Below are 57541 nucleotides of genomic sequence, written 5' to 3'. Positions count from 1 at the left end.
GATGATCCGTAGGAAATAGAGGAGAAGACCGGAGCTTTTTTGCGACTCTGGTCTTTTTAACAGAAAAACAGGAGAAATGTGCGGTATGAAGAACATCAGCATGATGATAAAGCCGGTTTCCGGGCTCTGCAATATGAGCTGCGCGTACTGCTTTTACTGTGATGAGGCACAAAAGCGGGAAAAGAGCTGTTATGGTCAGATGAGTGAGGAGACACTGAAAAATGTAATCCGGAAGACGATGCTCCCAGCGGATGGTGTCGTGAGCTATACATGGCAGGGCGGAGAGCCGTCGCTTCGCGGACTTGAGTTTTTTCGAAGGGCGGTGGAACTACAGGAGAAATATAACCGGAACGGGGTACAGGTATTCAACGCGTTTCAGACGAACGGGTATGCGATTACGGAGGAATGGTGCGAATTTTTCCGGGAAAAGCATTTTTTGATCGGTCTTTCCGTGGATGGTACGCAGGAAATTCACGATGCATTTCGATGCGGAGCAGATGGAGGCGGCACGTATGATCGTGTGAAAAGAACGGCGGATCTGTTTTCGCGGATGGGTGTAGAGTTTAATGTTTTAACGGTTGTGACATCGCAGCTGGCGGAGCATACGAAAGAGATCTACGAATCGTATCGGAAAAACGGGTGGCAGTTTCAGCAGTATATTGCGTGCCTCGACCCATATGGAGAAAGAAAGGGAGAGAGGCCGTATTCACTCCTGCCGCAGCAGTACGGGGAGTTTCTGTCAGAACTCGCGGGTCTCTGGTACCGGGATCTGAAAAAAGGGCGTCAGCCCTATATCCGTCAGTTTGAAAATTATGTCGGCATGGCGGCTGGGTACCAGCCGGAATCGTGCGAGCAGTGTGGCATCTGCAGTGAGCAGTATGTCGTGGAGGCGGACGGCAGCATCTATCCATGCGATTTTTACGTGATGGATGACTGGTATATGGGAAATCTGAACCGTGACCGGCTGGATGCAGTCGATGCGAAACGGCTGGAAAAATCCTTTATCGGGCGATCGGCACCGAGTGTGAAATGCCGGGAATGTCGTTTCTTTTCTTTATGCCGTGGCGGCTGCATGCGGAACAGGACGAAGGATAGAAATGGAATATATCAAAATGATTCTGCGAAGGATACCAGCTCTTTTTCGGGCAATGGTACGATAAATTTGCAGAACTTGGACAGAAGGTAAGAGATGGGAGAGGATAAGACATGAAAAGACAAGTTGTATTTCTGATGACGGATACCACGAGAAAAGATATGGTAGGATGCTATGGTAACGAGAAAATGAAGACTCCGAATCTGGACCGCCTGGCAGCGGAGGGCATTCGATATGAAAACGCATATACGTGTCAGCCTGTATGCGGACCGGCGCGGAGTGCAATTTTTACAGGAACCTTTCCACACACAAACGGCATGGTGACAAACAGCATTGCGATGGGGGATAATGTAAAGACGATCGGACAGCGCTTGAGTGATCATGGAATCGCATGCGGCTATATTGGAAAATACCATCTGGACGGCGGCGACTACTTTGGAAACGGCAGATGCCAGAAGGGTGGAATCCGGATTACTGGTATGATATGAAAACGTATCTGAATGAACTGAGTGATGCAGATAAAGTGCGCTCAAGGGATCCGAAAGAGGCATACAAAGAAGGTTTTTCAGAAGAGTTTACGTATGCGCACCGCTGTTCAAATCGGGCAATCCGGTATCTCGAGGAGTTTCAGGATCAGGACTTTTTCTTAACCGTTTCTTACGATGAGCCGCACGGACCGTCGCTTTGCCCAGCACCATTCAACCATATGTATGATGGATTCCAATTTGAACATAATCCGAGTTTTCAGGATGATCTGTCGAAAAAGCCGTTTATGCAGCGGCTGTGGGCAGGAAAGAATCTGTATGCATCCGAAGAGAAGATCAATCAGGCATCAGATGGCTTGGCGCTATTCCTGGGATGTAATTCCTTTGCCGATTATGAAATCGGGCGCGTGCTCGATAAGATCCGGCAGATCGCACCAGATGCGTTAGTTATCTTTACTTCGGATCACGGCGACATGCTGGGAGCACACCGGCTGTTTTCGAAAAATGCGGCGGCCTATAAAGAGGTGGCAAATATTCCGTTGATCATAAAAGGCGGAGCTGTCGGCTGTATCGAGGAAGCTCCTGCATCCCATATTGATCTTACACCGACGATAATGGAATACTTCGGGCTGCCAGTTCCGAAGCTGATGGAAGGAAAGAGTATGCTTGCTCAGATTCAGGATCCGTCTGTGAAGATTAACGATGAGGTTTATACAGAATTTACTCGTTATGAAGTGGATCATGACGGCTTCGGCGGTCTGCAGGTCATGCGGGCGGTGACTTCGGACCGATACAAGTTGGTCATTCACCTCTGCGATACAGATGAATTTTACGATATGCAGGCGGATCCGCATGAAATCCAAAATCTGATCGATGACGAGCGGTATGCGGAAGTTCGAAATGAACTGCACGACAAGCTGATTGCGCATATGAATGATACGCGGGATCTCTATCGCGGCTATCAGTGGAGGATGCGTTCGTGGAGACCGGATTTCATACCGAACTGGGAGAATGAAGGATATACGAGACAGCGCGAAAACGAGGAATACGAGCCGCGGCAGCTTGACTATGATACAGGGCTTCCGATGGAGACGGCGGTGAGAAAGAAAAACTGACGGAATTTCGCAGAGCGTATTTCTTATAGTTTTTTCGTGCAAAATCCGCGTGGAGATGATAGAATAGTGACAACAGAAAAAATGAGGTGAAGAAAACAATGGAATCAAAACGTAAGATACTGCAGAAACTGTTTTTTTCCACGCTGTATTTGAGTGCGTTTACGTTCGGCGGCGGTTATGTGATTGTGACGCTGATGAAGAAGAAGTTTGTGGATGAGTATCACTGGATTGAGGAGAACGAGATGCTCGATCTGGTGGCAATTGCGCAGTCGTCACCGGGACCGATTGCGGTGAACGGGGCGATTGTTGTCGGGTATAAGCTGGCGGGAATGGTTGGTGTGCTGGTTTCGATTATCGGAACAATCATTCCGCCGTTTCTGATTATTTCCGTGATTTCCGTCTGCTATCAGGCATTCCGGGATAACTTTTTTGTGAGCCAGATGCTAGAAGGGATGCAGGCCGGTGTCGGGGCCGTGATTGCATCGGTGACGTATGAAATGGGAGCAGGCGTTGTGAAGGAAAAAGACAAACTGTCGCTGGTAATTCTTGTGGGAGCGTTTGCGGCGGCGTGCTTTTTTAGCGTGAATGTGATCTATATTGTTCTGATCTGCGGCGCTATCGGTGCGGTGCGGACGATTCTAGAGAGACGGAGGAATGCGAAATGATCTATCTTCAGTTATTTTTAAGCTTTTTCCAGATCGGCCTGTTCAGCTTCGGCGGAGGCTATGCCGCCATGCCGTTGATTCAGGGGCAGGTGGTGCAGGGACACGGCTGGCTTTCGATGTCGGAGTTTACGGATCTTATCACCATCTCTCAGATGACACCGGGGCCGATCGCAGTCAATTCGGCAACCTTCGTCGGAATTAAAATCGCAGGCATCCCAGGAGCGCTCGTGGCAACGTTTGGATGTATTCTGCCGTCGTGTATTCTCGTCACACTGCTTGCGAAGCTATATTTAAAATACCGCGAAATGGCAATGCTCCAGGGAATCCTCCACTCCCTCCGCCCGGCGGTTGTGGCGATGATCGGTTCCGCAGGGATTTCAATTCTGGTCACGGCGTTTTGGAGTAGTGAAGGAGATACCGTGATCCGGCTGGCGCAGACGAACTGGAGTCTTGTCGTGATCTTTATCATCAGCCTCATTCTGCTGCAGAAAGGCAAAAAGAACCCAATCTTTGTGATGGTACTGGCCGGGGTGATGAAGGTGGCAGTGGCGCTGGTGGAAAAATTTGCGGCATGCTGTGGGACGATTTTTTAAATTCAAAGGTGAATGCTTTTCAGGACGTATTAAACTCAAGAATATATATCGATAAAACAGGATTGCTGGAATACACCAACAGTGTGATTGACACAACATCGAAGTTTATCTGCAACAGCCGCCCCAGAAGATTTGGAAAATCGATCACAGCGGATATGATGACTGCGTACTACAGCAGAAGTCTGGATACAGAAGAAATGTTTGAAAAGCTTAATATTGGTCAGGCGGCAAATCAGAAAATACAGGATGAATATCAAACAGCAGATTCTTAATAGGGAAGGTAAACATAGTGTTATACATTATTTTTGATTTTATAATGGCAGTAATTATGTTTATGTCACTTCCTTTTATTGTTGGAATAATGGTAGATATCCGCCATCAGGGAATTGGGTGCTTTGCGGCATGGGTAATATGGGGAGTTATGCTTATCTTATCGTTGAGGCTGTTTGATGCTCTGAAATTAAGATGTCAAAAAAAGCCAGAAAAAAGATAAAAAGGATCTTTCTTTCTAAACATGAATCGTGTATAATAAGCATTACTGTTCGGGGCCTGCCTGGAGAAATCCAGAAAGGCTCCGATTTATGTCATTTATTTTATACAGCAAGAAAAGGGGGAAACCATGCAGAAACACAGAAAATTTATTGGGAACAAACGGTTTTACCTGATGGTACTTGGCGTTGCGATGCCGATTATGATTCAGAACGGTATCACCAACTTTGTCAGTCTTCTCGACAACATCATGGTAGGACAGGTCGGTACCGAGCAGATGTCCGGCGTTGCAATTGTCAACCAGCTTCTTTTTATCTATAACCTTTGCATTTTCGGAGGGGTATCCGGTGCAGGAATTTTCACTGCGCAGTATTTCGGACAGGGCAACGACGAGGGTGTGCGAAACACCTTCCGCTTCAAGCTCTGGATCGGCGTGATCCTGACGGCAGCGGCAATCACTATTTTCCTTGGTGCGCACGAGCCTCTGATTCGTCTCTACCTGACAGGAGATCAGGGAAGCCAGGACATGAATGCGACATTAGCCTATGGCATTTCTTATATGAAGGTCATGCTGGTAGGACTTCCGCCGTTCCTGTTTGTGCAGCTTTATGCCAGCACGCTGCGCGAATGCGGCGAGACGATGCTTCCGATGAAGGCCGGTATCACAGCCGTATTTGTCAATCTGATTTTTAATTATATTTTAATCTACGGAAAATTCGGCGCACCGCAGCTCGGAGTTGTCGGCGCGGCAGTTGCAACGGTGCTGTCCCGTTACGTGGAGATGGCGATCGTGCTGATCCGCACGCACGGAAACAAAGAAAAATATCGTTTTACGAAGCATCTGTACCGCACGATCCGTGTTCCGGCGGCTTTGACGAAACAGATCCTTATCAAAGGAACACCGCTGATGCTGAACGAAACGTTCTGGGCAGGCGGCGTTGCGATCCTGATGCAGTGTTACTCCGTGCGTGGACTGAATGTCGTAGCCGCGATGAATATCTCCAACACGATCTCGAACCTGTTCAACGTCGTTTTCATCGCACTCGGCGATTCCGTTGCCATCATCGTCGGACAGCTCCTCGGAGCCGGAAGGATGGAAGAGGCAAAGGATACCGATACGAAGCTGATCACGTTTTCCGTATTACTCTGCATTGTGATCGGCGCGCTGATGGCGCTCGTGGCTCCAATCTTCCCACGCCTCTACAACACGACGGACGAAGTACGCCACATGGCGGCAATCTTCATCGTGGAAGTGGCCATGTTCATGCCGGTCAATGCATTCCTGCATGCAAGCTACTTTACCCTGCGCTCCGGTGGAAAAACGATCATCACGTTCCTGTTCGACAGCGTCTTCATCTGGGTTGTCAGTGTGCCGGTGGCTTTCTGCCTGAGCCGTTTTACCGGACTTTCGATCTACGCAATCTACTTTATGGTTATGTCGGTTGACCTGATCAAGTGCGTGATTGGATTTGTCCTTGTCAAGAAAGGAGTCTGGCTGCAGAATATTGTGGCGGAGTAAAGAAAAAAATCTGTCTGTTTTCCAGTCTGAAAAGGATGGGAGGCGGGCAGATTTTTTGCTTTATAAAAAACTTTGTTGAATTTTACTGTAAAGCAAAAAAAGCCCTCCGGGCAGGATCGGACTGCGGCTGAGAGAAAGAAAAAGAGTATTTTTGATAAAATTTCGCAAATGAAGCAGCTGTTTTTGGTGGAAAAGTGGAAATTTTTTCATTAATCAAAACACCGGTTGAAATTTAGAGAACGCTTGTTATAATAGGGGTGCAGCGAACAGACATCCCGTGTGACGCGTGAATCTCTCTTCCTATTATTAATGAGACGCAGTCACACATGAAATGGAGGAAAAAAGCGATGGATTACGCAAAAGAATCATTAAAGATGCACTATGAATTACGCGGAAAGCTTGAGGTCACTTCCCGGGCGGCCGTAGATACAAAAGATGCCTTGAGTCTTGCCTATACACCGGGTGTGGCGGCGCCGTGCCTGGAAATTCAGAAAGATGTCAACAAGAGCTACGAGCTGACCAGAAGATGGAACACGGTAGCTGTTGTTACAGATGGAACCGCAGTTCTCGGACTTGGAGATATCGGCCCGGAGGCCGGCATGCCGGTCATGGAAGGAAAATGCGTGCTGTTTAAAGAATTCGGTGGTGTCGATGCAATCCCGCTCTGCGTGCGCAGCAGGATGTGGATGATATTGTCAATACCGTGCGTCTTCTCGCAGGAAGCTTCGGCGGTGTCAACCTGGAGGACATCTCCGCACCGAGATGTTTTGAGATCGAGAAGAAATTAAAGGAATGCTGTGATATTCCGATTTTCCACGATGATCAGCATGGAACAGCCGTGATCACACTGGCCGGTGTCATCAATGCGCTGAAACTGGTTGGAAAGAAACTGGATGAAGTCAAAATTGTTACCTCAGGAGCCGGTGCAGCCGGAATCGCCATTATCCGCCTGTTGATTTCGATGGGTCTCAAAAACGTCATCATGACAGACCGCAAAGGGGCGATTTACGAGGGACGCGACGGCCTCAACCCGATCAAAGAGGAGATGGCGAAGATCACAAACTACAACCATGAGAAGGGCACGCTTGCAGAGGTAATCAAAGGAGCCGATATTTTTATTGGCGTTTCTGCGCCGGGTACGCTCACTCCCGATATGGTACGTACGATGGCAAAAGATCCGATCATCTTTGCCTGCGCAAATCCGACGCCGGAGATTTTCCCGGACGAGGCGAAAGCAGCAGGAGCAGCCGTTGTCAGCACAGGAAGAAGCGATTACCCGAACCAGGTCAACAACGTACTCTGCTTCCCGGGCATCTTCCGCGGAGCGCTCGATGTGAGAGCATCTGATATCAACGATGAAATGAAGGTCGCAGCAGCTTACGCAATCGCAGGCCTGGTAAGCGATGAAGAGCTGAACGCAGACTACATCCTCCCGGCAGCCTTTGATCCGCGTGTCAAAGATGCGGTGGCAGCAGCCGTTGCAGAGGCAGCAAGAAAGAGCGGCGTAGCGAGAATCTAAACAGAGTTTGATATAAAAGAAAACGACAGAAAAAGGCTTCCCGGACAGCAAGAAAATCCGGGAAGCCTTTTTGCGTATCATTAAGAAATTATGAAGGAAAGCAGCAGTTACATTCAGCCAGCCAGATCGTCTTCTGCCGGCAGTTCCGGTCCGGTCAGAGCGTACGGATCGAGAATGTCGTCGAGCTGTTTCTGTGTCAGCAGTTCGTCTTTCAGAACCAGAGAAGTAACACTCTCGCCCGTCTTCAGCGATTTCTTTGCAATCGAGGCCGCTTTCTGGTATCCGATATACGGGCAGAGCGCCGTTGTGATGCCGACACTCTTCGAAACGAGATCCTCGCACCGTTTCTCATTTGCGGTAATGCCGAGAATACAGTTCTTCACAAGCGTATTCACAGCGCCTGTCATCGAGGTGATGGAAGAGAACAGGGAGTAGAAGACAACCGGTTCAAACGCGTTCAACTCCATCTGCCAGCCTCAGCCGCCATCGTGATTGTGGTGTCGTTTCCGATGACATGGAAGGCAACCTGTGTCACAACCTCCGGGATAACCGGGTTGATCTTGCCCGGCATAATCGAGGATCCGTTCTGCATCGGCGGCAGGTTGATCTCGCCGAATCCGGTCCGCGGTCCGCTGGACAGCAGGCGCAGGTCGTTGCACATCTTGGAGAGGTTGACGGCGCAGGTCTTTAACGTGTTGGAGATCGTCACAAATCCGTCGAGGTTCTCCGTCGCGTCAAACAGATCGTCCGCCTGCATCAGCGGATAGCCTGTCACAGCAGCGAGGGTCGGCACGATGTGGTGGAGATAGTAATCGGAAGCATTGATCGTCGTACCGATGGCTGTTCCGCCGAGGTTCAGGGTGAACAGCTCTTTTCTGGCGCATTCGATCCGGCGGATATCACGCTCGATCATCGTTGCGTAAGCGTGGAAGCTCTGGCCGAGACGCATCGGAACGGCGTCCTCAAGCTGGGTTCTTCCCATCTTTAAAATGTGGTCAAATTCCTGGGACTTATCGAGCAGTGCTGCGTGGAGTGACTCGAGCGCATGCAGAAGATCCGGGAGCAGATCGAGTACGGTCAGTTTTCCTGCACTTGGGATAACGTCGTTTGTGGACTGTGCCATGTTGACGTGGTCATTCGGGTGGACAATGGTATAATCACCCTTGGTGCCGCCCAGGATTTCGATGGCGCGGTTTGCGATGACTTCGTTTGCGTTCATATTAGCACTCGTTCCGGCGCCGCCCTGGATGCCGTCAACGATGAACTGGTCTTTTAATTTGCCGGCAATGATTTCATCACAGGCATAGATAATGGCAGCCGCTTTTTCCTCCGGCAGTCTCTGTGCTTCGCGGTTGGAGATGGCAGCTGCCTTTTTAATTTTCGCCAGATTCTGGATCATGACCGGGTGGATCGACGTTCCCGTGATGGGAAAATTCCGTTTTGCCCGCAGGGACTGTACCCCGTAGTAGGCGTCGGATGGGACTTCAAGGGAACCAATGGAATCTGCTTCAATTCTTGTCTTCATAATAATCTCCTTCTTTCTGCACGCATTGAGTTGTGTATATTGTCTGAAACAATTCTTGCTTTGCCTTTCGATACCGGAAGAATAACACCAGGCAGAAATTTGTAAATACCGCCGCCGAAGAACTGTGGAATCTTATTTATTTTTGTATTTGATTTTAAATACCAAGGGAAAGAGGCACTTTTACTTATTTTTCGAAAGCAGTTTCCGCGAGGACACGTTTTCGTAGACAAAAAACGGCGAACGTGATATGCTGAACAGTATAAAAGTGAAAAAACAGGAGAGCAGCGTATGAAACATGAAAAAAGCAATAACGATGCGATGCGCCATGAGCTCGATCACATCGATGCAAAAATCTTGAATCTCCTTCGGGAAAATGCCAGGATGCCGCTGAAAGAAATCGCGGAACACGTATTTTTATCCTCCCCGGCAGTTTCCGCCAGAATTGAGCGGCTGGAGAAGGAAGGCTACATTACAGGATATCAGGTCAAATTAAATCCGGCGCTTTTGGGATATCCGATCAAAGCGTTCATCAACTCGAGGTTGAGCCGGTTCAGAAAAAAGAATTTTATCCCTATATTGAAAAGGTCCACAATGTCGTGGAATGTAATTGCGTTACCGGTGATTACTCCATGCTCATTGAGGGCCTTTTTGTTAGCACCATTGAGCTCGACCAGTTTATCGGCGAGCTGCAGCATTTTGGACGGACGCGGACGCAGATCGTGTTCTCGACCTCCGTGGAGCACCGCCAGGTGACCGCACACGAGGCAGAAGAATAGGCACCGGTCCGCTCCGGCGGCTTTGTGTACCGAAAAAAATGCTTTGCAGGAGAATGCTTTTGTGTTATAGTGATAGAATACACAGAGCATTTTGCGCCCTTTTCGGGACAGTGCTCCAAACGAAAAGATTCGAGGGAGGCCTGACCTTATTATGGAAGAAAAAGAAGTTGTTTCCAAAAATTTTATCGAGCTTGCGATTGACAAAGATCTGGCAGAGGGCGTTTACGACCATGTATGCACACGATTCCCGCCGGAGCCAAACGGCTATCTTCATATCGGACATGCAAAATCCATCCTGTTAAACTACGGTTTATCACAGGAGTACAACGGAGAGTTCCACATGCGTTTCGATGATACAAACCCGACGAAAGAGAAAACCGAGTTTGTTGATTCCATCAAAGCCGATATCCAGTGGCTTGGTGCAGACTGGAAAGATCATCTGTACTACGCATCCGATTATTTCCCACAGATGTATGAGGCAGCCGTAAAACTGATCAAAAAAGGAAAAGCATTCGTCTGCGATCTGTCCGCAGAGGAGATCCGTGAGTACCGCGGAACCTTAACCGAGCCTGGAAAAGAGAGCCCGTACCGCAATCGTTCCGTGGAGGAAAACCTGGACCTGTTCGAGCGCATGAAAAACGGCGAATTCGAGGACGGAAGCAAAGTACTCCGTGCGAAAATCGATATGGCATCACCGAACATCAACATGAGAGACCCGGTTATCTACCGTGTAGCCCATATGCATCACCACAGAACCGGCGATACCTGGTGCATCTACCCGATGTACGACTTCGCGCATCCGATCGAGGACGCCATCGAAGGCATTACCCATTCTATCTGTACGCTGGAGTTTGAGGACCACCGTCCGCTGTACGACTGGGTTGTACGCGAGCTGGAATATCCGATGCCGCCGCGCCAGATTGAGTTTGCAAAGCTGTATCTGACCAACGTGGTTACCGGAAAACGTTACATCAAAAAGCTGGTAGAGGACGGCGTGGTAGACGGCTGGGATGACCCGCGTCTCGTATCCATCGCAGCACTCCGCCGCAGAGGCTTTACACCGGAGTCCATCAAGAAATTCGTAGATCTGTGCGGTGTATCAAAAGCAAACAGCTCCGTTGACTATGCGATGCTGGAGTACTGCATCCGCGAGGATCTGAAGCTGAAAAAAGCCCGTACCATGGCAGTCTTAAATCCGGTGAAACTTGTCATCGACAACTATCCGGAAGACCAGATTGAGATGCTGGAAGTACAGAATAACCTCGAGAATCCGGAGCTTGGCAGCCGTCAGGTACCGTTCGGAAGAGAACTGTACATCGAGCGCGAAGACTTCATGGAGGAGCCGGTCCGCAAATACTTCCGTATGTTCCCGGGCAATGAAGTCCGCCTGATGAACGCATACTTCGTCACCTGCACCGGATGCGAGAAAGACGAGAACGGAAATATTACCGTAATCCATGGAACGTACGATCCGGAGTCCAAGGGAGGAAATTCCCCGGACGGAAGAAAAGTAAAAGGAACAATCCACTGGGTAGCAGCAAAGACCGCCGTCAAAGCAGAGTGCCGTCTGTACGAAAACCTGATCGACGAGGAGAAGGGCGTTTACAACGAGGATGGTTCCATGAACCTGAATCCGAATTCCCTGACCGTATTAAAAGAGTGCTATCTGGAGCCGTCTTTAAAAGATGCGAAAGCATATGACAGCTTCCAGTTTGTCAGAAACGGATTCTTCTGTGTAGACGCAAAAGATTCCAAAGAGGATGCGCTGGTGTTCAACCGTATCGTATCCCTGAAGAGCTCTTTCAAGCTGCCGGCAGCGAAATAAATAAGAATTTTGAAATGGAACAGAGCAGCCGCCTGGATGAAACCGACATCCCAAGCGGCTGTTCTTTTTGTCAGGGGAGATGGGAAGATGAATGAATTGACGATTTCGCTGGATCCGCATCGGAAGACACCGCTCTATGAGCAGATCTACGGTTTTATCCGCGAGGAAATCCGCGGCGGACGGATCCGTGCAGGGGAGCGGCTGCCGTCGGCGCGGGCGCTTTCGGGCTATCTGTCGGTGAGCCGGAGTACCGTGGATCTGGCGTATGAGCAGCTGGTATCCGAAGGGTATCTGGAGAGTGTGCCGTGCAAAGGCTACTTTGTCTGTGAGATTGAGGGGCTGTACCGCCTCGATGAAAAGAAAGAGGAGACAAAAGAGGATGATGCCGCGGAACAGATGCCGTTCCGCTACGATTTTGCCGTGACCGGTACGGCGCCGGGCGGATTTCCGCAGAACAGCTGGAAGAAGATCTCGAAAGAAGTCCTGCTGGACGCAGATGACAGCCTGTTCCAGATCGGGGATGCGAAGGGCGAGCACGGTCTTCGGGAGGCAATCCGCGACTATCTGCACCACGCACGCGGCGTGAACTGCCGCACGGAGCAGATCATCGTCGGAGCGGGAAATGATTATCTGCTGATGCTGCTTTCGGTGATCTTAGGGCGTGGCCATAAAGTGGCGATGGAAAATCCGACCTACATCAGTGCCTACCGCTGTTTTGTGAAGCTCGGCTATGCGATGTGTACGATTTCGATGGACGAAGCGGGCATGCGGCCGGCGGAGCTGGAAAAAAGCGGGGCGGATCTGGCGTACATCATGCCGTCGCACCAGTTCCCGATGGGCATGGTCATGCCGATGAAGCGGCGGATGCAGCTCCTTGCGTGGGCATCGAGGGAAAGTGGGCGGTATCTGATTGAGGATGATTATGACAGTGAATTCCGCTACAAGGGCCGCCCGATCCCGGCACTGCAGGGCAATGACACAGAGGGAAAAGTGATCTATCTTGGAACGTTTTCGCGGGCGATTGCGCCGTCCATCCGCATCAGCTACATGGTGCTGCCGAAGACGCTGCTGCCTGCCTACGAGGAGAACGGAAGATGCTTTTCCGCGACAGTTTCGAAGACGGACCAGAAGATTCTGGAAGAGTTTATGCGGAGCGGCGCGTTCGAGCGCCATCTGAACCGGATGCGTGCACAGTATAAAGGGAAACACGACCTGCTGATCCGGCTTCTGAAGGAGTTTGGGCGGGAGTACACGGTGTCCGGCGAGAATGCGGGCGTCCATGTGCTGGTCCACCTGCCGAGAGGACTCTCCGAAGCGGAGGCGGTGCAGCGGGCAAAAGAGGATGGCGTGCGCGTGTACGGGCTGGAACGGTACTGCATCGGCGCTGCCGCAGATCCCGCACAGGGCGGCACAGTGCTGCTTGGGTACGCCGGGCTTTCTGAGGAGGAGATTGCAGAGGCAGCTGCGATTCTGAAAAAGTGCTGGAATGCGTGAAAAAAGATATGAAAAAAACGGATTGCTTCGCCAGTAACAAAAACTGACGGAACAATCCGTTTTTACTGTTTGATAGAGAGTTACAATGCGGACAGGATCAGCAGCCCAGCTCTTCGGTCAGCTCGCAGATCTCATCGATGATCGATCCAATCGTCTCGATCGTATCGAGAAGCGGTGCATCCGTCGAGATATCAACGCCGGCCATTTTTGCCAGCTCTTCCGGTGTCTTCGTGCTTCCGGCGGTCAGTACCTTTTTCCAGTCATCGACAGCGGTCTGGCCTTCGGTTTCGATGCGCTTGCAGACCTGTGTGGCAACGGTCAGTCCGGCGCTGTAGGTGTAGGAGTAAAGTCCCATATAGTAATGCGGCTGGCGCATCCAGGTGAGCGCTGCGTCATCGGAAATTTCCACATCATCGCCCCAGAACTTCTGCAGGGTCTCTTTCATAATGCTGCTTAACGTCTCAGCCTGTACGCTGTCGCCGGCATCGATGAGCTTGTAAACTTCGCGCTGGTAAGCAGCCTCCATCAGATGGGTGACGAAGTTATGATAATATGTGTTGCTGATCATACAGCTTAAAACCCAGCGGCGGAACCGTTTGTCCGGGGTCGTTTTCAGCAGATAATGAGCCATAAGAAGCTCGTTCATGGTAGACGGCGCCTCGACAAAATAAGAGGAAACCTCGGTATCGAGAATCGCCTGTGCGCCGTTGCAGAGACGGAAATGGCCGGCGTGGCCGAGTTCATGCGCCAGCGTGAAAACATCTGCCATGCGGTTATTCCAGCTTAAGAGAATAAAGGAACCTTTTCCGTACGGGCTGGCACAGAAGCCGCCGGTGGATTTTCCCTGGTTCTGTGCAAAGTCAACCCAGCGTTTTTTGTATGCCTCCTGAATCATGGAAACGTAATCATCACCGAGAATGGCAAGGCCTTTTTCGATGTACTGTTTTGATTCCTCGATCGTGACAGACGGATCGTACTCCGGGTCGACGGCGATTTTCAGATCGGCGAAGGTCATGCGGTCAAGGTTGTGAACCTTTTTCAACAGGCGGGCATATTTGCGCATATGCGGAGCCAGGCGGGTGGTGATGAGATCGATCTGGCGGTTGTACAGCTCACGGCTGACCTGCTGCGGGAACAGCAGAGAATCGATGACGGAATCGAAGCCGCGCAGCGTGGCCATGGTCTTTTCTGTCTGCAGCTGGGCATTGTAAGCAGCTGCCGTTACATTTTCGTACTGTCTGATTTTTGCAGAAAAGGCGGAGAATGCACTGCGGCGGATATCGGTGTCTTTTTCGTACTCGTAATTATCCTCAAACAGGGAGTAGCCGAGCGGATATTCTTTTCCGTTTACGGTGAAAGAATCAAATTTCATATCGGCAAGCTTTGCCATGTTGTAGATCTGGTACGGAGCCGAGAAGGTCTGGGACAGAGCGGAAATGGCACGCTCGGTTTCCGGGCTCAGGCGGTGTGCCTTGTTGCGGAGAATCTCGGCGAGATAGCAGCGGTTCGTATCTGACTGCTGCATGGCCTCGTTCAAAACATCCTCGGACTGTTCGGAAAGCTCGCTCTCGATAAAGGTGAGACGGCTGAAAATCTCAGAGATCAGGCTGTTGATGCGGTCGTTGCGCGTCTGGTTTGCACTGTTGTAATAGTCGACAGAGACGGCGAGATCGCAGTAGTTGGCGGTCAGTGTGATCAGACGGTAGACTCCTGGTAATCGTCGAGGCAGTGGTTGATCGTGGCTGCATCGGTGAGGTTTCCTTTGTAGGATGCTTCCATAGAAAGACTTAATTCTTTCATTTTCTGCGCATCAGCCAGCATGGCCTCCTCGGTTGTATAAATTAAAGACAGGTCCCAGGTAAGTTCTACAGGAACGTCATCGCGTTTTGCAAGTTCCATAACAATCTCCTTTCCATAAAAAAGGGGAGGTTTCCCTCCCCAGGAATTACTTCCTTATGTTTCTATATTCTGTTTTTGGGTTTTATTCTGCGGTTACTTCGCTTTCTTCCTGTGGAGAAACTTCACGATCCGCACAGCTTTCTTTTTCAGCGTCTTCTTCTTCGGACTCTGCGGTTTCGCTTTCAGCTTCTGTATCAGCTGTTTCGGAACCTTTATTGCAAGCTGCAGATTCCGGATCCGGTGCAGCATCCTCCGCACCTTTCGTTTTCGGAAGGGTCGTATAAGTACGTTCAGCAGGAGCAGGCTCTTCCTCTTCAAATTCGTCTTTAAAATCGTCAAAATCTGTTTCAAGATCTGCTTTTCCTTTCCGGATAAAATAGACTGCCGCACCGCAGGCTGCGCCGACAGCGGCAGAAGCCAGAGTAAGCAGAATACGTTTTGATTTTCGTGACATCTCGATTCAAGTCTCCTTTCAAATGCCGTCCTTTGAAACTATTGTAATACAGTTTCAACAAAAAAGAAAGTAAAATCTTACAGAATTCGGAAAAAGTGCCAAAGAAAACAAGAAAAAGAAGGTTTCCTGACACAGAAACAGAATCAGGCAAGGATAAACTTACGAAGAATCTCCGCCACGCCGCTGTGATTGCAGTCGTTTTCCGTGATATAATCGGCACTCGCCTTTACGGCATCGGTCGCATTTTTCATGGCGGCACCGACGGCAGCGGCCTCGATCATCGAAATATCATTTTCCTGATCTCCGGCAGCCACGGTGTTGGCAAGCGGAATCTGAAGAAGCTCGCAGAGTTTTTTCACGGCATGGCCCTTGGAAACGTGTTCCGGGACATGCTCGAGGTAATGCGGGCTGGAGTAGAACATCGAAATTTTTCCTTTTGCCCACGGCTCCATGGCAGCGCGGTAAGCGTCCATTTTTGCACGGTCGTGGAGATCAATCACGATCATCTTGCATGGTTCCTCGGCGAGGTGCTCCGGCAGAAGCGGATCTTCCACGACGGGAATGTGGATTGCCTGTGTGTAAACGCGCGTTTCCTCGCCTGCATGGCGGCAGAGAAGGGAGGTGTCGGAGTAGGTGTGGCAGTAGAGGCCTGCCTCCTGCGTTTTTTCAAAGATCACGCGTGCATATTCGAGCGGAATCGTGCGGCGGTACAGCGTTTTCTTTGCCGCGCAGTCGTAAATCAGTCCGCCGTTGAATGCGATGGCATAGCAGCCTTCGCGGTCTAGTCCGAGCTCTTTTAAGATCGGCAGAAAGCCGGAGAGCGGGCGGTCGGTGTTGAACACAATTTTGTGGCCGGCAGCAAGTGCCTCTGAAATGGCATCCATGTTTTCTTTTGTCACCTGCTTTTCGGAATTCAGCAGGGTATCATCCATATCGGTAAAAAATATTTTCACAGTCTGATTCATATTCTCTTTTTTTCCTTTCCAAGAATCTGAAAAACAGTTTCATTTTAGCATAAAGTGCCGGAAAAGAAAATATGGTTGCGCAGGGAAAAAATACAGGATATAATGATTGCGGACAAGAAGAGAGAGAAGAAAGAAAATCGAAGAACAAAAGAGACAAAGAAGGGAAGTCAGAATATGATAAAAGCTTGTATCTTTGACCTGGACGGTACCATCGCAGACACTGTAGAGTCGATTGCGCACGCAGTCAACCGCGTTCTGGAACATTTTGGACTTGTGCCGCGCCCGGTAGAAGCCTTCAACTTTTACGCCGGAGACGGTTTCGATCTGGCAGTGGAGCGCGCTTTAAAAGACGCCGGAGATGCAGAGCTCAACTATCTGCAGGAGGGCATCCGCCTTGGCCGCGCGTGGTTCAACGAGGACCCGCTGTATCACGTAAAACCGTATCCTAATATGCGGGAAACCCTGACCGCGCTGCGGGAAGAAGTTCCGATTGCCGTATGTTCCAACAAGCCGCACGAGGCGGCCATCCACGTCGTGGAGAGCGTGTACGGACCGGGCTTTTTCAACCGGATTCAGGGGCAGACCGCAGAAATCCCGAGAAAGCCGTCTCCGATCGGTGCGCTCGCGATTGCAGACGCACTCGGCGCCAGACCGGAAGAGTGCCTGTACTTTGGCGATACCAATACGGATATGCAGACCGGAAACGCCGCAGGCATGTTTACCGTTGGTGTGACGTGGGGATTCCGCCCGCGCCAGGAGCTGATCGACAACCATGCGATGGAGCTGCTCGACCGGCCGGAGGAAATCTTAACGCTTTTTCACAGAAAGAATCAGGAAAAATAAAACGAACAGAGGAGAAAACCAGAATGGGAGAATATACTGAAGAATGCATCAACACATTTTTAATGAATCAGGGCCAGTTATTCGACGAGCCGGTGGCTGAAAATTACGATGAGGCAGAGGCCTTTCTGGAGGACTGCCTTGCAGTCGTTGCCGACAATCTGGACGACGTGCGCGCCTACATGGAAGAAGAGGGCATGGACGTGGAAGAAATGTCGGATGCAGAATTAGAAGAGCAGAGCGAAGTCTTTGCCCTGCCGGACGGCCAGTATCTGATCGTGATGGGATAAAAAACGAGAGGAAATTAAAAAAGAATGAAATATGATGTCATTATTATCGGCGCAGGCCCGTCAGGTATTTTCTGTGCCTATGAACTGCTGAAAGAAAAACCGGATCTGAAGGTGCTGATGATCGAAAAAGGACGTTCGATCGAGAGCCGTCAGTGTCCAAAGAGAAAAACGAAAAAATGCGTGAACTGCAAACCGTGCTCGATTACAACGGGATTTGCCGGAGCAGGCGCATTCTCCGACGGAAAGCTTTCTCTTTCCCCGGATGTCGGTGGAAATCTGCCGGAGATTTTAGGATATGAAAAGACGGTTGAGCTGATCCATGAGTCCGACCAGATCTATCTGGATTTCGGCGCAGACAAGAATGTTTACGGTGTCGATAAAGAAAAAGAGATCCGTGAGATCCGCCGCAGAGCGATCAACGCCAACCTGAAGCTGATCGAATGTCCAATCCGCCATCTCGGAACTGAGGAGGGCTACAAGATTTACAGCCGCCTCGAGGATCACTTAAAAGAGATCGGCGTGGAAATGAAATTCAACACGATGGTCAATGATATTACGATCGAGGACGGCCGTGCGACAGCTGTAACACTTGAGGACGGAACGGTTTACGAGGCAGATGAGATTGTCTCCGCAGTAGGCCGCGAGGGAGCCGACTGGTTCTCACATATCTGCAACGGCCACGGCATCGAGACCGAGGTCGGAACCGTCGATATCGGTGTCCGCGTGGAAGTCCGCGACGAGGTCATGGAGTTCCTGAACAAGAACCTGTACGAGGCAAAACTCGTTTACTATACCCCGACTTTTGACGACAAAGTGCGTACCTTCTGTACGAACCCGTCCGGTGAGGTGGCAACTGAGTATTATGAAAACGGTCTGGCAGTTGTAAACGGTCACGCCTACAAATCCCAGGAGTTCAAGACAAACAACACGAACTTTGCCCTCCTGGTATCCAAGAACTTTACGAAACCATTTAAAACCCCGATCGAGTACGGCAAACAGATCGCACAGCTTTCCAACATGCTCTGCGACGGCAAGATCCTCGTTCAGACGTACGGCGATTTCAAACGCGGAAGAAGAACGACAGAAGAGCGTCTCTGCCGCAATAACCTGATCCCGACCTTAAAAGATGCCGTTCCGGGCGACCTTTCCCTGGTATTCCCGCACCGTATCATGGTCGACATTGCCGAGATGATCGAAGCCCTCGACAAAGTAACACCGGGTATCGCCAGCGATGAGACACTGCTGTACGGCGTAGAAGTCAAATTCTATTCCAACAAAGTTGTCGTAGACAAAGACTTCTGCACCAGCGTCAAAGGTCTCCGCGCCATCGGCGACGGCGCATCCGTAACCCGCGGCCTCCAGCAGGCAAGCGCAAACGGACTGTCGGTTGCGAGAAGCATTCTGAAAAGCATGAAATAAGAGAGAACGAAAAAAGATCCTTCGTCTGTGAAATGAGACGGAGGATCTTTTTTTGTGCCGGAAAGAGGGGTGTTTCAGATTATATGCCGTACAGCTTCCGGAACTGCTTCGGCGTTGTCCCGGTCTGCTGGCGGAAAACCGAGATAAAGTAGCTGACATCGCGGTAGCCGCAGAGGGCGGCGATGCCGTCGAGCGTAGTGTAGGGACGGCTGATGAGAAGCTCCTTGGCGCGGCTGATGCGCAGAACGCTGATGTACGAGCGGACAGAGCTGCCGACAAAACGCTGGAACAGGCGTGTCAGATACTGCGGCGTGATATGGAGCTGTTCCGCGAGATCATCCACATTGAGCGGGTCGGAAAGATGACTTTCGATTTCCTGCATTGCCGGGCGGACATACTGGAGATACAGCGGATGCTCCGTCCGGGAAAGGCCGGTGCGGAGCTGGGAAAGGCGTGTCAGGAACTCAAAGCATCCGACGGAGAGCGCAGCATCGTCGATGTCATTTTTCAGAAAATGTGAGTCGATTATGCGGTCAATCCATTCCTGAAACCACGCGCCCTCTGAGGCCGGAACGAAAAGATACGGCGAGACGGCACAGATTTTATAGAGATCATCGGAGAGCTTTCCGTCAAAGGTCAGAAAGGATGTAAACCACATCCCGCTGCCGTCGTTTTCGCGGTATTCATGCGGCACATGCGGAGCAATCAGAACACCGTCACCTGGTTTCAGCAAAAGTTTCTGGCCTCGAGGGTCAGCAGCCCTTCGCCGCGTTCCGTCTGGATCCAGTGATATAAGGGGAATCCGTTCGGGCGCACAACGGGCTCCTGCAGCCAGCGGTTGCCGATGCTGTCAGCGGAGAGGGAAAAATCGGAGGCGGATGGTTTAAAGAAAATAGGCATAACAGTCAGTTCCTTTCTGAAAGAAAAGTCTAAAATAAGATTCCAGAATGAGTTTCGAAAATTCATACTTTTTAGACAAGCATATCATACTTTTCTCACAAAGACCAGTATATAATAGAGCCATCAAAACGAGATATCCAAACACAGGAGGAATCAAAAAAATGCAGCCAAAATTCAAAAAAATGTTATACGGAGGAGACTACAACCCAAACCAGTGGCCAAAAGAGATCTGGGATGAGGATATGAAACTTTTCCATCAGGCCGGCATCAACAGCACCACGATCAACGTATTTTCCTGGGCAAAAATCCAGCCGTCCGAGAATGAGTACGACTTTACAGAGCTCGACGAGATCGTAGACACCCTGACAAAAGAGGACGTCCAGATCGTCATGGCAACATCCACCGGCGCACTCCCGGCATGGATGGTACACCGTTATCCGGAAGTGGCAAGAACCGATTTCGAAGGACGCCATCACAAATTCGGTCATCGCCACAATGCCTGCCCGAACAGCCCGGTTTTCCAGAAATATGCAAAACGCCTGGCAGAAAAACTGGCAGAGCGTTACGGCGACAACAAAAACATCGTCTGCTGGCACATCAGCAATGAGTACGGCGGCGAGTGCTACTGCGAGAACTGTGCAAAAGCGTTCCGCGTATGGCTGAAAGACAAATACAAAACACTCGATGAAGTCAACAAGGCATGGAACATGGAGTTCTGGGGCCACACCATCTACGACTGGGACGAGATTGTACCGCCGAACGATCTGGGAGACGGAATGCCATGGGGAAGCGGCACTGCATTTGCAGGAATGTCCCTCGACTACATGCGTTTCAACTCCGACGGCATGCTGAACAACTACAAAATGGAGCGTGACGCGATTCGCAAATACGACAAAGAAACACCGATCACCACAAACCTGATGGGAACGTACAAAGGTCTCGACTACTTCAAGTGGGCAAAAGAAATGGATATCGTATCCTGGGACAACTACCCGAGCTACAATACACCATGGAGCCACGTAGCTATGACCCACGACCTGATGCGCGGCCTCAAAGACGCACCGTTCATGCTGATGGAGCAGACTCCGAGCCAGCAGAACTGGCAGCCGTACAACTCCTTAAAGAAACCGGGCCAGATGCGCGCACAGAGCTATCAGACCGTTGCACACGGCGCAGACACGATTCAGTTCTTCCAGCTGAGAAGAAGCGTCGGCGGATGCGAGAAATTCCATGGTGCTGTTATCGCACACGCAGGAACCGCAGATACCCGTGTCTTCCGTGAGGTAACCCAGCTCGGAAAAGAACTGGAGAAAATCGGAAGCCGTGTGATGGGCTCCGAGAACCACGCAAAAGTCGGCATCATCTTCGACTGGGAAAACTACTGGGCACTGGAGTACACCAGCGGACCGAACCGCGATTTACGTTACGTAGACCAGATCGAGCAGATGTACAATTACTTCTATAACAAGAACATCGCTGTCGATATGATCCCGATCGACGCGGACTTCTCCAAATATGACCTCGTTGCAGCACCGGTTCTCTACATGGTAAAAGACGGTGTGGCAGAGAGCCTGGAGGCTTATGTACAGGCAGGCGGAACCCTCATCACCACCTACATGAGCGGTATCGTCGGACAGTCGGACAACGTTCATCTCGGCGGATACCCGGGACCGCTCAGAAAAATGGCAGGCGTATGGGTAGAAGAGATCGACGCTCTTGCACCGGAGCAGAGAAACAAGATCCGTTTCGCAGACGGAACCGAGGAAGAGTGCCGTCTCGTATGTGACCTGATGCACCTCGAAGGAGCTGAAGAAATCGCACAGTATGAGAGCGATTTCTATGCAGGCATGACTGCTGTTGCAAAAAATCAGTTCGGAAAAGGAACCGTATATTATGTCGGAACCGACCTTTCTGAGAGCGGCCTTGCAAAAGTTCTTGCTATGGCAGCAGACAGCGCAGCCATCCAGCCGGTGATTGGAGAAGCAACAGCACTCGAGATCACAAAACGCCAGGCAGACGGCGAGGATCTGTACTTTATCATCAACTTCAAAGATGAGGAGATTCCGCTTCCGGCAGTCTTCGACGGAAAAGAAGATATCCTGACCGGCGAGAAAGTACAGGGCGGTGAGATGCTGAAGAAATACGATCTGCGGATTGTCAGCGTTCCGAGAGCATAATATAAAACATATTGTATAGTAGAAAGATAACAAAAAAGACACAGCAGGAGGCAGAAAGATACTTCCAGCTGTGTCTTTTTGATGCTGTGAATTTATGCGGGTGCTTAGTGGGAAAACGAAGCCCGTGCGACGATGTTCTCCATCTCGCCCCATTTCTCCTCCATATCCGCTACAAGCGCGATCTGTGTCCGCGCCCGTACGAGGTTGTGCTCCGGGTAAGCGGTTTTGAAGTAGGTATCGCCCATCAGGTAATCGGCGAGAAAACGGATGCCGCATTCGAGGGTCATTAATTTTGCACCCATCGGCAGCATTTCGACTTCCGCGCGGGTCAAAGAGCCTGCGCAGCCGGCGAGAAAGCCCTTTGTATAGCTCTCAAAGAGAGGAAGGGAAAGAGACACCTTCGAGACATCCTGTTCGTCCTCAGCGGCCGTATTCGCGCCGAAGCGGATCGAATCGCCGAAGTCAAAGATCGACAGTCCCGGCATGATTGTGTCTAGGTCGATGACGCAGATGCCCTCGCCGGTTTTGTCATCAATCATAATGTTGTTCAGCTTCGTATCGTTGTGCGTTACGCGGAGCGGCAGCTCGCCCGAGGCCTTCATGCGCTCGGCTACGCCGTAATCGTCTGCGTGGTCGAGGAAAAACGCCATCTCATCCGAAACGTTTTTCAGCCGTCCTTTCGGATCCGCCTGCGCCGCCTGTAAAAGCGCCTGGTAGCGGAGCGGTGTGTTGTGGAAATCCGGGATCGTCTCGAAAAGAGAGGCGGACGGAAAATCGGAGAGCATCTGCTGGAAGCGGCCGAAAGCATTACCGGTCTCGTAAAACAGCTTTGGATCTGTCACGGCATCATAGCAGGACGCATCGGAAATAAAGAGAAATGCGCGCCAGAATTCTCCGCGCTCATCGACGAAAAACCAGGCATCGTCTGTCGTCGGAATCAGGTTCAGCGTCTCGTGGAATGGATCTCCTCCTGCGGCTGTGATTTTTTTCCGCAGAAATGATGTTACCTGTGCAATATTCTGCATCAGCTCCGTTGGATTGTGGAAAACGGTGCGGTTCATGCGCTGCAGAATCGATTTGCGGAGGACGCCGTTTTCGGTGGAGCGCACCAGAAACGTATCGTTGATATGGCCGTTCCCGTGCGGCGTCCAGTCTGTAATCGTTCCCGGGAAAGCAAATGCGTGGACAATGGAAGAGAGTTCTTCCTGTGTGTATGTAATCATCATGGGTATAAACTCCTTATTTTAATTAGACAAACCTGATTAAGTAAAGCACACGCAGGGCGAAAAGTCAAGAAAAGGGCGCGAAACGATTGACAACGAGCGGCATTTCTGACTATAATAGACAGTAATTTAAGAAAAAACAAAACCTAAAATGCAGTGACAGGGAGGAGTACCTGGCGGCGCAAAGCAAAGAGAGGAGATGGCTGGTGAGAATCTCCGTGAGCGTGCCTGCGGAAGTAGCCCTCGAGCAGTGGACTGAACAGAAAAAGCGGACAGCAATGTTTTCCAAGTAGGCTCCAACGTAGTTCCCACGTTACCGGGATGCCGTATCGGATGAAAAAAGTTAAATCCTGTACGGAATGAGCAGAAGTGTATTCTTCTGGAATTCAGGTGGTACCGTGGATGGAAACATTCTCCCTGAACGTAAGGCACAGAAAAGGTGTTTTATGTTCGGGGATTTTTTATGCAGCAAATTTAGAACAGGAGGTTTTCATATGAAACAGATTACAGGAAACAAACTTCTGGTAAAGGCTCTGAAGGAGGAGGGTGTTGAGTATCTCTTCGGTTATCCGGGAGCCTGCACCATTGACATCAGCGATGAGCTTTACAAACAGGATGAAATCAAAATCGTTCTGCCGCGCCACGAGCAGGCGCTGGTGCATGAGGCGGATGCCTATGCGAGAACGACAGGAAAAGTCGGCGTATGCCTCGTTACCAGCGGCCCTGGTGCAACCAACCTGGTCACCGGTCTTGCAACGGCAAACTACGACAGCGTTCCGCTTGTCTGCTTCACCGGACAGGTAGCCCGCCACCTCATCGGAAACGATGCATTCCAGGAGGTTGATATTGTCGGCATCACCCGCAGCATCACGAAATACGGCGTGACGGTAAGAAACCGTGAAGATCTCGGACGCATCATCAAAGAAGCCTTTTACATCGCCCGCACCGGAAAACCGGGCCCGGTGCTCATTGATCTTCCAAAAGATGTCATGGCAGAGCTCGGCAGCGCAGAGTATCCGAAGAACGTCAACATCCGCGGCTACAAACCGAACACCAGCGTACACATCGGCCAGTTAAAACGTGCGCTGAAAATGCTCGCAAAAGCAAAACGCCCGCTGTTTCTTGCCGGAGGCGGCGTCAACATCGCACATGCGCAGGAAGTGTTCCGCGAAGTGGTCGAGAAAACACAGGTGCCGGTTGTCACAACCGTTATGGGACGCGGCGCGATCTCCACGAAACACCCGCTGTTCATCGGAAACCTTGGCATGCACGGCGCGTATGCGGCGAATATGGCAGTCAGCGAGTGCGATCTGCTGTTCTCGATCGGAACACGTTTCAATGACCGTATCACCGGAAAGCTGCATGAATTTGCCCCGCACGCGCAGATTGTCCACATCGACATCGACACAGCTTCGATCTCCCGAAACATCCACGTCGATATTCCGATCGTAGCCGATGCAAAAGAGGCGATCACGAAGATAGCAGAGTACGTAGAGCCATGCTCCACATCGAAATGGCTTGCCCAGATTGATGCCTGGAAGAACGAGCATCCGCTGACGATGCGCCCGAACGGCGTGATGGGACCGCTCGATATTTTCAACGCGATCAACGAGCAGTTTGACGATGCGATTATCGTCACCGACGTCGGACAGCACCAGATGCTGACAAGTCAGTACGTCGACATTACCGAAAACCGCCAGATCATCATGTCCGGCGGCCTTGGAACGATGGGATACGGCCTTCCGGGCGCGATCGGAGCAAAAATCGGCAACCCGGACAAACCGGTCATCGCGATTTCCGGTGACGGCGGTATGCAGATGAATATTCAGGAGCTGGCAACTGCCGTTCTCGAGGAGCTGCCGGTCATCCTGTGTATCTTCAATAATGAATACCTCGGCATGGTACGCCAGTGGCAGAAGCTGTTTTACGGCAAACGGTACAGCATGACAAACCTGCGCGCCGGTGCACTTTCCCGCAGAACAGACGGAGAAGAGTACCCGGAATACACGCCGAATTTTATCAAATTGGCTGAGAGTTACGGCGCAAAAGGCATCCGCGTCATGAAGAAAGAGGATATCGCCGCAGCGTTTGAAGAGGCGAAGAAAAACACCAAGACTCCGACGATCATCGAATTTATCATCGATCCGGAGGAGATGGTTTACCCGATGATCAAGCCGGGCGGAACGCTCGAAGATATGATTATGGACTGTTAGGAGGAGAGCGCGATGAATAAGGGAATGAAAAAAAGATGGATTTCACTGTACGTAGAAAACCAGGTTGGTGTCCTTTCCAAGATTTCCGGGCTTTTTTCCGCAAAAAGCTATAACTTGGACAGCCTGACCGTCGGAACGACCGAGGACCCGACCGTATCGCGTATGACGATCGCCACGGTCAGTGACGATGAGACGTTTGAGCAGATCAAAAAACAGCTGAACCGCATGGTCGAGGTCATCAAAGTCATCGACTTCACCGACGTGTTTGTGCGCATGAAAGAGATTCTGTATATCAAGGTATTCAACTGCAGCGCAGCTGACAAAGTCGAGCTGTTCCAGATCGCTGAGACGTTTAAGGCGAAGGTCATCGACTACGGAAAAGACAGCCTGCTGCTCGAGTTTGTCCAGACGGCGACGAAAAACGATGCAGTTGTGAAGCTGATGAAAGAGGAATTCGGCAAGATCGAAGTCGTGCGCGGCGGAAGCGTCGGTATCGAGTCGATCAATGTGATGGAGCGGTAAAAGAGAGGACGTTTTTGCGTGAACGAAAAGAGTATTACCACAATTACGTTAAAAAAGATTAATAAGAAAAGTGTGTATCAGTACATCTATGAGCACCGCCAGACGGCGAAGCAGCAGATTGTGCAGGATCTGACGATGGGGCTTTCGATGCACAGCGGAACGCTCGAGCATATCTGCATCGACCCGGAAGGGCCGGAGTGCTACTGCGCTTCTTTTCATTGAAGAGTTTCTGCAGTCGGAATTTTAATTTTTAGTTATAGAATTTCAGGGATAGAAAATCCGGGAACGGAAAGTTTTACATTGCTTTCCATTCCCGGATTTTTTTCTGTTTTTTATCAGTGTTCGTTTTTAGATAAACATCGCATAAATCGACGCTCCGACCACAGTCAGAATACCTGCAACTGCAATCGAAAGGCTGCTCATCGCGCCCTCGACATCGCCCATCTCCATGGCCTTCGCCGTACCGATCGCATGGGAGGCCGATCCGATACTGATGCCCTTTGCAATCGGCTCCTCAATGTGAAACAGCTTGCAGAGCGTCTCCGCCAGCATATTTCCCAGCACACCCGTGATGATGATAACGGCAACCGTGATCGTCACCGCACCGCCGAGCTCTTCCGAAACACCCATGCCGATGGCCGTTGTGATGGATTTCGGCAGCAGTGTTACATACATTTTATGATTCAGATTGAAGATCAGCGCCAGCGCGAGAACCACGGTAAGGCTCGTCAGCACGCCGGAGAGAATACCGGCGAGGATGGCTTTGATATTCTTTTTCAATGCCTCCATCTGCTCATACAGCGGAATCGCAAGGCAGACCGTTGCAGGAGTCAGCAGATAGCTCAAGTATTTTGCACCGTCATTATAATTCTGATAATCGATATCGAAAACAGCAAGGAATACAATGACGACTGCAATGGAAATCAGCAGCGGATTGAAAATCGGAAGCCCAAATTTTTTCTTTAACAGCATGCCGAGCTCATACGCCAGAAGGCTGATGACAACGCCGAAAAATGCAGATTCACAGAGCATATTTGTCATTTTGCGTCCCCTCCTTTGTGTTTCTTTTCCAGCCGGATGACCGCCTGTGTCACGCGTCCGGACACAATCATAACGACGATGGTGCTGACGAGCGTAATCACGAGAACCGGAACGAGAACGGCTTTTAATTCACCCCAGGATTCCATCAGGCCGACGCCCGCCGGAATGAACATGACCGGCATGATCTCAATCATAAACTTGCCTGCGTCCTCGACGGCATCAAGTTTTAATGCCCCCGTCATCAGAAGCGCCAGCATCAGCACAAGGCCGTAGATACTTGCCGGAATCGGAAGCGGCAGCACGGCGTGCAGGATTTCTCCGACGAACGAAACCGCCATAATTACAAGGAACTGTCTTAATAATTTCACTTTGTCTGTTGTCCTTTCTCCCCATAACCCACATAACATCATTACTTCTCAATGTCACGACCCCGATTATACTACCCGCATAAAAGAATTTCAACCGTAAATGTTACTGCAATTTTGGTGATTTTTGTAAAAAAAAGCAAAAAAATGCCCGCCGATCAAACGAAAAAGTGAAATCGGTGGGCATTTTAACATAATTTTTTGAGTTGATCCGATACGGAACTTTTTAAGCATTGCTTTCGGCATTTTTCCGATCCGGCAGAACGAAGATAAAGATCAGCGAACTGACAAGCAGCATGCCCGGATAGAAGAGGTTTGCCATGATTTCAAAGGCGGAGAGCTCATATCCCAGTTCATGCACCGCGGAAATCGCCACGAGCATCTGTGCGCCGTACGGCAGGATGCCCTGTGAGATGCAGGAGAAGGTATCGAGGAGCGATGCCGTTTTCCGTGGGGTGATGCCGTAGTCCTCGGACATCTGCTTTGCGATCGGGTTTGCCATGACGATCGCGACGGTGTTGTTTGCGGTCGCAATGTCGAGCAGCGCGACGAGAATGCCGACACCGAGCTGGCCGCCCTTTTTTCCGCGGAAGATTTTGTGAATGGCACGAAGCAGGACAGTAAAGCCGCCGTTTTCCCGGATCAGCGCGCACATCGCAGCGACAAGAATCGCAACCATACATGTCTCAAACATACCCGAAGTGCCGCTTCCCATGCTGGAGAGCATATCCAAGAGCGTCGTCTGTCCCGTACCGAGCATGATAACGGCACCGGAAGCAATACCGATAAGGAGTACGACAAACACCTGAATGCCCGCGATGCCGCCGATCAGCACGAGCAGGTACGGAACCATCTGCAGCAGATGGTATTCGTGGACGACCGGTGTGCCCGGCGCCTGTCGGAAGGAGATTACAAGGATCAGCGCCAGCGCGGCAAGAGCAGCCGGGAGAGCGATCCAGAAGTTTTCACGGAACTTGTCTTTCATCTCGCAGCCCTGTCCGTTGCAGGCGGCGATTGTCGTGTCGGAGATGAAGGAGAGGTTGTCGCCGAACATGGATCCGCCCATGACGGAGGCGACGCAGAGCGCCAGCGAAAAGCCGGAGGTCTCGGCAACAGCAGCGGCGATCGGCACGAGAAGCGTGATCGTTCCGACGGAGGTTCCCATGGCCGTGGAGACGAAGCAGGCAACGACAAAGAGCACAGCGACGGCATACTTTGCCGGAATCCAGGAGAGCATGAAATAGGCAATGCTCTCTGCACTGCTCCTTCCGACAACGCCGACAAACGTGCCTGCGGCGAGGAAGATCAGCAGCATTGTGATGATGTTTTTGTCCCCGATGCCCTGTCCCATGAGGGCGAGCTTTTCTTCAAACGGGACACTGCGTTCTGCAGACAGGCGACGAGGATCGCTACCAGAAACGCGACGACGATGGGGATGTTGTAGAAGCCCATCGGAATTTTTAAAATATACTCGGAATAAATGCCGAGCCCCAGATAAAACACCAGAAAAACGGCGATCGGGAGCAGGGCGGATGGCTTTCCTTTTTTCATAGAAATAAATACCAGACCTTTCGTGTGATTTTCCTTATTTTTCAATAGGGCGAATAGAATTATTCTATCATCTGGATCAGAAATCGTAAAGTAAAAAAGCAGGAAAAAACACGCCGGACATCTGGTAAATTCCAGAAATCCGGCGTGTTTTATAAGAGGTGCGTTTTGCTGTGCCTGTGCTTTATCATTTTGCAAGGAGCATCATAATCTGATTGCTTCTGCTTACGAATTTTGTCATCTCGTCCGGAGAGAGCGGTTTGTGGCTGATCATTGCCAGATCATACAGCTGCTCGCAGAACAGGGATGTGTTGTCGTTCTCGCCATTCTTCAGAATGTACTGAACGAGCGGATGTTTTGCATTCAGGATCAGGGTTTCCTGTCCGCCGAACATGGACGGATCCATGCCGGTCATGCCATACATCTTCATCATATCCTGCATCCGGCGGCTCTCCTCGGAAAGCGTTACCATGGAGGATACATTTTCGTCTTTCAGGTTCTCAACTTTGACGGTCAGGTCTTTCTTGTCGAGGACTTTGCGGAAGAGATCGGTCAGAGCATTTGTAGCGTCGGTCAGATCCTCACCGGACTCGTCTTTCATATCGTTGGTCAGATCTGCATCGATGCGCTGGAAGGTTACATGCTCGTTGTAACGCTCTGCATGGGTGATGAAAGCGGAGTCGATGTTGTGTTTCAGGATGACAGCATCCATGCCCTGGCTGCGGAACATGTTGATGTACTGGCTCTGCTGAACTTCGTCGGTGACGTAGTAAACAGTCGTTTTTTCCGGCTCTTTCTTCTCGTCAGCGTTTTCCGTATTTTCGGTATTCTCCGTAGTTTCAGCCTTCTCCTCGGTGTTCTCTGCAGGAGCTTCTTCTTTCTTATTCTCGTTGATGCAGTCCTCAAGAGTCAGATATTTTCCGTCGATGTTCTTGAACAGAATATAGTCCATCATCTTTTTGGAGAATTTCTCGTCCTTGATGCATCCGTATTTGATGAATGGGTTGATATCATCCCAGTATTTCTCGTAATTCTCACGGTCGGTTTTGCACATGCCAGAGAGCTTGTCAGCGAATTTCTTGGAGATGTACTCGGAGATCTTCTTGACAAATCCGTCGTTCTGCAGTGCGCTTCGGGATACGTTCAGCGGCAGATCCGGGCAGTCGATGACGCCTTTTAAGAGCATCAGGTATTCCGGAATGACTTCTTTGATGTTGTCGGCAATAAATACCTGGTTGTTGTACAGCTTGATGGTTCCCTCGATGGAATCGTACTCGGTGTTGATACGCGGGAAGTAGAGGATACCTTTGAGGTTGAACGGATAGTCCATGTTCAGGTGGATCCAGAACAGCGGCTCGCGGTAGTCGTTGAAGACTTTGCGGTAGAATTCTTTATAATCCTCATCGCTGCACTCGTTTGGATGTTTGGTCCACAGCGGGTGGATATCACTGATGGAAACCGGGCGTTTGTTGATTTTTACTTTCTCTTTGGCCGGGGAAACTTCAACCTGCTCTTTCGTTCCGTCTTCTTTTTCTTTCTCTTCGTATTTTGCGTCCTCGTGGATGTGCTCTACGACAACGTCGTCGTCTTTTAATTCGCTTTCATCGATGGTCTCGTATTCCTGCGGCGCATTTGCTTTGGACAGGAAAATTTCAACCGGCATGAAGGAGCAGTATTTTTCCAGAACTTCGCGGACACGGTATTCGTTTGCGAATTCCAGGCAGTCCTCGTTCAGGAACAGAGTGATTTCGGTACCAACAGTTGTCTTGCTGCCCTCGGACATATCGTACTCGGTGCTTCCGTCACAGGTCCAGTGTACCGGGGTGGATCCTTCTTTATAAGAAAGAGAATCGATGTGAACTTCATCTGCTACCATGAAAGCAGAGTAGAAACCAAGACCGAAGTGGCCGATCATCTGATCTGAATTCGTTTTGTCTTTGTATTTCTCCAGAAATTCGGTAGCGCCGGAGAAGGCGATCTGGGTAATATATTCTTCGACTTCGTCTGCGGTCATACCGATACCGTTATCGATGAATTTTAAGGTTTTCTCATCCGGGTTTACAATCACCTGAATGGCTGCTTTGTAGTCATCCGGCAGAGTATATTCGCCCATGCCGTCGAGTTTTTTCAGTTTGGTGATGGCATCGCAGCCGTTGGAAACGAGCTCGCGGACGAAGATATCGTGGTCGGAATACATCCATTTTTTGATAATCGGGAAAATATTGTCGCTGTTGATTGAAAGATTTCCATGTTTCGCACTCATGAGAAACACACTCCTTTTCTTATAAAAATATTTTGATCCAGCAAAGCGGGGATATCATGCTTTTTTAGATGTCTGCAGCTTTTTTACTGCTCTGATAGTTATAGTAATACTGGCACAGGGAAAAGTCAAGGGAAAATTAGCACTCGAGAAAAAAGAGTGCTAACAGAACGACGGAAAGTATTGAATTTACTGGTATTACGGTACTTTCTAAACTTTTTGTAAAGTCTGATCAGAAGGGCTGCGCAGTTGTTTCTGGAGAATGGATATGCTACAATGAAAAAGCATAGAAGCGTTTCGAACAGAAAGATTCCGAGGGTACATAAAAGAAAAATGGAGGAAATACATGACAAATGCGACAAAGGCGGCGCTGGAAGCGTCATTAAAAAAGCTGCTTTTGAAAAAGCCGCTGGACAAAATTACGATCAACGATCTGACGACAGACTGCGGCATCAGCCGGATGGCGTTTTATTATCATTTTAAGGATATCTATGATCTTGTCGAATGGTCGTGCCTGGAGGATGCGACGCAGGCGCTGCAGGGAAAGAAAACGTATGAGACATGGCAGGAAGGCCTGCAGCAGATTTTTGAGGCAGTGCTCGAGAATAAACCATTTATTATGAATGTCTATCACTCTGTAAGCCGGGAGCAGATCGAAACATATCTCTTTCATCTGACGCACGATCTGCTGTACGGTGTCGTACAGGAAAAAGCAAAGGGAACCGGCATCTCCGAGGCGGATCAGAGTTTTATCGCAGATTTCTATAAGTATAGCTTTACCGGTGTCATGCTCGACTGGATCAAAGACGGAATGAAAGTGGATTACCATATGATTGCGGAAAAAATGCACCGCACGATGGAAGGAAATGTCGTCAATTCCATCCGAAATTTTGAAAAAAGAAATAAAATATAGTTACACTTTACAAAACAGGGCGGATGATAAAAATTTAATCATCCGCCCTGTTTTGTAAATGGAAAAGCGGGGAAAAATGAAGTAAGATTCAAATTGTCAACAGACAATGGCAACACAAATAGAAACTTGTAAAACAAAGAAAGCAGCATAACCTATACGAACCGGAAATTCGAAAAAACATTCCGGCAGTCGTATTTAGAAAAGAAAGGATGAACGTCTATGTCAAAAAAAGGATTAAAAGTCGGAATCGCATCAGCAGCAGTCATCGGAGCTGGAGCAGCAGTGCTGCAGGCAAAAAACAAGAGTGAAGCAAAAAAAGCAGCGGAGAAAACCACTGTAACATCAGAACCAAAGAATGATTACCGCAACACCGAGCGCGGAAAAGATAAGAAAAACAGCAAAGGCATTTATTACACCAACGGAAACTACGAAGCCTTCGCAAGACCGGAAAAACCGGAAGGCGTCGATGAGAAGAGCGCATACCTCGTAGGAAGCGGCCTCGCAGCCCTCGCAGCAGCGTGCTTCCTTGTAAGAGACGGCCAGATGAAAGGCGATCACATCCACATTCTGGAAGCCATGGACATCGCCGGCGGTGCCTGCGACGGTATCTACGATCCGACCCGCGGCTACATCATGAGAGGCGGCCGTGAGATGGAAAACCACTTCGAGTGCCTGTGGGATCTGTTCCACAGCATCCCGTCAATTGAGACACCTGGTGTATCCGTTCTTGATGAGTATTACTGGCTGAACAAAAAAGACCCGAACTACTCCCTGTGCCGTGCAACGAAGAACCGCGGCGAGGATGCCCATACCGACGGCAAGTTCAACCTGAGCCAGAAAGGCTGCATGGAGATCATGAAACTCTTCATGACAAGAGACGAGGATCTGTACGACAAGACGATCGAGGATGTTTTCGATGATGAAGTCTTCAATTCCACCTTCTGGCTGTACTGGAGAACGATGTTTGCATTTGAAAACTGGCATAGTGCACTGGAGATGAAGCTGTACTTCCAGCGGTTCATTCACCACATCGGCGGACTGCCGGACTTCTCCGCACTGAAATTCACGAAGTACAACCAGTATGAATCCCTGATTCTTCCGATGAAGAAATACCTCGAGGATGCCGGCGTAGACTTCCAGTTCAATACCGAAGTAACCAACGTTATCTTTGAAATCAACGATGGAAAGAAAGTAGCAAAAGCCATCGAGTGCAAGGTAAACGGCGTCGAGAAAGGCATCGTTCTCACCGAGAATGACCTCGTCTTCGTTACCAACGGAAGCTGCACCGAAGGCACGATCTACGGCGATCAGAACCATGCACCGAACGGTGATGCAGAGGTCCGCACGAGCGGCTGCTGGAGCCTGTGGAAAAACATTGCAAAACAGGATCCGTCCTTTGGACATCCAGAGAAATTCTGCTCCGATATTGCAAAGACAAACTGGGAATCCGCAACAATTACCACTCTCGACAATAAGATCATTCCGTATATCACCAATATCTGCAAACGTGATCCGAGAACCGGAAAGGTTGTTACCGGCGGTATCGTAAGCTGCCAGGATTCCAAGTGGCTTTTAAGCTGGACCATCAACCGTCAGGGACAGTTCAAAGAGCAGGATAAAGATAAGGTATGCGTATGGGTTTACAGCCTGTTCACCGATGTACCTGGCGACTATGTGAAGAAACCGATGAAAGAGTGCACTGGTAAAGAGATCACCGAAGAGTGGCTGTACCACCTCGGCGTGCCGGTTGACCAGATTCCGGAGCTGGCAGAGAACAGCGCTGTCTGCGTACCGACCATGATGCCGTACATCACCGCATTCTTTATGCCAAGAAGAAAGGGCGACCGCCCGGATGTCATCCCGGATGGCTGCGTCAACTTCGCATTCCTCGGACAGTTCGCTGAGACACCAAGAGATACCATCTTCACGACAGAGTATTCCGTTCGTACCGCAATGGAAGCTGTTTACGGACTCCTCGGCGTAGACCGCGGCGTGCCGGAAGTATGGGGCAGCGTTTACGATATCCGCGACCTGCTGGACAGCTCCGTGAAACTGATGGATGGAAAATCCCCGCTGGAAATCGAGCTTCCTGGACCGCTCAACCTGCTGAAAAAACCTCTGCTGAAACTGGTAGATGGAAATGTAGTTGGAGATCTCTTAAAAGAGCATGGAATTATCAAAGAGGATATGGTGAAATAAGAAATAGAAAATAAGTAAGAAATGCAATAAGACCTGCGCTTTCAAACGGCGCAGGTCTTATTGCGTTGCTATGTATGCTCTCAAACAATTAAGCAGATTTCTTCGTGAAAAACAGCGCGGCACAGACGGCGGCGATGCCTCCAGCGAGCTTTGCAACGAGAAGCGGCACGACAAAATCAGGATCGGTGCCGAACGTAAATCCCATATGTGCGGCGATGGTCGATGCGGCGGAGACGAGGAAAGCTGCGTTTACAATCTTTCCGCGCTCGTCCATTTTTTCCATCATTGTGATCGCCGGAACAGGGCTGACAATGCCCATCAGAAGGCCGGCGGCACTGCTGTCGTTCATGCCGGTTTTTCTTCCAATAAAAGAGAGCGGCTTTTTGAGCACCCGCTGTAAAAGCTCCGCCGTCGGAAGGCTGCCGAGCAGTACAATGCCGATGGACGAGACGACCGCCATCGCGTCCTCCAGCGGCGCAAGGTCCGGGAGCAGCGAAAAGCCGGTCATATAGCAGAACGCGCCCGCGATGAGGCCGATCGTCGTCAGAAGCCGGATCACATCTGCAAATACCGTGAACGCGCGCACGGTCTGCTCCGGAAAACGCCAGATGCCGAACATCAGCAGAAAGCAGAAGAGGAGCACCGGGAGCGACTGAAGTACGATCTGCAGAAAAGAGAGTCCTGAGAGCAGTCCGCCGACGATCATCGTGACGGGAAGCGTGCCCGTGCCGATCAGCATGCCGCGGGAGAAAAAGAGGCGGTCGCCGCTTTTCAGCATTCCCATGCCGACCGGAATCGTAAAGGTGATGGTACAGCCAAGCGTCGCCGCAATCACAAGTCCTGCGTAGCGCACCATCTCCTGCGATGCCGAAAGCTCTCCGGCGAGCTGGTAGCCGCCCATGTCAATGGCGAGAATGCCGGCGAGAAGTCCCGCATCCAGCCCCAAAAAGTTCCAGATGGGAACGAGGGCGAAACGGAGAAAGCGGGAGAGCAGCGGGGTGAGGCAGATGATGCCCGACATGGAAAGTGCCGTCGGTCCAAGCAGCGTAAAGCCCTCCTCAAACCGTTTTCCAAGTCCGAAGCGATTGCCAGCGATCCGGTCGACACCGCCGAGTACCGCGCCGACTGCCATGATCCACATAATAATCTGATTCATAAAAAGAGAACCTTTCTAAATAAGTATTTTGTCTTTATATCTGTTCTTCAAATGCAATTTCATTTTTCAGCAGAAACTGGCGGACTTCCTCATCGAAGACGCGGTCGAGCGACTTGTCCATCGTAAAGATTTTGAGGGAAGTTCCGGTGGTAAGTAAGAGTTTTCCGTCCTTATACTGAAAATTCAGAAAGCATCCAAACACGTTCTCTATTTCCAGCGGCAGCGCATGGTCCGCGATCATTTTTTCGCACGCCGCCTGCGGAAGCTGAAACACAAATTTGAACTGCAGGGGTGTCCGTTTTCCTTTGATGACGGAATAGCAGAACGATTTCACATCTTTCCAGAGAAGCCGCGTCCGCCCTTTTTCTTTTAAGAGCTGCGCGTCATCGGGATCGAAAAAGTCCGTGTGAAGACTGCCGTCGATGGAGAACGTCGTAAACGTTGTGATCGACGCCTCGGAGACGGGAAAGCGGTCAAATGTCTCGAGACGGAGCAGAGTGTTCATAAAATTCTTTAACTGTGTAATCTGCAGGATAATCATCCGTAGTTAAAACCAGCCTTTCTTTTTAAAATACCAAATTTCAACAGCAACAATGAGAATACAGACGCCGATCAGGATGAAGTACGCATACGGGGCAGAAAGCTCAGGCATATGCGTAAAATTCATGCCGTACCAGCCGGCGATCAGGGAAAGCGGGAAAAAGATCGTCGAGACGACCGTCAGAATCCGCATCGTATCGTTCTGACGCAGGTCGATCTGCGCCTGCTGCATCTCGCGGATCTGCAGGGCGTACTCCCGCAGCATCTGGGTGTGGTCGTACAAACGGTCCACGCGGTTTCCAAGGCGCGAAAACTGACGGGCGCATTCCGGGGGAAGAAAGTGATTTTCGTCCTCGGAGAGTATTTCGCACATGTCGAGAAGCTGCTGGTAATAGGCATGGAACACGAGCAGCTCCCGACGAATCGTGATCAGGGTCCGCTGCAGCTCTTTTGGCAGAGTGTCGAGAAGAGACTCCTCGATTGTCGCGAGGCGCTTCTCAAAATTCTGCAGATAGAGCATATCCTCCTGGATCAGCGATTCCAGAAACGAGAAAAACAGGTGGAAGACATCGGAAGTATCGAGCGGTTCTTCCGGGAAGAGGAGGCTCTGCAAAGCCGGAAGTGTCTGTTCGTCGGCTGCCAGAATAAGCTGCCCCCGGTCGAGATAAAACGCAAGCGAGAATGCAAGGTGAAGCGGATGCGTCTTGTCCGGGACGGCAAGCGATCCGACCAGGCAGTCAGGCAGCAGCTCTGCGCGGCAGTATTCGATGCGCTCCGGCTGCAGACTGCGCCGGAAAAGAGAAAATCCGGGCAGCGCCGCGCAGGCTTTGGAAGCTTCCGAAAACGAAAGCAGGGAAAGCCGGACCGAATCCGAAAAAGTCCATTCCATACGTACCACCTCCTGAAAATAAGCAATGGAAAAATATCCATAAACAAAAAAGCCGTATGACCGTAGTATACCGCAAAAGGGGAGTGCGACAAGAAAAGGAAAAAACTTTTAACGGAAAAACTTTTATTGGGAAAAAACTTTTTGCAATGGAGCACTAAGTGTGTTATGATAAAATGTAGTTATCAAAACTACATGACAAAATATCAAAAAATTCACTGTGTCGAATTCGTCCCTAGTTCAGGAAGGTTTGAAAAAGAGCGGTGATTGGAAATACGAAACGTCCGCAGTGAGAAAAAGCGGAATCAAGTTTGGAGGGACAAAATATATGAGTTTTCACATTGTTGCAGACAGCTGCTGTGAACTGACAGCAGATATGAAAAAAAGAGGAAATATTGAAATTGCACCGCTGACACTGGAAGTCGGCGGCGAATCCATTCTGGATGACGAAACATTTGATCAGAAGTCATTCCTAAGAAAAGTGGCGGAGTGCCCGGAATGCCCAAAATCCGCATGCCCGTCTCCGGAGTATTTCCGCACGGCATTTCTGAACGGGGCAAAGCACTGCTATGCGGTAACGCTTTCCGCACAGCTCAGCGGATCTTATAACAGTGCAGTGCTTGGAGCCAACCTGGCACAGGAAGAAGATGAGGATCTGAAAATTCATGTGTTTAATTCCAGAAGTGCATCCATCGGTGAGACACTGATTGTGAAAAAAATCGTGGAGTGTGAAGAAGCCGGTATGAGCTTTGAACGTGTAGTTGAGACAGTAGAACTCTACATCAGCACACAGCATACCTATTTTGTGCTGGAAAATCTCGAAACGTTGCGGAAAAACGGGCGCCTTTCCAAAACAAAAGCACTTGTTGCATCCGCGCTTAAGATCAAACCGGTTATGGGAGCCACATCGGAGGGCGATATCGTACAGCTCGATCAGGCGCGCGGCATCAACAAAGCACTGATGAAAATGGTCGATGCCATTGTAAATGACGCACAGCATGTAGAAAACAAAACGCTTGCCATCTCTCATTGCAACTGCCCGGAGCGCGCCGAGATGGTAAAAGAAGCCCTTCTGGAGCGCCTTGCGGTACAGGATGTCTTCGTACTCGATACCCAGGGCGTCAGCAGTATGTATGCAAATGACGGCGGAATTATCATTGCATTATAACTTTTCTCTTCCCTTTTTGTTGAAAATGTAGTATAATTTTCAACATGTTTGAAAGTGCCGCCGAGCACTTTTTAGAAATCAAAGGAGAAGTAGAACCATGAGTCAGGAAAAAGTTGACCGCTATAAAAAGGAAAAAGCGAACCGTGAGAAAATCATGAGACGTGAAAGATGGATCACGAGACTGGAAGTTACCGCTTTCGTCGTTGTTCTGGCTACCCTGATCGGCTGGTTCTCCGTTGCTGTTTACCAGAACTCGGTAGCAGAGAAAAAGGCGAACCGCACGACAGAAACCACAACGATGAACGTGACGGATATTCAGAATTATCTGAGCGAGACCAACACATCCAGCGACAGCAGTGCAGATGACACCAGCGACAGCTCTGATGCTTCCGATACATCTTCGGACAGCACAGCAGATACGGCAAGTGACAGCACAGCAGATTCCATCAGCGAAAGTACAGCGGAATAAGCAGAATTGTTAAAGAAAGTAAAAGCGCTTACCACAGACGGGAAAATCCCGGAGTGATAAGCGCTTTTGTTATAGAGATTTATAGCAATCCCAGAAAATAATGCAAAAAATTCAGCACCGCAGAGCGTGAATTACTGCGTCACAGATTTTCGTCGTACCCCGGTACGCCTTCAAATCTGTTCCTTGCAATTCGCGCTCTGCAGCACTGCCTTTTTTGCATTATTTTCGGGTCTTGCTATAGAAAAAACTATGAGAAACACGCTCCGCGAGTTTCTCAAGTTATCGCGGCAGTCGCCAAGGTCTCGTGCAGGCACGGACTTTGACTCGTTGTCCGCGTAAATTAAAAAACCGGAGGACATACATCCTCCGGCCTTTCGCTTATGGTTAATTAGCATTTAACAACGTTGGAAGCCTGCATTCCGCGAGCACCCTCGGTAAGATCGTAAGTAACCGCCTGACCTTCGTCAAGAGTTTTGAATCCTTCACCCTGGATAGCGGAGAAATGTACGAATACATCGTTTCCGTCTTCGCCTGTGATGAAGCCATAGCCCTTCTCTGCGTTAAACCATTTCACTGTTCCCTTGTTCATTGTGAGTTACCTCCATAAAATTAAAAAATAAGCATGATGTGGGAATGCATATGTTCCCCCATAAGCGAGTGAACTTTTGATAAAAAAATTCACTAGCTATTACAGATTATATTGAAGGTGAATGCTAATATAATCTCTAATAGCTAGTGACCACGTATTACATCTCAACATCTTCTCGATTGAGACCATTATAATCTTGCAAATCAAAAAAGTCAAGAAAAAACTCTTTATTTCAGGAAAGATTTCGTGTATTATAAAAAGGAATAAATGGTCGGACGACGGCCAGAAGAAAAGAAAGGATCAGAGAACGTAAGATGAGTATCTTAATCAAAAATGGACAGGTCATCGACCCGGCCACCCAAAAAGACGAAATCAGTGATGTTCTGATCGAAAACGGCGTTATTACACGGGTTGAAAAAGGAATCCGCGTAAAAGATGCGCAGGTAATAGATGCAAAAGGCTGCTATGTAATGCCTGGCATCATCGATATGCATGTACATCTCCGCGACCCGGGGCAGACATATAAAGAAGATATTGAAAGCGGTTCGAAAGCAGCAGCAAAAGGAGGCGTGACAACGCTGGTAGCGATGCCGAATACAAAACCGGTCATCGACAGCCCGGACCGCGTCAACTATGTAACGATCAAAGCAGACCGTTTTTCTCCGATTAATGTACTGCAGGCAGGCGCCATCACAGTAGGACAGAAGGGTGAAGAGCTCGCCGATATCGAGGGCATGGTAAAAGCCGGCATCCCGGCGATCAGCGAGGACGGAAAATCCGTTATGAACGCGCTGCTCTACAAAGAGGCCATGGAGATTGCCGCAGAGAAAAACATTCCGGTGCTGGCTCACTGCGAGGACAAGAACCTCGTAAACGGCGGCTGCATGAATGAGGATGCAAACTCGAGAGAGTGGCATCTGCCGGGCATCACAAACTCCGTAGAGAACACGATTGTTGCAAGAGATATCGTACTTGCCGCAGAGACAGGTGCACACCTGCATCTGTGTCACTGCTCGACCAAAGAGAGCGTGGATATGGTGCGTGAGGCGAGAAAGGCCGGCGTTTCGATTTCCGCCGAGGTCTGCCCGCATCACTTTACCCTCTGTAGCGACGACATCGTAAAGGGCGACACCAACTACAAGATGAATCCGCCGCTCCGTACGAAAGAGGATCTCGAGGCACTGCGCCAGGGTCTGAAAGACGATGTCTTCGATGTCATCAGCACCGATCATGCACCGCATGCGCTGACCGAGAAACAGGAGTCCTTCAAGAAAGCTCCGTTCGGCATCGTCGGACTGGAGACGAGCGTGGCTCTTACCATCACCGAACTTGTGGATACCGAGATCATCACCCCGATGCAGATGGCGGAGAAGATGAGCTACAATCCGGCAAAAATCCTGCACCTGGACAAGAAAGGTTCTCTTGCACCCGGCATGGACGCCGATGTGGTTATCATCGATCCGGAAGCAGAGTATGTGATCGATCCGAAGGAGTTTGTTTCCAAGGGCAAAAACACTCCGTTCGGCGGCAAGAAAGTCAAAGGAAAAGTTATGGCTACCGTATGCGGCGGCAAGATTGTATACGAAGCTGAGTAATTTCTATAAGAAAAAACAGAAGAGGGAGAGTAAGCAGATGATTAACAAACTGATTGCAAACATTAAAAAAACAAATGCACCGATCGTCGTAGGTCTGGACCCGATGCTGAACTATGTGCCGGAGCACGTACAGAAAAAGGCATTTGCCGAGTACGGAGAGACACTCGAAGGAGCTGCAGAGGCCGTTTGGCAGTTCAATAAAGCGATTGTCGACGCAACATACGATCTGATTCCGGCTGTAAAACCGCAGGTTGCCATGTATGAGCAGTTCGGCGTTCCGGGAATGGCAGCATATGAGAAGACCGTTTCCTACTGCCAGGAAAAGGGTCTCGTTGTCATCGGCGATATCAAACGAGGCGATATCGGTTCTACTTCTGAGGCGTATGCAGTCGGCCACCTCGGCCACGTGCAGGTGGGAAGCAAATCCTACGCCGGATTCCATGAGGATTTTGCAACTGTCAATCCGTATCTTGGATCTGACGGCGTAAAACCGTTCATCAAGGTCTGCAAAGAGGAGAAAAAAGGTATCTTTGTTCTGGTAAAAACCTCGAACCCGTCCAGCGGCGAGTTCCAGGACCGCATCATCGACGGACGTCCGCTGTATGAGTGGGTCGGCGAGCAGGTTGCCGCGTGGGGCGAGGAGCACATGGGCGATGATTACAGCTATGTGGGAGCTGTTGTCGGCGCTACGTACCCGGAGATGGGCAAGGTGCTGCGTAAGGTAATGCCGAAATCCTACATCCTGGTACCGGGCTACGGTGCACAGGGCGGAAAAGGAAAAGACCTCGTTCACTTCTTCAATGAGGACGGACTGGGTGCAATCGTAAACTCTTCGAGAGGTATTATCGCTGCTTACAAACAGGAAAAATATGCCGAGTTTGGCACTGAGAACTTTGCGGATGCTTCGAGAGCAGCTGTAAAGGATATGGTTGAGGATATCAGCGGGGCGCTTGCTGCTGCAAAATAAGAATACAGGGTGAAAAGCTCAGAAGGTCTGCCGGGTAGATGTTATGTCCGCCGGAGGAAATTTTGGGCTTTTCGCCGATTCAAGAAAATAAAAGGAGTGTTCAGCTTATGAAAATCAAGGAATGCTGTACTGTGGAAAGTCAGGAGTGCATTGCAAAAGGAATTTACAGCATGTGGATTTCCACGAAAGTGATTGCGAAAGAGGCGAAGGCCGGCCAGTTTATTTCTCTGTTTTCGAAGGACGGCAGCCGTCTTCTGCCGCGTCCGATTTCTCTTTGTGAGATCGACCGAGAGGGAGGAAGACTTCGGATTGTCTACCGTGTGGCAGGTGCAGGAACGGAGGAGTTTTCGCATCTGAAAGCGGGGGATGAGGTTGATATTTTAGGGCCGCTTGGAAATGGATTCCCGATCGAGGAAGGTAAGGGAAAACGTGTGATGCTGATGGGCGGCGGTATCGGTGTTCCGCCGATGCTGCAGACGGCGAAGGATCTTGGAACGGACACGATCATCTGCTGTGGTTACCGCGATGAGTTGTTCTTAAATGAGGAGTTTGCTGCGGCAGGCGATCTTCATATTGCAACGGAGGACGGAAGTGCCGGTGTGAAGGGCAATGTGATGGATGCGGTGCGCGAGGATCATCTGGAAGCAGATGTAATTTTTGCCTGCGGTCCGGCTCCGATGCTGCGTGCGATTAAGGCGTACGGTCTGGAAAAGGGAATTCCATGCTGGATTTCGATGGAAGAGAAGATGGCGTGCGGCGTTGGCGCATGTCTTGCGTGTGTCTGCCAGTCGACTGAGGTGGATGGTCATTCACATGTGCACAACAAGCGGATCTGCAAGGACGGACCTGTCTTTTTAAGTACGGAAATTGAGCTGTAAGTGACGCGAGGAGGAGAAAAAGCGATGAAGACAAGTGTGAATCTGGCGGGTGTGGAACTGAAGAATCCGGTTATGACGGCATCTGGTACGTTTGGCTCTGGCGCGGAGTACAGTGAGTTTGTGGATTTGAAGGAGCTTGGCGCGGTTGTGACGAAGGGTGTTGCGAATGTGCCGTGGCCGGGGAATCCGACGCCGCGTATTGCGGAGGTTTACGGCGGAATGCTGAATGCGATCGGGCTGCAGAATCCTGGTATTGATGTGTTCTGTGAGAGGGATATTCCGTTTTTGAAACAGTTTGACACGAAGATTGTGGTGAATGTGTGTGGACGGACGACGGAGGATTACTGTGAGGTTGTGGAGCGATTGACTTCGGAGCCGGTGGATCTGCTGGAGATTAATATTTCGTGCCCGAATGTGAAGGAGGGCGGTATTGCGTTTGGACAGGATCCGAAGGCGGTGGAGGCGATCACCAGAGAAGTTAAAAAATATGCGAAGCAGCCGATTATTATGAAATTGAGCCCGAATGTGACGGATATTACGGAGATGGCGCGGGCTGCGGAAGCCGGCGGGGCGGATGTGCTGTCGCTGATCAATACGCTTACTGGGATGAAGATTGATATTGAACGGCAGAAGTTTGCGATTGCGAATAAGACTGGCGGTATGTCGGGGCCGGCGGTGAAGCCGATTGCGGTGCGGATGGTGTATCAGGTGGCGCAGGCAGTGAAAGTGCCGATTATTGGTATGGGCGGTATTGCGTCGGCGGAGGATGCGCTGGAGTTTATTCTGGCGGGGGCTACGGCGGTTTCGATTGGGACGGCGAATTTCTTTAATCCGTATGCGACTGTTGAAACGGTTCGCGGTATCGAAGAGTATATGAGAAGGCATAAGGTTGACGATATTAATTCGCTGATCGGGGCGGTGAGATAAGACGGACGGCCTCGAGCGGCTTCGCATCTGCGGTGCGGCGGGCGAGAAAAAGAGGGCGGAACTGTGGCTCAGAATGGGTACAGGGAAACGGGAACCATCCCATTTTCCTGCACCTGTTCCGGACTCATAGTTTCTGCCCTCTTTTTCTATGCCCGCCACACGGCAGGCGCAAATTCCAGTGAGGTCTGGTTGTGTGGAGCTGAAACGAAGTAGGTCTGGATCCGCCGGGGGCGGATCGGCGTGAGAGTGTTGTGGTGGGTGCATAGTATATAGAAAATGGAAGGTGGTATGTGAGATGAAGTATGGGATCATTAAAGTGAAGCGGGCGTTTTTGTATGAGGAGAATGGGGTTGATGTGGTGGATGAGGTGTTTTTTGGATGGAGCGTGATGTGGGAAGATGAGGGGGAGTGGATTGAGGTTTGGACGCATTATGGGTATCGGGGGTGGATGGAGAGGAATTTGATTGAGGAGAAAAGCAGGGAGTGGATGGAGGAGAGGGAAAAGGCAGGGAATACGTATGTGGTGACACGCGGGTTTGCGGATGTGATGAGAGGAGCGCGGGTGCAGGCGCGGATGTTGGAGACACTGGGACGGGGGTGTTTTGTGGAGAAAATGGAGGAGACGGAGAATGGGTATTGCAGGGTGAAGCTGGCGAATGAGATCAGTGGGTTTGTGCCGGAGGTGGCATTAAGAAAAAGACTGGATTCGGATCGGTTTTTGTGGGGAAAATCGGAAGAGAGGTTTTTTGTGGAGCAGGGGATTCCGAAGGGGTGGTCGGAAGAGAAGTTTCGGAGGAAGGTTGTGGAGTGTGCGAAGGGGTATCTTGGATGCCAGTACCGGTGGGGCGGGAAGGCGGCGGATGGGATTGACTGTTCGGGTGTGGTGTTTATGGTGTATTTGATGAATGGGGTTTTGATTTGGCGGGATTCGGATATCAGGGAAGGGTATCCGATGAAGCGATCTGGAGAGAAGGGGAGGAGATGTGTCTGGTGGAGGAACGGGCGAAGGCCGGGGATCTGCTGTTCTGGAGGGGGCATGTGGGGATGTATCTGGGGGACGGCAGGTATCTGCACTGTACGGGGCATGAGAGGGTGTTTGGGTGCAGGGTGAATAGTCTGCGGAGAGGGGATGAGGATTTTCGGAAGGATCTGGCGGAGGCGCTGAAAGTGGTTGGGAGTGTTTTTTCGTGAAATATCTGGAAGCGGAAAGCGATCATATGATACAGTCCGGCGATTTTCCGACGAGTCTTATTATGGCGGACTGCAATTATCTGAAGCGGACGAACGACACGCTGGGCCACGAGTACGGTGATCTGCTGCTGCAGCGGACGGCACGGAAGTAAATAAGACATATATAATTGACATCAGGAAATATCATTTTTGTATTGGTAATCCCTGAAAAAGTTTGTTATAATAATAACAAAGTCGAAAACAAAAGACAAAAGGCGGCTTAAACAGAGAGTGGAAAAACAGAAAAATCTGCTGATCTGATCTGCCGGAGCCGCCTGATCAGAAGCAAAACAAGAAAGGGGTTCTGAACAATGGCAAGATTTACATTACCAAGAGATTTATACCACGGAAAGGGTGCTTTAGAGGCACTGAAAACATTTGAGGGAAAACGCGCAATGGTCTGTGTAGGCGGCGGTTCCATGAAACGCTTCGGTTTCCTGGATCGTGCAGTGGATTACCTGAAAGAGGCTGGCATGGAAGTACAGCTTTTCGAAGGAATTGAGTCTGACCCGTCTGTAGAGACGGTTATGCGCGGTGCAAAAGCGATGGAAGAGTTCCAGCCGGACTGGATCGTAGCAATGGGCGGCGGATCTCCAATCGACGCAGCAAAGGCAATGTGGATCAAATACGAGTATCCGGACATCACCTTCGAGGAGATGTGCAAAGTATTCGGAATGCCGAAACTTCGTAAGAAAGCTCACTTCTGTGCAATTTCTTCGACATCAGGAACGGCAACGGAGGTAACCGCATTCGCAGTTATCACCGACTATGAAAAAGGTATCAAATACCCGCTGGCAGACTTCGAGATCACACCGGATGTCGCAATTGTTGACCCGGATCTGGCAGAGACCATGCCGCAGAAGTTAGTTGCTCACACCGGTATGGACGCTATGACGCATGCGATCGAGGCATACGTTTCCACTGCAAACTGTGACTTTACCGATCCGCTGGCTCTGTATGCGATCCGTATGATCCAGGCAGATCTTGTAGATTCCTACAACGGAGATATGGCAAAACGTGACAGCATGCACAACGCACAGTGTCTCGCTGGTATGGCATTCTCCAACGCACTGCTTGGTATCGTTCACTCCATGGCACACAAAACAGGCGCAGCATTCGCTGATTACGGCGCTCACCTGATCCATGGAGCAGCAAATGCCATGTATCTGCCGAAAGTTATCGCTTTCAATGCAAAAGATGAGACCGCAGCAAAACGTTACGCAGTCATCGCTGACGAGATGAAACTGGGCGGCGAGACAACCGAAGAGAAAATCAAACTTCTCATCGCTTATCTGCGCGGCATGAACGACAAACTGAACATTCCGCAGTGCATCAAGAACTACGGAAAAGACAGCTATCCGACCGAGCAGGGATTCGTTCCGGAAGACGTATTCCTGGAGAGACTGCACGACATCGCCGTAAATGCCATCGCCGATGCCTGCACCGGATCCAACCCGAGACAGCCATCTGTTGAGAGATGGAAAAACTGCTGAAATGCTGCTACTATGATACAGAAGTAGATTTCTAAAAAGAAAACATATCAAAATCTCTCCGTTCTCTGGGCGGAGGGATTTTTTGCGTTAGAGAATAAAATTTATCCTCTTCCAGCAAGAAGACTCCGACCTCTAAGGTGAGAGATGAATTGCGTCCGTTATCTTCTTGATATTGGGTTCTAATCATGGTATAATAGAATCAGTCGAATAGAAGAAAGGGGGTCGAAATACAATGGATTTGGATAATAATGCACATTCAGTGTTTTTACTGCACTATCATCTTGTTCTTGTGGTTAAGTACCGCAGACAGGTTTTTGATGACGCAATTTCCGGCAGGGCAAAAGAGATCTTTGCGTATATTGCTCCAAATTACAATATCACCCTTGAAGAATGGAATCACGATAAAGACCATGTGCATATACTTTTCAAGGCCCACCCCAATACGGAAATAAGCAAGTTCATAAACGCATATAAAAGTGCAAGCAGCAGACTTTTGAAAAAAGAATTCCCGCAGATAAAGAAAAAGCTGTGGAAAGAACATTTCTGGAGTCAGAGTTTTTGCCTGCTTACAACGGGCGGTGCCCCGATTGAAGTAATCCAAAAATACATCGAAAGTCAGGGACAAACGGATCGAAAAAGGAAGTGACCAACATGGCAAACAAAGCATATAAATTCAGAATATACCCCGATGATGCGCAGAAAGTTTTGTTTGCCAGAACGTTCGGCTGTGTCCGAATGGTGTACAACCATTGGCTTGCCAGAAAAATCAGGCAGTATGAGGAGAACAAAACCACGGTAACCTACACGGTTTGTGCAAAAGAAATGGCTGAAATGAAGAAAACAGAAGCATACGCATTTTTGAGGGAAGTAGACAGTGTCGCATTACAACAATCGCTTCGGCATCTTGATACGGCATTTCAGAATTTTTTCAAACAGCCGAAGACAGGTTTTCCAAAGTTTAAATCTAAAAAACAGAATAAAAAGAGCTATTCAACGATCTGTATCAACGGAAACATCGCCATATTGAATGGATATTTGAAATTGCCGAAAGCCGGCCAGGTCCGGTTAAAACAACACAGAGCTGTTCCGAAAGAATACAAATTAAAATCTGTAACAGTAAGCCAGACACCAGGCGGAAAATATTATGCAAGTATTCTTTTTGAGTACGAAAATCAAGTACAGGAAAAAGAGATGCGGCGTTTTCTGGGGTTAGATTTTTCCATGCATGAATTATATCGTGACAGCAACGGGAATGAACCTGCATATCCGAAGTATTACAGGAATGCAGAGGAAAAATTAGCGAGGGAGCAGCGCAGACTTTCCAAAATGCAGAAAGGTTCGAACAACCGTAGCAGGCAGAGAATCAAGGTGGCAAAACTCCACGAAAAGGTTTCCAGTCAACGAAAGGATTTTCTGCATAAGCTGTCGAGGCAGACAGCAGATGCTTATGATTGTGTATGTATAGAATCCTTAGATATGAAAGCAATGTCACAGATGCTGAACTTTGGAAAATCTGTTTCAGATAACGGGTGGGGAATGTTCACAGGGTTCTTGAAATACAAACTTGAGGAACAGGGTAAAAAGCTTGTGAAGGTGGACAAATTTTTCGCCAGCAGTCAGATTTGTTCCGTTTGTGGTTACAGGAACGCAGAGACAAAAAATCTTGCGGTCAGAGAGTGGGATTGTCCGCAGTGTGGAACCCATCACGACAGAGATGTAAATGCGGCTGTCAATATCAGAAATGAGGGAATGCGGCTGGTAGTGGCATGACCGTAACGTAATATAATAAAACCGTGGGACACACGGGGATAGCTCGCCTATGCTTAGCACATTGGTGCTATCGAACGAGAACCAAACCTACCGAGGTTAGGGAAGCCCCCACCTCTACAGGTAGGGGAGGATGTCACGTTTTTTATGCGAAATCCTGTGTCTGGACTGGAAAAACAGAGGCGTTTATGGTAGTATAGAAAAGAATAGAAGTAAAAACGGGCGGCATTGCGAAAAAAGATGCCTTCCCCTGAAAATATGGAGGAAAAAAGATGGAACAGTACAAGCAGGAGTTTATCGAGTTTATGGTCGAGAGCCAGGTATTAAAATTTGGAGAGTTCACTCTGAAAAGCGGAAGAAAATCCCCGTTCTTCATGAATGCGGGCGCTTACGTAACCGGAAGCCAGTTAAAACGTCTCGGCGAGTATTATGCAAAAGCAATCCATGACAATTATGGACTGGATTTCGACGTTCTGTTTGGACCGGCCTACAAAGGAATCCCGCTCAGCGTTGTAACCGCTATTGCGATTCATGATCTCTACGGTGTGGAAGTACGTTACTGCTCCAACCGGAAAGAAGCAAAAGACCACGGCGGAGATGCAGGACTGCTGCTTGGAAGCAAAATTAAAGACGGCGACCGCGTTGTCATCATCGAGGATGTTACCACCTCCGGAAAATCCATCGAGGAGACGTTCCCGATCATCCAGGCACAGGGCAATGTGGAGATCAAAGGTCTGATGGTATCCTTAAACCGTATGGAGCGCGGAAAAGGCGACAAGAGCGCACTTGAGGAAATCCAGGAAACCTATGGCTTCCCGGCAAATGCCATTGTAACCATGGAGGATGTCATCACCTATCTGTACAACCGTCCATGCCAGGGCAAAATCCAGATCGATGACAAGATGAAGGCTGCCATTGATGCTTATTATGAGGAGTACGGTGTCAAATAAGACGTGGTACACTTGAAAAAAGGAGTTTTGCACGATGAATGAAAAAATCTATAAAACCATGGGACGTGTCGGCGGCGGAAATATCGCCATGGGCGCAGTACTGGTTGTGGTAGGGGTAGCAACCGGTGTCCTGATGATCGTAAGCGGAGCAGGTCTGCTGAAACGACGCGGGGAAATTATGTTTTAAGAAAAATGCCGGAATATTTTGGAAGCGCATGCGCCGAAGAGGTATTCCGGCGTTTCTGATACCACGCAGAAAGGGGAAACAAAGATGAAGCAGGAGACGAAAGCCAGAATCCGCGTTGTGGGACGGATTTTATTTCTGGTGTATCTTCTTGCGCTCGTTTATTTTCTGTTTTTTGCAGAAGAATACGGGAGAAGAAACTTTTTTGAACTGGATTACCGTTACAATCTGGTGCCGTTTCAGGAAATCAGACGGTTCTGGATTTACCGCGAAAAGGTGGGATTCCTTGCCGCATTTTTAAATCTGGCGGGCAATGTGATCGGTTTTCTGCCGTTCGGCTTTATCGTTCCGGTGATGCACAAAAAAATGGAGAGTTTCTGGAAAGTATCGCTTCTTGGTTTTATGTTCAGCCTCTGCGTGGAGACGATTCAGCTCATCACGAAGGTGGGCTGCTTTGATGTAGATGATCTGATCCTGAATACGCTTGGAGCCATGATCGGCTGCGGCGCATTCCTGATCTGCAATAAATTCAGGAGATGGAAATATGGCGAGGAAGAAGTATAATTACAATTTTGTCCGGAAGCCGTCGGAAGGCGGAAAGGAAGCTCTCTATATGGCAGGTGCTTCGGTCTTTCTGTTTCTGCTGGCTTCGGTCGTATCGTTTGCGTTCCGCGGAAACGGAGGCATTTTTCTCGGAGCAGCGGGACTGTTCTCATTCCTTCTGTCGGGATACGGCTTCTATGTGGGAATGAAGAGCTTTAAAGAAGAACAGGTCAGCCACAGAATGTCGGTTCTCGGCTCGATTACGAGCGGCGGCATGCTGGTCGCATGGCTGGCACTGTTTCTGATCGGTGTGAGATAAATGTACTCTCGTAAAATCAAGCGCAGAAAGACTCCGGGAGTACATATAAAAGAAAAGGGGAAAAAGATGGATCGCGAACGTTTTGAAAAACAGCTGAATTTTATTCTGGAGATTGATAAAGAAAAACAGATCCTGCGCCAGACGCACATCCGCGGCTATTCGCGCCAGGAGGACGACGCGGAGCACGCATGGCACATGGCGGTGATGGCATTTCTGCTGCAGGAATATTCGAATGAGAAAATCGACATCGGCAGAACGATGCTCATGCTGCTGATCCATGACCTCGTGGAGATTGATGCAGGCGACACGTATGCGTACGACGCGGAGGCAAACAAAACAAAAGACGAGAGAGAACACAAAGCGGCCGAGCGCATCTACGGCCTGCTGCCGGAGGATCAGGGAAAAATGCTGATGGATCTCTGGCTCGAGTTCGAAGCGTATGAGACACCGGAAGCGCGCTTTGCCCATGTGATGGACAATTTCCAGCCGCTGCTTTTAAATCATGAGAACGATGGAAAAGACTGGACCCGCCACAATGTGCGGATTTCCCAGCCGTTAAAACGAAACGAGAAGACGACGACCGGCTCCGAGGAGATCTGGAGTTATATGGAAGAGATTCTCGAACAGAGTATCCGGGATGGAAAAATTATTGACGACCGGGAAGAAAAACAGGAATAAGTTAAGAAGAATGAGGGGCAGATCTGCCCCTCGTAACAGTTAAAGAGAAACAGAAAGGGATTTTTTTATGACGGATGAATTATTAAACGAGCGGTATGCGCTTGCAATTGAGCGGATCCGCCAGATTCCGGCGGAAAAAAGCGTTCCGCAGCCGTACCGCGATTTTTTTGCACAGATGGCACAGTACCTCTGCAAAATGGACCAGATCCGGAGCAGAATCGCAGAAGGATATCTAAAAACAGCATCCGAGGAAGAGCTGGCTGTTTTTAACCGTGAGCCGTATGAAGATGTGATCGGGGAGTGGTATGAGACCTCCTACGGAAACCCGGCGTTTGCCGTGCGGGCACTTGGTGAAATGCATGGAAGGAGCCTCTGCTGCCTGTACCGGGAGCTGGGAAATGCTGTTGTCTGGGTCTATGAGGACCGCCTGCTGGAGCTGACTGCGGCGATGGAGCTGTATCTCGAGTTGTATGCGATGTTCGAGGAGGAGACGCTGCCGTCCGCGCAGTATGTAAAAGAGAGCATTTACTGGTATGTGAGCGATTACGCCGAGGAGCGCCAGGAATGCCAGGTGCGCGAAATCGTCGACCCGTCGCTGCACTTTGTGAAGGATATTGTGATGGAATCTGATCTGACGGATCTGCGGTATCTGTACCAGTACGGCGAATATATCACCGAAAATGAGAAGGGTACAGCCCGCTTTTTAAATACGTTCAGCCAGGAAGAAATCGACGCGATGGCACGCACCTACACAGAAGGCTTCCGCAAGTGCTTTCTCGTGGCGCGAAAAGATCTGTCGAAAAAGAAGACAGTCAGCATCCGCTTCCACATCGGTTTTGAGCGCATGATCCGTGCGGCAATATTACAGTTCCGCGAGATGGGACTCGAGCCGGTGATTTCCCGCGGCGCGCGGAGAACGTGGGTTGCCGGTGCGTCTGCGAATAAGCAGTATGACTACGATCACCGGAACGATGAGGCGCTGTATCTCAACGAGGATCTCGTGAAGAGACGGCTCCGCGCGATGCAGGTGAAATACGACGAGTACAAAGAACTGGCGGACGGCTATGCCGGCCCTGCCGTGGTGGAAACCTTCGGCGAAGTTCCGTTTGAGCCAGTAAATAAAAAACAGGCACTGCACTTAAACGAGCGCCAGCAAAAGCTCCGTGTCGGTTTCCAGAACGAGGCGGGCCAGATTGTAAACCGCTATATCAAGGATGACGAGTACGGCTACACGATCATCGCCTACCCGATGCCGGAGATCGATCCGCGCTACGAAAAAATTTTTTGTGAGATCGTAAAGATCAACACGCTCGATTACGAAAAATACCAGCGCATCCAGCAGTACCTGATCGATGCGCTCGACGAGGGTGTTTCCGTGCATGTGCTTGGAAAAGGAGAGAACAGAACGGATCTGCGCGTGATGCTGCATCATCTGAACGATCCTGCGAAAGAGACGAATTTCGAGAACTGTGTTGCCGACTGCAATATTCCGGTCGGAGAGGTCTTTACTTCCCCGAGTCTTACCGGCACGACAGGCGTGCTCCATGTGACGGGAGTCTACCTGAACGAGCTGTATTACCGCGATCTCTGCCTGACGCTGACTGACGGCATGATCACCGCGTATGACTGCGCAAACTTCGAAAAAGAAGAGGACAATCGTACTTATATAGAAGAAAACCTGCTGTATCACCACAGGACGCTGCCGATCGGTGAGTTTGCCATCGGAACGAACACGACGGCGTACGTGATGGCAGAGCAGTACGGCATCGCCGGAAAACTGCCGATCCTGATCGCAGAGAAGATGGGCCCGCATTTTGCGATGGGCGACACCTGCTACGCCTGGGCGGAGGACAGCCCGATGTACAACCCGGACGGAAAAGAAGTAATCGCGCGCGAGAACGAGGTTTCGGCAAAACGGAAAGAAGATCCGTCGAAAGCATACTTCGGATGCCACACGGACATCACGATTCCGTACCGCGAACTGCAGTCGGTTGCGGTCGAAAAAGCAGACGGAACGACGATCCCTCTCATTGAGGACGGACGCTTCGTCCTGCCGGGAACGGAAGAATTAAATGAACCTTTTGGCTGATTATGGGTTGACATTTCTGCGCCTGCTTAGTATATTATAAGCAGAACTGAATGATTAAAACATAAATATAAGCATAACTAATGAATAACGCTTAGAACAGTTAATCAGAAAAGGAGAACAACATGGCTAAAGTAGGAATGTGATGGGCAGCGACTCTGATATGCCGGTAATGAGCAAAGCAGCCGACATGCTGGAAAAATTTGGAATTGAGTACGAGATGAAAATCATCTCCGCACACCGCGAGCCGGATGTATTTTTCGAATATGCAAAAACCGCAGAGGAGAAAGGCTTCAAGGTTATCATTGCAGGCGCAGGTATGGCAGCTCATCTGCCGGGTATGTGCGCAGCTATTTTCCCAATGCCGGTCATCGGAATTCCGATGCATACCACATCGCTTGGAGGTCGTGATTCCCTGTACTCCATCGTACAGATGCCGAGCGGCATTCCGGTAGCAACCGTTGCCATTAATGGCGGTGCCAATGCCGGAATCCTGGCAGCAAAGATTCTTGCAACTTCCGATCCGGAACTGCTTGCAAAACTGAAAGCATATACACAGGAAATGAAAGAGCAGGTTGAGGCAAAAGACGCAAAACTGCAGGAAACAGGATACCGTAACTACAGTAAATAAAAACAAAGGACAAGGGAGGTTCACCATGGATTACAAGAACGCAGGAGTAGATATTGAAGCTGGATACAAATCAGTAGAATTAATGAAAGAGCATGTAAAGAAAACCATGCGCCCAGAGGTATTAGGCGGCCTTGGCGGTTTTTCCGGCGCTTTTTCCCTGGCAAAAATCAAAGAAATGGAAGAGCCGGTGCTGCTTTCCGGTACAGACGGATGCGGAACCAAGGTGAAGCTCGCCATGATTCTTGATAAACACGACACCATCGGCATTGATGCCGTTGCCATGTGTGTGAACGATATCGCATGTGCCGGCGGAGAACCGCTGTTCTTCCTCGACTACATCGCATGCGGAAAGAACTATCCGGAGAAGATCGCTTCGATCGTAAAAGGCGTTGCAGAAGGCTGTCTGCAGTCCGATGCGGCACTGATCGGCGGTGAGACCGCAGAGCATCCGGGCCTGATGCCGGAGGATGAGTACGATCTGGCAGGTTTTGCTGTCGGCGTATGTGACAAGAAAGACATGATTACCGGTGAAAATCTGGCAGCCGGAGACGTACTGATCGGCATGGCTTCCACCGGCGTTCACAGCAACGGATTTTCTCTTGTCCGCAAAGTTTTCGATATGACAAAAGATTCTTTAAATACATACTATGATGAGCTCGGCGCAACCCTCGGCGAGACCCTGCTTGCACCGACCCGGATCTATGTAAAAGCACTCCGTGCGATCAAAGATGCCGGCGTAACCGTAAAAGCGTGCAGCCACATCACCGGAGGCGGCTTCTACGAGAACATTCCGCGTATGCTCAAAGACAACACCGTAGCCGTTGTACAGAAAGACAGCTACACCGTACCGCCGATCTTCGATCTGATGGCAAAGAAGGGCAATATTGACGAGCAGATGATGTACAACACCTTCAACATGGGTATCGGAATGGTACTGGCCGTTGATCCGGAGGATGTAGATGCAGCCATGAAAGCCATCCGTTCCACCGGCGATACTCCGTATGTGATCGGACATATTGAAAACGGAGAAAAAGGAGTACAGTTATGCTAAGATTAGCAGTTCTCGTCTCCGGCGGCGGCACGAACCTGCAGGCGATTCTGGATGCGATTGACGAGGGAACCATCACAAACGCGGAGGTTTCTGTTGTCATCAGCAACAATGCAGGAGCGTATGCGCTGGAGCGTGCGAAAAAGAAGGAGATTGATGCGGTATGCCTTTCCCCGAAGACCTTTGCATCGAGAGAAGCATTCAACGAGGCACTGCTGGCGAAACTGCAGTCGTACAACGTCGATCTCGTTGTGCTCGCAGGATGCCTGGTTGTGATCCCGCAGAGCATTGTGGATGCTTATCCGAATAAGATCATCAACATTCATCCGTCCCTCATTCCGTCGTTCTGCGGAACGGGCTATTACGGACTGAAAGTGCACGAGGGCGTATTATCCCGCGGCGTCAAAGTGACGGGAGCGACGGTTCATTTTGTGGACGGCGGAACAGACACCGGCCCGATTATTCTGCAGAAGGCAGTCGAAGTGCACGAGGGCGATACACCGAAGACACTGCAGCAGCGCGTCATGGAAGAGGCCGAGTGGGTCATCATGCCGCGTGCGATTGATCTGATTGCAAACGGAAAAGTAACGGTAGAAGACGGACACGTAAAGATAAAGGAGTAAGAGCGATGAAAGTACTGATTGTAGGAAGCGGCGGAAGAGAGCATGCGATTGCCTGGAAGGTGGCGCAGAGCCCGAAGGTAGACAAGATTTACTGCGCTCCTGGAAACGCAGGAATTGCGGAGTACGCAGAGTGTGTCGATATTGCAGCGATGGAGTTTGACAAGCTCGTTGCTTTTGCGAAAGAAAAAGAGATTGACCTGACCGTCATCGGCATGGATGATCCGCTGGTCGGCGGTGTTGTCGATGCGTTTGAGGCAGAGGGGCTGCGTGTATTCGGACCAAGAAAGAATGCGGCGATTCTGGAAGGATCCAAAGCGTTCTCTAAAGACCTGATGAAAAAATATAACATTCCGACGGCAGCGTACGAGACGTTCTCCGATCCGGAGGCGGCAGAGAAGTATCTGGAAACCGCAAAATTCCCGATCGTACTGAAAGCCGACGGTCTGGCTCTTGGAAAAGGCGTTCTGATCTGCAATACCTTAGAGGAAGCAAAAGAGGGCGTTAAGACGATCATGCTCGACAAGAAATTCGGCAGTGCCGGAAATGAGATGGTCATCGAGGAGTTTATGACGGGACGTGAGGTTTCCGTTCTCTCCTTTGTGGATGGAAAGACGATCAAGACGATGAGTTCCGCACAGGACCACAAGAGAGCAGGAGACGGCGACACCGGCCTGAACACCGGCGGCATGGGAAACTTCTCTCCGAGTCCGTTTTATACCGAAGAAGTGGATAAGTTCTGTAAGAAATATATCTATCAGCCGACCGTAGATGCGATGGCAGCCGAGGGAAGACCGTTTAAGGGAGTTATCTTCTTCGGACTGATGCTGACACCGGACGGACCGAAGGTGCTCGAGTACAATGCCCGCTTCGGCGATCCGGAGGCACAGGTTGTGCTTCCTCGTATGAAGACAGACATCATTGATGTATTTGAAGCCTGCATCGACGGAACTCTCGACCAGATCGACCTGCAGTTTGCAGATAATGCGTGTGTCTGCATCGTACTGGCTTCGAACGGTTATCCGGTTTCCTACGAAAAAGGATTCCCGATCCGCGGACTCGAGACGTTCAAAGAGCATGAGGGCTATTACTGCTTCCATGCAGGAACGAAGTTCAAAGACGGCGAGATCGTGACAAACGGAGGCCGTGTCCTCGGCGTGACAGCACTTGGCGATACCCTGAAAGAGGCACGTGCGAATGCATATAAGGCTGTTGACTGGGTTGACTTTGACAATAAATATTACCGCCATGATATTGGAAAAGCGATTGACGAAGCGTAACGTGAATGTGAATTTTAATTTTGAGTAAAATGGAGCCGCCAGAATCCCGGTGAAAGGGAAATCTGGCGGCTTTGTCTTTTTATTCTGAAAAGGGAATAAAGCGCCGCCGTTCCGGATACAATAGTAAGGAGATCCTTTGCTTTTTAGCAGAATCAGAACAGGAAAGGCGGTCAGAAAAGATGGGAATCGTTTGTCTGGCGGGGATTTTTGCCGTATTTCTTCTGCTTGCATGGACGCTCTGCCGGGCGGCAGGATGGGAGAAAGAACGGGAAGATCTGGAACAGGAGCAGTACCTGAAAGAGTGGCGGGAGAAAAAGTTGAAAAAAATCGAAAAAATTTGAAAATTAGTGTTGACATTTGGCGGGTGGAATGCTATACTAACGAAGTCGGTTGGTGATACAGATAAAAAGCCAACAGACAAAACACCGATGTGGGGTCTTAGCTCAGCTGGGAGAGCATCTGCCTTACAAGCAGAGGGTCATAGGTTCGAGCCCTATAGGCCCCATATTTTATGAAAAACGGTGTTGAAAATGAATATGGCGAGATAGCTCAGTTGGCTAGAGCACGCGGTTCATACCCGCGGTGTCGAGGGTTCGAATCCCCCTCTCGCTACTTATGGAACCCTTGAGAAATCAAGGGTTCTTTTGGTTTTATGGGCAGTATGATGATATGGCTGTCATGTCAAAATCGTGTCTTGAAATCCACAGGGATTTGTGAGAAAATAAGACTACCTAAGAGCTTGTTTTGGGCTCTGAAAGTAAATAAAACAGTAATGGATAGAAGAAAGATAAGGAAAAAACAATGATAGAGTTTAATAAACCACCTTTTATTGGAACAGAACTGGAATACATCCGCCAGGCGGCAGAGGAAAACAACAAGCTGTGCGGCGACGGTCCTTTTACGAAGAAATGTTCTGCCTGGATGCAGGACAATTTCAACGTAAAACATGCGATGCTTACGACATCCTGCACCCATGCACTGGAAATGGCAGCTTACCTGTCTGAGATTCAGCCGGGCGACGAAGTGATCATGCCGTCCTACACGTTTGTTTCCACTGCAGATGCCTTCGTTCTGCGCGGAGCAAAAATCGTCTACGTGGATATCCGTCCGGATACGATGAACATCGACGAGACCAAGATTGAGGATGCTATCACCGAAAAAACAAAAGCGATTGTTCCGGTTCACTATGCGGCGTTGCCTGTGAAATGGAT

At 49.9% G+C, this 57541-nt stretch carries 50 protein-coding genes, 2 tRNA genes, 11 pseudogenes and 1 other annotated feature (2 of these 64 cut by a window edge); of the genes and pseudogenes, 47 read left to right on the top strand and 16 right to left on the bottom strand.

Annotated elements, in window-relative coordinates:
- The 9 genes and pseudogenes from DWZ60_RS01145 to DWZ60_RS01105 all read left to right on the top strand — a co-directional run.
- A pseudogene (locus tag DWZ60_RS01145) lies at nucleotides 1-19 on the top strand (glycoside hydrolase family 2 TIM barrel-domain containing protein); it begins 3058 nt to the left of the window's first position.
- Nucleotides 20-85: 66 nt separating this feature from the next.
- Nucleotides 86-1203: pseudogene (locus DWZ60_RS01140) on the top strand (anaerobic sulfatase maturase).
- A 3-nt stretch (nucleotides 1204-1206) separates the two neighbouring features.
- Nucleotides 1207-2693 (top strand): annotated as a pseudogene (locus tag DWZ60_RS18570) (sulfatase-like hydrolase/transferase).
- Between the two features lie 98 nt (nucleotides 2694-2791).
- A complete protein-coding gene (locus DWZ60_RS01130) occupies nucleotides 2792-3358 on the top strand; it encodes a chromate transporter (RefSeq protein ID WP_119221136.1) in 567 nt (188 codons plus the stop codon).
- A complete protein-coding gene (locus DWZ60_RS01125; RefSeq protein ID WP_119221135.1) occupies nucleotides 3355-3951 on the top strand; it encodes a chromate transporter in 597 nt (198 codons plus the stop codon). Before DWZ60_RS01130 ends, DWZ60_RS01125 begins: the two co-directional genes overlap by 4 nt.
- Nucleotides 3930-4223, top strand: coding sequence for an AAA family ATPase (locus DWZ60_RS01120; protein ID WP_022463075.1), 294 nt, complete (start codon nucleotides 3930-3932; stop codon nucleotides 4221-4223). The genes DWZ60_RS01125 and DWZ60_RS01120 overlap by 22 nt, the downstream gene beginning before the upstream one ends.
- A 17-nt stretch (nucleotides 4224-4240) precedes the next feature.
- Nucleotides 4241-4444 (top strand): hypothetical protein, encoded by a 204-nt coding sequence (locus DWZ60_RS01115; protein WP_055221304.1) that lies wholly within the window; start codon nucleotides 4241-4243, stop codon nucleotides 4442-4444.
- A gap of 126 nt (nucleotides 4445-4570) precedes the next feature.
- Nucleotides 4571-5959 (top strand): MATE family efflux transporter, encoded by a 1389-nt coding sequence (locus DWZ60_RS01110; RefSeq protein WP_022463076.1) that lies wholly within the window; start codon nucleotides 4571-4573, stop codon nucleotides 5957-5959.
- A 347-nt stretch (nucleotides 5960-6306) separates the two neighbouring features.
- Nucleotides 6307-7478, top strand: a pseudogene (locus DWZ60_RS01105) (NAD(P)-dependent malic enzyme).
- Nucleotides 7479-7591: 113 nt separating this feature from the next.
- Here DWZ60_RS01105 and DWZ60_RS01100 read toward each other — a convergent pair.
- Nucleotides 7592-9003, bottom strand: a pseudogene (locus DWZ60_RS01100) (aspartate ammonia-lyase).
- 318 nt (nucleotides 9004-9321) lie between these two features.
- Here DWZ60_RS01100 and DWZ60_RS01095 point away from each other — a divergent pair.
- The 3 genes and pseudogenes from DWZ60_RS01095 (at nucleotide 9322) to pdxR (ending at nucleotide 13098) form a co-directional block, all read left to right on the top strand.
- Nucleotides 9322-9779, top strand: a pseudogene (locus DWZ60_RS01095) (Lrp/AsnC family transcriptional regulator).
- Between the two features lie 151 nt (nucleotides 9780-9930).
- Nucleotides 9931-11604 carry a glutamine--tRNA ligase/YqeY domain fusion protein gene (locus DWZ60_RS01090; RefSeq protein ID WP_022463080.1) on the top strand — a complete coding sequence of 558 codons (1674 nt, stop codon included), beginning with the start codon at nucleotides 9931-9933 and terminating at the stop codon, nucleotides 11602-11604.
- Nucleotides 11605-11691: 87 nt separating this feature from the next.
- A complete protein-coding gene (gene pdxR, locus DWZ60_RS01085; protein ID WP_119221134.1) occupies nucleotides 11692-13098 on the top strand; it encodes a MocR-like pyridoxine biosynthesis transcription factor PdxR in 1407 nt (468 codons plus the stop codon).
- Between the two features lie 97 nt (nucleotides 13099-13195).
- Here pdxR and pepF read toward each other — a convergent pair whose 3' ends face one another.
- The 4 genes from pepF to DWZ60_RS01070 all read right to left on the bottom strand — a co-directional run bounded on the left by pepF (nucleotide 13196) and on the right by DWZ60_RS01070 (nucleotide 16416).
- A complete protein-coding gene (gene pepF / locus DWZ60_RS01080; protein WP_243038171.1) occupies nucleotides 13196-14788 on the bottom strand; it encodes an oligoendopeptidase F in 1593 nt (530 codons plus the stop codon).
- A gap of 5 nt (nucleotides 14789-14793) precedes the next feature.
- Nucleotides 14794-14997: a hypothetical protein gene (locus DWZ60_RS17710; RefSeq protein WP_243038168.1), complete on the bottom strand. Its 204-nt coding sequence runs from the start codon at nucleotides 14995-14997 to the stop codon at nucleotides 14794-14796.
- A gap of 82 nt (nucleotides 14998-15079) precedes the next feature.
- Complete coding sequence (locus tag DWZ60_RS01075; RefSeq protein WP_117509744.1) at nucleotides 15080-15451, bottom strand: hypothetical protein; 372 nt, start codon at nucleotides 15449-15451, stop codon at nucleotides 15080-15082.
- A gap of 143 nt (nucleotides 15452-15594) precedes the next feature.
- Complete coding sequence (locus tag DWZ60_RS01070) at nucleotides 15595-16416, bottom strand: Cof-type HAD-IIB family hydrolase (RefSeq protein ID WP_119221133.1); 822 nt, start codon at nucleotides 16414-16416, stop codon at nucleotides 15595-15597.
- A 174-nt stretch (nucleotides 16417-16590) separates the two neighbouring features.
- Here DWZ60_RS01070 and DWZ60_RS01065 point away from each other — a divergent pair, with 174 nt between their 5' ends.
- Genes DWZ60_RS01065 through DWZ60_RS01055 form a run of 3 tightly spaced genes read left to right on the top strand, consistent with a single transcriptional unit; the run spans nucleotide 16591 to nucleotide 18965 of the window.
- Nucleotides 16591-17259: an HAD family hydrolase gene (locus tag DWZ60_RS01065; RefSeq protein WP_055221324.1), complete on the top strand. Its 669-nt coding sequence runs from the start codon at nucleotides 16591-16593 to the stop codon at nucleotides 17257-17259.
- 23 nt (nucleotides 17260-17282) lie between these two features.
- The gene (locus DWZ60_RS01060) at nucleotides 17283-17546 is read left to right on the top strand and encodes a hypothetical protein (protein WP_055221292.1); all 264 of its coding nucleotides are present in this window, start codon (nucleotides 17283-17285) and stop codon (nucleotides 17544-17546) included.
- Between the two features lie 24 nt (nucleotides 17547-17570).
- Nucleotides 17571-18965 (top strand): NAD(P)/FAD-dependent oxidoreductase, encoded by a 1395-nt coding sequence (locus DWZ60_RS01055; protein ID WP_022463087.1) that lies wholly within the window; start codon nucleotides 17571-17573, stop codon nucleotides 18963-18965.
- Nucleotides 18966-19044: 79 nt separating this feature from the next.
- Here DWZ60_RS01055 and DWZ60_RS01050 read toward each other — a convergent pair whose 3' ends face one another.
- Entirely contained in the window at nucleotides 19045-19698 is a 654-nt protein-coding gene (locus tag DWZ60_RS01050) for a helix-turn-helix transcriptional regulator (protein WP_243038167.1), read from the bottom strand.
- A complete protein-coding gene (locus tag DWZ60_RS17705) occupies nucleotides 19692-19865 on the bottom strand; it encodes a hypothetical protein (protein ID WP_243038166.1) in 174 nt (57 codons plus the stop codon). Before DWZ60_RS17705 ends, DWZ60_RS01050 begins: the two co-directional genes overlap by 7 nt.
- 161 nt (nucleotides 19866-20026) lie before the next feature.
- On the opposite strand from DWZ60_RS17705, the gene DWZ60_RS01045 reads away from it, so the two are divergent.
- Nucleotides 20027-22042, top strand: coding sequence for a beta-galactosidase (locus DWZ60_RS01045; RefSeq protein ID WP_119188591.1), 2016 nt, complete (start codon nucleotides 20027-20029; stop codon nucleotides 22040-22042).
- Nucleotides 22043-22146: 104 nt separating this feature from the next.
- Here DWZ60_RS01045 and DWZ60_RS01040 read toward each other — a convergent pair whose 3' ends face one another.
- Nucleotides 22147-23268 (bottom strand): phosphotransferase enzyme family protein, encoded by a 1122-nt coding sequence (locus tag DWZ60_RS01040; protein WP_119188590.1) that lies wholly within the window; start codon nucleotides 23266-23268, stop codon nucleotides 22147-22149.
- A gap of 144 nt (nucleotides 23269-23412) precedes the next feature.
- Nucleotides 23413-23688: a binding site (T-box leader), on the top strand.
- A gap of 71 nt (nucleotides 23689-23759) precedes the next feature.
- Between DWZ60_RS01040 and ilvB the strand changes: the two genes are divergently transcribed.
- The 3 genes from ilvB to DWZ60_RS17400 are packed head-to-tail and all read left to right on the top strand — an operon-like array spanning nucleotide 23760 to nucleotide 26222.
- Nucleotides 23760-25478 (top strand): biosynthetic-type acetolactate synthase large subunit, encoded by a 1719-nt coding sequence (gene ilvB / locus DWZ60_RS01035; protein ID WP_117509739.1) that lies wholly within the window; start codon nucleotides 23760-23762, stop codon nucleotides 25476-25478.
- A 12-nt stretch (nucleotides 25479-25490) separates the two neighbouring features.
- Nucleotides 25491-26000: an acetolactate synthase small subunit gene (gene ilvN / locus DWZ60_RS01030; protein WP_022463092.1), complete on the top strand. Its 510-nt coding sequence runs from the start codon at nucleotides 25491-25493 to the stop codon at nucleotides 25998-26000.
- 18 nt (nucleotides 26001-26018) lie between these two features.
- Nucleotides 26019-26222, top strand: coding sequence for a hypothetical protein (locus DWZ60_RS17400; RefSeq protein ID WP_199669392.1), 204 nt, complete (start codon nucleotides 26019-26021; stop codon nucleotides 26220-26222).
- 126 nt (nucleotides 26223-26348) lie between these two features.
- On the opposite strand, the gene DWZ60_RS01020 is transcribed toward DWZ60_RS17400, so the two are convergent.
- The 4 genes and pseudogenes from DWZ60_RS01020 to htpG form a co-directional block, all read right to left on the bottom strand.
- On the bottom strand, nucleotides 26349-27041 hold the full coding sequence (locus DWZ60_RS01020; protein ID WP_055267500.1) for an LrgB family protein: 693 nt from the start codon (nucleotides 27039-27041) through the stop codon (nucleotides 26349-26351).
- Nucleotides 27038-27409, bottom strand: coding sequence for a CidA/LrgA family protein (locus tag DWZ60_RS01015; RefSeq protein ID WP_117804340.1), 372 nt, complete (start codon nucleotides 27407-27409; stop codon nucleotides 27038-27040). The genes DWZ60_RS01020 and DWZ60_RS01015 overlap by 4 nt, the downstream gene beginning before the upstream one ends.
- A gap of 223 nt (nucleotides 27410-27632) precedes the next feature.
- Nucleotides 27633-28957, bottom strand: a pseudogene (locus DWZ60_RS01010) (Na+/H+ antiporter NhaC family protein).
- A gap of 184 nt (nucleotides 28958-29141) precedes the next feature.
- Nucleotides 29142-31217 (bottom strand): molecular chaperone HtpG, encoded by a 2076-nt coding sequence (gene htpG / locus DWZ60_RS01005; protein WP_117804318.1) that lies wholly within the window; start codon nucleotides 31215-31217, stop codon nucleotides 29142-29144.
- Nucleotides 31218-31560: 343 nt separating this feature from the next.
- Between htpG and DWZ60_RS01000 the strand changes: the two genes are divergently transcribed.
- Nucleotides 31561-32127, top strand: coding sequence for a TetR-like C-terminal domain-containing protein (locus DWZ60_RS01000; RefSeq protein ID WP_022461989.1), 567 nt, complete (start codon nucleotides 31561-31563; stop codon nucleotides 32125-32127).
- Between the two features lie 219 nt (nucleotides 32128-32346).
- On the top strand, nucleotides 32347-34326 hold the full coding sequence (locus DWZ60_RS00995; protein ID WP_119221132.1) for an oleate hydratase: 1980 nt from the start codon (nucleotides 32347-32349) through the stop codon (nucleotides 34324-34326).
- Between the two features lie 88 nt (nucleotides 34327-34414).
- Here the strand turns inward: DWZ60_RS00995 and DWZ60_RS00990 are convergent, their stop codons facing one another.
- The 3 genes from DWZ60_RS00990 to DWZ60_RS00980 are packed head-to-tail and all read right to left on the bottom strand — an operon-like array spanning nucleotide 34415 to nucleotide 36911.
- Nucleotides 34415-35482, bottom strand: coding sequence for an ethanolamine utilization protein EutH (locus DWZ60_RS00990; RefSeq protein WP_118666973.1), 1068 nt, complete (start codon nucleotides 35480-35482; stop codon nucleotides 34415-34417).
- Between the two features lie 34 nt (nucleotides 35483-35516).
- Nucleotides 35517-36023, bottom strand: a complete 507-nt coding sequence (locus DWZ60_RS00985; RefSeq protein ID WP_055221274.1) for a DUF5721 family protein — start codon at nucleotides 36021-36023, stop codon at nucleotides 35517-35519.
- Nucleotides 36024-36029: 6 nt separating this feature from the next.
- The gene (locus tag DWZ60_RS00980) at nucleotides 36030-36911 is read right to left on the bottom strand and encodes a magnesium transporter CorA family protein (RefSeq protein WP_022461993.1); all 882 of its coding nucleotides are present in this window, start codon (nucleotides 36909-36911) and stop codon (nucleotides 36030-36032) included.
- Between the two features lie 325 nt (nucleotides 36912-37236).
- Between DWZ60_RS00980 and DWZ60_RS00975 the strand changes: the two genes are divergently transcribed.
- Both DWZ60_RS00975 and DWZ60_RS00970 read left to right on the top strand, forming a co-directional pair.
- Complete coding sequence (locus DWZ60_RS00975; protein ID WP_022461994.1) at nucleotides 37237-38076, top strand: DegV family protein; 840 nt, start codon at nucleotides 37237-37239, stop codon at nucleotides 38074-38076.
- 97 nt (nucleotides 38077-38173) lie between these two features.
- Nucleotides 38174-38545 carry a hypothetical protein gene (locus tag DWZ60_RS00970; RefSeq protein ID WP_117509733.1) on the top strand — a complete coding sequence of 124 codons (372 nt, stop codon included), beginning with the start codon at nucleotides 38174-38176 and terminating at the stop codon, nucleotides 38543-38545.
- 388 nt (nucleotides 38546-38933) lie between these two features.
- Here the strand turns inward: DWZ60_RS00970 and DWZ60_RS00960 are convergent, their stop codons facing one another.
- Nucleotides 38934-39134 carry a cold-shock protein gene (locus tag DWZ60_RS00960; RefSeq protein WP_022461996.1) on the bottom strand — a complete coding sequence of 67 codons (201 nt, stop codon included), beginning with the start codon at nucleotides 39132-39134 and terminating at the stop codon, nucleotides 38934-38936.
- A gap of 314 nt (nucleotides 39135-39448) precedes the next feature.
- On the opposite strand from DWZ60_RS00960, the gene DWZ60_RS00955 reads away from it, so the two are divergent.
- From DWZ60_RS00955 to rffA, 24 genes and pseudogenes are all read left to right on the top strand, one after another.
- On the top strand, nucleotides 39449-40729 hold the full coding sequence (locus tag DWZ60_RS00955; protein ID WP_117509731.1) for a dihydroorotase: 1281 nt from the start codon (nucleotides 39449-39451) through the stop codon (nucleotides 40727-40729).
- Between the two features lie 37 nt (nucleotides 40730-40766).
- The gene (gene pyrF / locus DWZ60_RS00950; RefSeq protein WP_022461998.1) at nucleotides 40767-41696 is read left to right on the top strand and encodes an orotidine-5'-phosphate decarboxylase; all 930 of its coding nucleotides are present in this window, start codon (nucleotides 40767-40769) and stop codon (nucleotides 41694-41696) included.
- A 107-nt stretch (nucleotides 41697-41803) separates the two neighbouring features.
- Nucleotides 41804-42574 (top strand): dihydroorotate dehydrogenase electron transfer subunit, encoded by a 771-nt coding sequence (locus DWZ60_RS00945; protein WP_022461999.1) that lies wholly within the window; start codon nucleotides 41804-41806, stop codon nucleotides 42572-42574.
- Between the two features lie 24 nt (nucleotides 42575-42598).
- Complete coding sequence (locus DWZ60_RS00940) at nucleotides 42599-43501, top strand: dihydroorotate dehydrogenase (RefSeq protein WP_022462000.1); 903 nt, start codon at nucleotides 42599-42601, stop codon at nucleotides 43499-43501.
- 295 nt (nucleotides 43502-43796) lie between these two features.
- A pseudogene (locus tag DWZ60_RS00935) lies at nucleotides 43797-44429 on the top strand (NlpC/P60 family protein); the annotation flags it as partial.
- Nucleotides 44430-44482: 53 nt separating this feature from the next.
- On the top strand, nucleotides 44483-44692 hold the full coding sequence (locus tag DWZ60_RS21030; RefSeq protein ID WP_119199219.1) for an NlpC/P60 family protein: 210 nt from the start codon (nucleotides 44483-44485) through the stop codon (nucleotides 44690-44692).
- The gene (locus tag DWZ60_RS00925; protein WP_022462003.1) at nucleotides 44689-44844 is read left to right on the top strand and encodes a diguanylate cyclase domain-containing protein; all 156 of its coding nucleotides are present in this window, start codon (nucleotides 44689-44691) and stop codon (nucleotides 44842-44844) included. The genes DWZ60_RS21030 and DWZ60_RS00925 overlap by 4 nt, the downstream gene beginning before the upstream one ends.
- Nucleotides 44845-45042: 198 nt before the next feature.
- Nucleotides 45043-46259: pseudogene (locus DWZ60_RS00920) on the top strand (iron-containing alcohol dehydrogenase).
- A 197-nt stretch (nucleotides 46260-46456) separates the two neighbouring features.
- On the top strand, nucleotides 46457-46870 hold the full coding sequence (tnpA, locus tag DWZ60_RS00915; protein WP_022462005.1) for an IS200/IS605 family transposase: 414 nt from the start codon (nucleotides 46457-46459) through the stop codon (nucleotides 46868-46870).
- A 5-nt stretch (nucleotides 46871-46875) separates the two neighbouring features.
- Nucleotides 46876-47994, top strand: coding sequence for an IS200/IS605 family element RNA-guided endonuclease TnpB (tnpB, locus tag DWZ60_RS00910; RefSeq protein ID WP_022462006.1), 1119 nt, complete (start codon nucleotides 46876-46878; stop codon nucleotides 47992-47994).
- A gap of 269 nt (nucleotides 47995-48263) precedes the next feature.
- Nucleotides 48264-48941: an orotate phosphoribosyltransferase gene (pyrE, locus tag DWZ60_RS00905; protein WP_022462007.1), complete on the top strand. Its 678-nt coding sequence runs from the start codon at nucleotides 48264-48266 to the stop codon at nucleotides 48939-48941.
- A 34-nt stretch (nucleotides 48942-48975) separates the two neighbouring features.
- Nucleotides 48976-49128, top strand: coding sequence for a hypothetical protein (locus DWZ60_RS17395; protein ID WP_055221261.1), 153 nt, complete (start codon nucleotides 48976-48978; stop codon nucleotides 49126-49128).
- Nucleotides 49129-49212: 84 nt separating this feature from the next.
- On the top strand, nucleotides 49213-49689 hold the full coding sequence (locus DWZ60_RS00900; RefSeq protein ID WP_055227152.1) for a VanZ family protein: 477 nt from the start codon (nucleotides 49213-49215) through the stop codon (nucleotides 49687-49689).
- A complete protein-coding gene (locus tag DWZ60_RS00895) occupies nucleotides 49670-49987 on the top strand; it encodes a hypothetical protein (RefSeq protein WP_022462010.1) in 318 nt (105 codons plus the stop codon). The genes DWZ60_RS00900 and DWZ60_RS00895 overlap by 20 nt, the downstream gene beginning before the upstream one ends.
- Before the next feature lie 66 nt (nucleotides 49988-50053).
- Entirely contained in the window at nucleotides 50054-50665 is a 612-nt protein-coding gene (locus DWZ60_RS00890) for an HD domain-containing protein (RefSeq protein WP_022462011.1), read from the top strand.
- A 67-nt stretch (nucleotides 50666-50732) separates the two neighbouring features.
- Nucleotides 50733-52754: an aminopeptidase gene (locus DWZ60_RS00885; RefSeq protein ID WP_119221129.1), complete on the top strand. Its 2022-nt coding sequence runs from the start codon at nucleotides 50733-50735 to the stop codon at nucleotides 52752-52754.
- Nucleotides 52755-52876: 122 nt separating this feature from the next.
- Nucleotides 52877-53382: pseudogene (gene purE / locus DWZ60_RS00880) on the top strand (5-(carboxyamino)imidazole ribonucleotide mutase).
- Between the two features lie 25 nt (nucleotides 53383-53407).
- Nucleotides 53408-54433, top strand: a complete 1026-nt coding sequence (gene purM / locus DWZ60_RS00875; protein ID WP_055221253.1) for a phosphoribosylformylglycinamidine cyclo-ligase — start codon at nucleotides 53408-53410, stop codon at nucleotides 54431-54433.
- Nucleotides 54427-55053, top strand: a complete 627-nt coding sequence (gene purN, locus DWZ60_RS00870) for a phosphoribosylglycinamide formyltransferase (RefSeq protein ID WP_119221128.1) — start codon at nucleotides 54427-54429, stop codon at nucleotides 55051-55053. Before purM ends, purN begins: the two co-directional genes overlap by 7 nt.
- 5 nt (nucleotides 55054-55058) lie before the next feature.
- On the top strand, nucleotides 55059-56330 hold the full coding sequence (purD, locus tag DWZ60_RS00865; RefSeq protein WP_119221127.1) for a phosphoribosylamine--glycine ligase: 1272 nt from the start codon (nucleotides 55059-55061) through the stop codon (nucleotides 56328-56330).
- 179 nt (nucleotides 56331-56509) lie between these two features.
- Nucleotides 56510-56671, top strand: coding sequence for a hypothetical protein (locus tag DWZ60_RS17165; RefSeq protein WP_022462017.1), 162 nt, complete (start codon nucleotides 56510-56512; stop codon nucleotides 56669-56671).
- 91 nt (nucleotides 56672-56762) lie between these two features.
- Nucleotides 56763-56835, top strand: a tRNA-Val gene (locus DWZ60_RS00860).
- Between the two features lie 33 nt (nucleotides 56836-56868).
- Nucleotides 56869-56942, top strand: a tRNA-Met gene (locus DWZ60_RS00855).
- 189 nt (nucleotides 56943-57131) lie between these two features.
- Nucleotides 57132-57541 (top strand): annotated as a pseudogene (rffA, locus tag DWZ60_RS20535) (dTDP-4-amino-4,6-dideoxygalactose transaminase); it runs 723 nt beyond the window's last position.

Origin of the sequence: Blautia sp. AF34-10 (assembly GCF_003477865.1) — a bacterium.
Taxonomy (GTDB): Bacteria; Bacillota; Clostridia; order Lachnospirales; family Lachnospiraceae; genus Fusicatenibacter; species Fusicatenibacter saccharivorans.
Note: the sequence above shows the minus strand (reverse complement) of the source record. Positions and strands in the feature narration are given on the sequence as shown.

Coding starts and splice junctions, on each gene's coding strand:
- DWZ60_RS01130 (WP_119221136.1), top strand. CDS start 2,792: ATGGAATCAAAACGTAAGATACTGCAGAAACTGTTTTTTTCCACGCTG.
- DWZ60_RS01125 (WP_119221135.1), top strand. CDS start 3,355: ATGATCTATCTTCAGTTATTTTTAAGCTTTTTCCAGATCGGCCTGTTC.
- DWZ60_RS01120 (WP_022463075.1), top strand. CDS start 3,930: ATGCTGTGGGACGATTTTTTAAATTCAAAGGTGAATGCTTTTCAGGAC.
- DWZ60_RS01110 (WP_022463076.1), top strand. CDS start 4,571: ATGCAGAAACACAGAAAATTTATTGGGAACAAACGGTTTTACCTGATG.
- DWZ60_RS01090 (WP_022463080.1), top strand. CDS start 9,931: ATGGAAGAAAAAGAAGTTGTTTCCAAAAATTTTATCGAGCTTGCGATT.
- pdxR (WP_119221134.1), top strand. CDS start 11,692: ATGAATGAATTGACGATTTCGCTGGATCCGCATCGGAAGACACCGCTC.
- DWZ60_RS17710 (WP_243038168.1), bottom strand. CDS start 14,997: ATGGAACTTGCAAAACGCGATGACGTTCCTGTAGAACTTACCTGGGAC.
- DWZ60_RS01075 (WP_117509744.1), bottom strand. CDS start 15,451: ATGTCACGAAAATCAAAACGTATTCTGCTTACTCTGGCTTCTGCCGCT.
- DWZ60_RS01070 (WP_119221133.1), bottom strand. CDS start 16,416: ATGAATCAGACTGTGAAAATATTTTTTACCGATATGGATGATACCCTG.
- DWZ60_RS01065 (WP_055221324.1), top strand. CDS start 16,591: ATGATAAAAGCTTGTATCTTTGACCTGGACGGTACCATCGCAGACACT.
- DWZ60_RS01060 (WP_055221292.1), top strand. CDS start 17,283: ATGGGAGAATATACTGAAGAATGCATCAACACATTTTTAATGAATCAG.
- DWZ60_RS01055 (WP_022463087.1), top strand. CDS start 17,571: ATGAAATATGATGTCATTATTATCGGCGCAGGCCCGTCAGGTATTTTC.
- DWZ60_RS17705 (WP_243038166.1), bottom strand. CDS start 19,865: ATGCCTATTTTCTTTAAACCATCCGCCTCCGATTTTTCCCTCTCCGCT.
- DWZ60_RS01045 (WP_119188591.1), top strand. CDS start 20,027: ATGCAGCCAAAATTCAAAAAAATGTTATACGGAGGAGACTACAACCCA.
- DWZ60_RS01040 (WP_119188590.1), bottom strand. CDS start 23,268: ATGATGATTACATACACACAGGAAGAACTCTCTTCCATTGTCCACGCA.
- ilvB (WP_117509739.1), top strand. CDS start 23,760: ATGAAACAGATTACAGGAAACAAACTTCTGGTAAAGGCTCTGAAGGAG.
- ilvN (WP_022463092.1), top strand. CDS start 25,491: ATGAATAAGGGAATGAAAAAAAGATGGATTTCACTGTACGTAGAAAAC.
- DWZ60_RS01020 (WP_055267500.1), bottom strand. CDS start 27,041: ATGACAAATATGCTCTGTGAATCTGCATTTTTCGGCGTTGTCATCAGC.
- htpG (WP_117804318.1), bottom strand. CDS start 31,217: ATGAGTGCGAAACATGGAAATCTTTCAATCAACAGCGACAATATTTTC.
- DWZ60_RS01000 (WP_022461989.1), top strand. CDS start 31,561: ATGACAAATGCGACAAAGGCGGCGCTGGAAGCGTCATTAAAAAAGCTG.
- DWZ60_RS00995 (WP_119221132.1), top strand. CDS start 32,347: ATGTCAAAAAAAGGATTAAAAGTCGGAATCGCATCAGCAGCAGTCATC.
- DWZ60_RS00990 (WP_118666973.1), bottom strand. CDS start 35,482: ATGAATCAGATTATTATGTGGATCATGGCAGTCGGCGCGGTACTCGGC.
- DWZ60_RS00985 (WP_055221274.1), bottom strand. CDS start 36,023: ATGATTATCCTGCAGATTACACAGTTAAAGAATTTTATGAACACTCTG.
- DWZ60_RS00980 (WP_022461993.1), bottom strand. CDS start 36,911: ATGGAATGGACTTTTTCGGATTCGGTCCGGCTTTCCCTGCTTTCGTTT.
- DWZ60_RS00975 (WP_022461994.1), top strand. CDS start 37,237: ATGAGTTTTCACATTGTTGCAGACAGCTGCTGTGAACTGACAGCAGAT.
- DWZ60_RS00970 (WP_117509733.1), top strand. CDS start 38,174: ATGAGTCAGGAAAAAGTTGACCGCTATAAAAAGGAAAAAGCGAACCGT.
- DWZ60_RS00960 (WP_022461996.1), bottom strand. CDS start 39,134: ATGAACAAGGGAACAGTGAAATGGTTTAACGCAGAGAAGGGCTATGGC.
- DWZ60_RS00955 (WP_117509731.1), top strand. CDS start 39,449: ATGAGTATCTTAATCAAAAATGGACAGGTCATCGACCCGGCCACCCAA.
- pyrF (WP_022461998.1), top strand. CDS start 40,767: ATGATTAACAAACTGATTGCAAACATTAAAAAAACAAATGCACCGATC.
- DWZ60_RS00945 (WP_022461999.1), top strand. CDS start 41,804: ATGAAAATCAAGGAATGCTGTACTGTGGAAAGTCAGGAGTGCATTGCA.
- DWZ60_RS00940 (WP_022462000.1), top strand. CDS start 42,599: ATGAAGACAAGTGTGAATCTGGCGGGTGTGGAACTGAAGAATCCGGTT.
- DWZ60_RS21030 (WP_119199219.1), top strand. CDS start 44,483: ATGTGTCTGGTGGAGGAACGGGCGAAGGCCGGGGATCTGCTGTTCTGG.
- tnpA (WP_022462005.1), top strand. CDS start 46,457: ATGGATTTGGATAATAATGCACATTCAGTGTTTTTACTGCACTATCAT.
- tnpB (WP_022462006.1), top strand. CDS start 46,876: ATGGCAAACAAAGCATATAAATTCAGAATATACCCCGATGATGCGCAG.
- pyrE (WP_022462007.1), top strand. CDS start 48,264: ATGGAACAGTACAAGCAGGAGTTTATCGAGTTTATGGTCGAGAGCCAG.
- DWZ60_RS17395 (WP_055221261.1), top strand. CDS start 48,976: ATGAATGAAAAAATCTATAAAACCATGGGACGTGTCGGCGGCGGAAAT.
- DWZ60_RS00900 (WP_055227152.1), top strand. CDS start 49,213: ATGAAGCAGGAGACGAAAGCCAGAATCCGCGTTGTGGGACGGATTTTA.
- DWZ60_RS00895 (WP_022462010.1), top strand. CDS start 49,670: ATGGCGAGGAAGAAGTATAATTACAATTTTGTCCGGAAGCCGTCGGAA.
- DWZ60_RS00890 (WP_022462011.1), top strand. CDS start 50,054: ATGGATCGCGAACGTTTTGAAAAACAGCTGAATTTTATTCTGGAGATT.
- DWZ60_RS00885 (WP_119221129.1), top strand. CDS start 50,733: ATGACGGATGAATTATTAAACGAGCGGTATGCGCTTGCAATTGAGCGG.
- purM (WP_055221253.1), top strand. CDS start 53,408: ATGGATTACAAGAACGCAGGAGTAGATATTGAAGCTGGATACAAATCA.
- purN (WP_119221128.1), top strand. CDS start 54,427: ATGCTAAGATTAGCAGTTCTCGTCTCCGGCGGCGGCACGAACCTGCAG.
- purD (WP_119221127.1), top strand. CDS start 55,059: ATGAAAGTACTGATTGTAGGAAGCGGCGGAAGAGAGCATGCGATTGCC.
- DWZ60_RS17165 (WP_022462017.1), top strand. CDS start 56,510: ATGGGAATCGTTTGTCTGGCGGGGATTTTTGCCGTATTTCTTCTGCTT.